This window comes from uncultured Methanobrevibacter sp. (genome assembly GCF_947169325.1).
Lineage (GTDB): Archaea > Methanobacteriota > Methanobacteria > Methanobacteriales > Methanobacteriaceae > Methanocatella.
Map to the genome: position 1 here is coordinate 1 of NZ_CAMVPN010000008.1, position 50,006 is coordinate 50,006.

General features: G+C 38.0%; 23 protein-coding genes and 1 pseudogene. 4 read left to right on the plus strand and 20 right to left on the minus strand.

What is annotated here, in order from left to right:
• From Q0W26_RS02250 to Q0W26_RS02265, 4 genes are all read right to left on the minus strand, one after another.
• On the minus strand, window positions 1-7,970 hold a 7,970-nt coding region (locus Q0W26_RS02250), incomplete at its 3' end, for an Ig-like domain-containing protein (RefSeq protein ID WP_298521906.1).
• 169 nt (window positions 7,971-8,139) lie between these two features.
• Window positions 8,140-14,442, minus strand: a complete 6,303-nt coding sequence (locus Q0W26_RS02255) for an Ig-like domain repeat protein (RefSeq protein WP_298521908.1) — start codon at window positions 14,440-14,442, stop codon at window positions 8,140-8,142.
• Window positions 14,443-14,673: 231 nt separating this feature from the next.
• A complete protein-coding gene (locus tag Q0W26_RS02260) occupies window positions 14,674-21,216 on the minus strand; it encodes an Ig-like domain repeat protein (RefSeq protein WP_298521911.1) in 6,543 nt (2,180 codons plus the stop codon).
• A 167-nt stretch (window positions 21,217-21,383) separates the two neighbouring features.
• A complete protein-coding gene (locus Q0W26_RS02265) occupies window positions 21,384-28,511 on the minus strand; it encodes a C1 family peptidase (protein ID WP_298521913.1) in 7,128 nt (2,375 codons plus the stop codon).
• Window positions 28,512-28,643: 132 nt separating this feature from the next.
• Here Q0W26_RS02265 and Q0W26_RS02270 point away from each other — a divergent pair, with 132 nt between their 5' ends.
• Window positions 28,644-29,060, plus strand: a complete 417-nt coding sequence (locus Q0W26_RS02270) for a DUF123 domain-containing protein (RefSeq protein WP_298521915.1) — start codon at window positions 28,644-28,646, stop codon at window positions 29,058-29,060.
• Here the strand turns inward: Q0W26_RS02270 and Q0W26_RS02275 are convergent.
• The 14 genes from Q0W26_RS02275 to Q0W26_RS02340 form a co-directional block, all read right to left on the minus strand.
• Window positions 29,057-29,881: a lipopolysaccharide assembly protein LapB gene (locus tag Q0W26_RS02275; protein WP_298521917.1), complete on the minus strand. Its 825-nt coding sequence runs from the start codon at window positions 29,879-29,881 to the stop codon at window positions 29,057-29,059. The two genes, Q0W26_RS02270 and Q0W26_RS02275, sit on opposite strands and share 4 nt — an antisense overlap.
• A 175-nt stretch (window positions 29,882-30,056) precedes the next feature.
• Complete coding sequence (locus Q0W26_RS02280; RefSeq protein ID WP_298521920.1) at window positions 30,057-30,548, minus strand: hypothetical protein; 492 nt, start codon at window positions 30,546-30,548, stop codon at window positions 30,057-30,059.
• 8 nt (window positions 30,549-30,556) lie between these two features.
• Entirely contained in the window at window positions 30,557-32,167 is a 1,611-nt protein-coding gene (locus Q0W26_RS02285) for a helicase HerA-like domain-containing protein (protein WP_298521922.1), read from the minus strand.
• Window positions 32,168-32,172: 5 nt separating this feature from the next.
• Complete coding sequence (locus tag Q0W26_RS02290) at window positions 32,173-34,764, minus strand: DEAD/DEAH box helicase (protein WP_298521925.1); 2,592 nt, start codon at window positions 34,762-34,764, stop codon at window positions 32,173-32,175.
• A gap of 77 nt (window positions 34,765-34,841) precedes the next feature.
• Entirely contained in the window at window positions 34,842-35,564 is a 723-nt protein-coding gene (locus tag Q0W26_RS02295) for a hypothetical protein (RefSeq protein ID WP_298521927.1), read from the minus strand.
• A 7-nt stretch (window positions 35,565-35,571) separates the two neighbouring features.
• The gene (locus tag Q0W26_RS02300; RefSeq protein ID WP_298521959.1) at window positions 35,572-36,390 is read right to left on the minus strand and encodes a DUF368 domain-containing protein; all 819 of its coding nucleotides are present in this window, start codon (window positions 36,388-36,390) and stop codon (window positions 35,572-35,574) included.
• A gap of 141 nt (window positions 36,391-36,531) precedes the next feature.
• Complete coding sequence (locus tag Q0W26_RS02305; protein ID WP_298521929.1) at window positions 36,532-37,305, minus strand: MIP/aquaporin family protein; 774 nt, start codon at window positions 37,303-37,305, stop codon at window positions 36,532-36,534.
• Between the two features lie 9 nt (window positions 37,306-37,314).
• Window positions 37,315-38,814: a DUF2193 domain-containing protein gene (locus tag Q0W26_RS02310; protein ID WP_298521931.1), complete on the minus strand. Its 1,500-nt coding sequence runs from the start codon at window positions 38,812-38,814 to the stop codon at window positions 37,315-37,317.
• A gap of 217 nt (window positions 38,815-39,031) precedes the next feature.
• Window positions 39,032-41,920, minus strand: coding sequence for an excinuclease ABC subunit UvrA (uvrA, locus tag Q0W26_RS02315; RefSeq protein ID WP_298521933.1), 2,889 nt, complete (start codon window positions 41,918-41,920; stop codon window positions 39,032-39,034).
• A 288-nt stretch (window positions 41,921-42,208) separates the two neighbouring features.
• A complete protein-coding gene (locus Q0W26_RS02320) occupies window positions 42,209-42,661 on the minus strand; it encodes a hypothetical protein (RefSeq protein ID WP_298521935.1) in 453 nt (150 codons plus the stop codon).
• 144 nt (window positions 42,662-42,805) lie between these two features.
• Entirely contained in the window at window positions 42,806-44,773 is a 1,968-nt protein-coding gene (gene uvrB / locus Q0W26_RS02325; protein WP_298521937.1) for an excinuclease ABC subunit UvrB, read from the minus strand.
• 6 nt (window positions 44,774-44,779) lie between these two features.
• Window positions 44,780-45,070: a hypothetical protein gene (locus Q0W26_RS02330; protein ID WP_298521940.1), complete on the minus strand. Its 291-nt coding sequence runs from the start codon at window positions 45,068-45,070 to the stop codon at window positions 44,780-44,782.
• 95 nt (window positions 45,071-45,165) lie between these two features.
• Window positions 45,166-46,044, minus strand: a complete 879-nt coding sequence (locus Q0W26_RS02335; RefSeq protein ID WP_298521943.1) for an alpha/beta hydrolase — start codon at window positions 46,042-46,044, stop codon at window positions 45,166-45,168.
• 322 nt (window positions 46,045-46,366) lie between these two features.
• The gene (locus Q0W26_RS02340) at window positions 46,367-47,266 is read right to left on the minus strand and encodes a ribose-phosphate diphosphokinase (protein ID WP_298521945.1); all 900 of its coding nucleotides are present in this window, start codon (window positions 47,264-47,266) and stop codon (window positions 46,367-46,369) included.
• 157 nt (window positions 47,267-47,423) lie between these two features.
• Here Q0W26_RS02340 and Q0W26_RS02345 point away from each other — a divergent pair, with 157 nt between their 5' ends.
• On the plus strand, window positions 47,424-47,873 hold the full coding sequence (locus Q0W26_RS02345) for a hypothetical protein (RefSeq protein WP_298521948.1): 450 nt from the start codon (window positions 47,424-47,426) through the stop codon (window positions 47,871-47,873).
• Between the two features lie 17 nt (window positions 47,874-47,890).
• Here Q0W26_RS02345 and Q0W26_RS02350 read toward each other — a convergent pair whose 3' ends face one another.
• Both Q0W26_RS02350 and Q0W26_RS02355 read right to left on the minus strand, forming a co-directional pair.
• Complete coding sequence (locus Q0W26_RS02350) at window positions 47,891-48,265, minus strand: zinc ribbon domain-containing protein (protein ID WP_298521951.1); 375 nt, start codon at window positions 48,263-48,265, stop codon at window positions 47,891-47,893.
• 27 nt (window positions 48,266-48,292) lie between these two features.
• Window positions 48,293-48,802 carry a GNAT family N-acetyltransferase gene (locus Q0W26_RS02355; RefSeq protein WP_298521954.1) on the minus strand — a complete coding sequence of 170 codons (510 nt, stop codon included), beginning with the start codon at window positions 48,800-48,802 and terminating at the stop codon, window positions 48,293-48,295.
• A 70-nt stretch (window positions 48,803-48,872) separates the two neighbouring features.
• Here Q0W26_RS02355 and Q0W26_RS02360 point away from each other — a divergent pair, with 70 nt between their 5' ends.
• Window positions 48,873-49,775: an ADP-ribosylglycohydrolase family protein gene (locus Q0W26_RS02360; RefSeq protein WP_298521956.1), complete on the plus strand. Its 903-nt coding sequence runs from the start codon at window positions 48,873-48,875 to the stop codon at window positions 49,773-49,775.
• Window positions 49,762-50,006 (plus strand): annotated as a pseudogene (locus Q0W26_RS02365) (hypothetical protein); the annotation flags it as partial. The gene Q0W26_RS02360 and the pseudogene Q0W26_RS02365, both read left to right, overlap by 14 nt.

Genomic DNA, 50,006 nt, shown 5'->3' on the forward strand with positions numbered 1-50,006 from the left:
AAGAATGCAGTTGCAAAGGTGTATTTTCCTTCCTGTTTCAAGTTGATTTGCAATTCAGCCCAACCTGATTCATTGGTGGTTTTGTTGTAAACTTTACCGTTGAATCCAATGAATACAGTTTTATTTACTAATGGGTTACCGTTAGCATCAAATAATTGAACTTTGAAGTAATTACCTCTTTCACCAGCATCGAAATCAATAGCATAAGTTTCGTAGTCACTGGATTTGATTACAGTAGCTTCTCTTACAGGAGCTATGTCTTTTAAGGTAATTTCAGTATCAACAGGAGCTATAGCATCAGTACCCTCATAAATAATTTGCACAGTTGCAGGGAATGGTGCAGTAAATGAGAACCTACCTTGATCGTCGGTTGTAGTGTTGAAGTCAATACCATTGATTATGTAAGTAATGTTAGCGTTAGCGATTGGAGTGTCCAATGCAACTAAGTTTCCACTGATTAAACCAGCACCATCTACAGTAAGGTTTGCGAATTTAGAAGCATATACTTCAGCTGCAAATGTAGTTGCGGTGTGCATAGGTGCGTGTTTGTCGTCACCGGAATAGATTACAACAACGCTGTGTTCACCAGGAGTGACTTCAGCGATAGGAACTACAGCAGTACCGTTTTCATCTAAAGGAACAGTGGTTTCTGTACCGTCAACAATTACGCTTACGTTACCGGTAGCATTAGGAATGCTTACAGTTACGTTAGCTGCTTCACCGATTTTGTAGTCAACAGGAAGAGTAATGTTAGCTTCAGTTGTTTCTTTAGCAGATACAACGATGGTAATGTCTTCACTGTTGGAAACATCATAGGTGCCGTCACCTAAGTAGGATGCGCTGACTGTGTGGTTGCCTTCTTTGTCGAATGCAACTTCAATGCTGTTGGTATTTGAATGCATGAATTCTACTGCATAGAATGTTTCATTATCAACTGTTACAATAACCATTCCTGAAGCACCTTCTGGAATTGTTACGTTAATGGTTGATTTTTCACCAACGAACACATCGTTGCCTGTAATGTTGACTGAAGAGGCTTTCTTGAATACATAGTATGAATCAAATGCCTTAGCGTCAGTGAATGCATCGGTTGCATTTACGTATGCGATGATGCTGTGTTCACCTTCAGTATTGAAGACTGTTACAGTACCGTTTACGACTTCCTGTTCATTGCCGTCGATTAAAACAACAACTTCAGCGTCACTGTTGGATACGACACTGATGTTCATGTATTCAGCGACAGTAATGTTTTCAGGCAATGTGATTGTTACAGTAGCGTTGTTCTTATTAACAATAAATACTCCTACAATAATACCCTCTTTATATTCAGCAGTTTCACTAGCATGAACGGCCATTAAATGAACACCTGATTCATTAGCAATGTATGTTACAGTACCATTGACAACAGGATAGGTTTGGTTATCAATTGTAACAATTAACTCAGCAGGAGTATCAGTAGTAATGTTGATTAAAACAGTGTCACCAACAGTAACGAAATCAGGACCTGTAATGTTAATGGCAGGTACTGCCTTATCAGCGATTTCTACAGGAATAATGTCAGTAGCGTTGACATAATAGTAGTCATCACCTAAGTAGATTGCAGTTACATTGTAGGTTCCAGGTTCAGCGATGAGAATATCGACTGATCTGTTCATGTTTAAGCTGATAGCGTAAATGTCTTCATCGACAGTGATTAATACAACACCTGAAGCTTCATCAGGAAGAGTTACATTAACAGTAGTAATCGCACCTGCTTTTCCAGGGGTTATGTTGATTGAAATCGGAGCATCATTCTTCAAGATTTCAAATGGTTTTACAGCATAAGCTGCAGCGCAGTTATCGTCACCGTTGTAGATAGCGACAATGTTGTGGTCACCAGCTTCGATTTGTTTAATGGTTGTAGTTGCTTTACCTTTGTAAAGACTTAACAGTTTTTCTTCACCGTCAATGATTGCGATTACTTTACCGGTTGCTTGAGCGTTACCTAAATCAATGGTAACTTTTGCGTTTTGACCGACTGTGACATTGGCAACATCAATGGTCATGTTGGTTTCAAATCTGGATACTGTTAAAACAGCTTCAAAATAATCAGCACCGTATGGGTAATCTTCAGTCAAGTATGCAATGACTGTGTATTCACCTGCATCCAATCCTGAAATGTTGATTTGAGCAGTACCGTTGGTTGCATTAATTTCGTATAATTTACCGTTTATGATTAATGACAAATCACCAGTGTCATTAGCATCGTAAGTGATGTTGAATACTGCAGTTTCACCGACAGTAATGTCATCGAATTCAACCAGCAAGTATGGGTTCGCTGGAGTGTTGTTTTCAATGATACCTTCAGTTGCAAATACAGCTCTGTCACCGAAGTATTTTTCAGCGAATAATTCGTTGCCTGTTACGTTAGCTTCATTGCCTTTTTTAATGTAAACTGCGTAGTCTCCGTTAACAGCAATACTGTTAGATTCTATGTCAAATACAGCACTACCGTATTGGACTAAGCTTACACCAGATACAGGAGCGTCTTTTACATATCCTGCTTTGTTTACAACAGTGATACCATTAAGACCAATCATTGCTTCACCGTTCTGCACTTCAATACCTGAGACTAAAGCGAAATCGTTTTTGGAAGTAGCGTAACCTGCTACACTAATATTATTGCCTATACATGCAAGTTTAGAGTTTGCAGGACCCATCATAGGAGAAGCTACGTAAACAGCTAAGTTTGGTCCGTTTGATTCGGTAGTAATGTTGTTTCCAAATATACCAATTTCAGAATCGACAATTTGTATTGCATAAGCTCCACCGGCTGAATCGATACCGGATTTGGTGAACAGTTCGAAATTGTTATCATATAAAATGATATCCTTATCATATCCAAAGTTGATTGCATAAAGATATGTGTAGGTACCTTCTTTAGATACTGTATCGATCATTGTAAAGTTATTGCTTCCGAATAAACCACCAGTGGTTCCAACAACATATAAAGACTGAATTGTTGGGTAGGAACCAGCTATGCTTTTTACTCCAGAATCGATAGAGTTGTACATGAAAGAGATGTTTGTAACATTTCTTATTCTGATAGGGTTTACTGTATTTAGTCCCATCATGAAGTAATCCCAATCGTAATTGGAAGCGTATAAACCAGGCAATTTAGAAGTTACAGTGTTATTCACAACAAATGCATTTGTAACGCCATCTAAATTGATTGCATTAGCACTGTATTCATCATCTGAGACTGTGCTTTCAAAGACGATTGTGCTGTTGAAAATAGCGAAGCCTGTAGTGTTTACTACATCAATAGCTATCGCATCGTAATCGCCTCTAGTGACTTTATAAGTGATGTCCAAATTAGTTAAAACAACATTGTCTCCAGTCACATTTATTAAATCACCTAAAGCGGAGGTTGCACTGTTTACGGTAGTGGTGAATTTTAAACCGTCAATTGTTACGTTGTCGGATGCAATTACCATACCAATAAGGCTTAATGAAGCAGCATCACTTGAAATGTATACTGGCCTGTTAATAGTAATGTATTGAACAGTGCTGGATTTAGCGAATGCTCCTTTGAAGACAAGATCATCATATGGAACTTCATCTTTCAATACACCGTTTTCATCAAAGTAGTTGAAGAATATTTCAGAGTATACGACATTGTCCAATCCGTAGAAAGTTGTAGTTTTAGTTTCAGCATTGATTATTTCATCTCCACTGTAGTCTACAGTAACATCGTTTAATCCAACTTCAATAACGTTTGCAGGAATTTCGAAAGTAGCTTTACTATCTTTATCTAAAGCGATAGGTTCGAATTTTTTACCGTTTACAATAATGGTAACAGTACCAGTAGCTTCAGCAACAGTCACGTTAACAGTGTTGTTGTTTCCACTCCAAGCGTCAGCTACAGCGATTTCAATAATAGCGTTTCTTCCGTTGAGTTTAACAGTGTTGTTTTTATCTGCAGCATAGTTAACAGCGTCATCACCCATCTTATCTACACTGGATAAAACATTTTTGGTAACAGTGTTTCCACTGGTTGATTTTAAATCAACAGCGTAATCTTTTTCTGTGGAGATTTTGTTTCCAGTAATAGTGTTATCGTTTGAATTTACAGTTAAAGCATCTTTCAAGTAGTTGTTAGTGAAAGTAGTGTTTTTAGCAGCAGCTGCAATGGTTACGGCACCGTTGAATGTGTTGTTGTCTACAACAGCTTCTTTACCGGAAATGGATACGGTTTTTGCAGTGTTGCCTGTAGCGTTACAACCTTCAGCGATTGTTAAAGCACCTTCAAGGTAGTTGTCCTCAATAATACTGTATGTACCAGCTGTAAGACTTGCTCCACCAGTAATGGTATTGTTTCTGTATACATTTTTGGTGGAAGTTGCACCCCATTGGTTTACAATACCTGCTCCTTTGAAGTTGAAAATGGTGTTGTTTTCAATAATGTTGTTTGCACCACATACTGTCATACCATACATGGTAGCTGCTTCTTCCATAGCATTATAGATAATGTTGTTGGTATAGTTAGCGCATTCAGGGTTATCTCCAGCACCAACAAAAATGTTGGATGAGACTACATTACCTGATGAACCTGTTACATTAAATACGTTGTTATCAAAGACAGCGTATTTACCACCTTTACCAAGAACTAAAATACTTGAACCTGATCCGCCGTTTTCAAAGTATGAGTTTTTGACTGTAGTGTAATAAGCTCCAGTGTGGATAGCTATGAATCCAGTACTTTGACCGATTGCAGATATATTAACTTTCATGTAAACGTTATCAATGGTTACATTTGAAGCACCTTTTACAAACAGGTCCCCGTTGATAATAGAGATGTCGCTTACGTTAGTGCCGTCTGCACCAGCAACAACATTGAATTTGATACAGTTATCTTTGTGGTTGTCATCACCTGTTGGGTCAACATATTGGAATACAGCATCGCCGGTTGAGGATACAACGTTTACAGGTTTGTTGATGTAAACACTGTAATCACTGATATTACCTAAGAATAAACCTTGGAAGTCTAAGGTAGCTCCTTCAGGAATATGACTAGCTAAGTAATTGTCTTCACCAAAGAAGTTGTAGAATGTTTCATTGGTTATGACAAATGGTGGGCAGTTGTCTTTGACAACATTATTTCCATCATTTACATATGCTGCATCGTCACCAACTAATTCGTGAGCATATAATGTATTTGCAGTGACTGTACTGTTTGTTGCTTTTGTAAGGTAAACAGCATATTTACCGTCAGATTTAACCAAGTTATTGGTAATGTCGAATACATAAGTATTGAAAGCATAACCACTTTGAGCAAAACTTATACCGTAAGCAGCATTAGTTTCATTGTATGCTTTCTTATTTTTAACAGTGATGTCATTTCCGAAAATAGTAACATCATTGGTTGCTAATTCCATACCTGAAACTATAGAATATAAGCCGTCTCCTGCAACACCAGTTACATCAATGACATTATTATAAATAAATGCTTGATGTTCACCAGCCCAATCTGAAGAGTATATTCCTAAGGAATTACCCTTACTGATTGCAACTAAAGTGTTGTCCTCAATTACAACATCAGCACTGGTAATTTGAATAGGATAATCAGTACCTGAACCGTCAACACCTGAAGTGGTATTTACTAAAATATCATTATCGGAAACAATGATTCCTTTAGATCTGTATAAATCTACAGCGTATAAGTAAAGTACATTGCCGTCTTCAGTTTCAGCAGTTAAACTAATTTCATTATCAAAAATAGATGAGTTGGTAGCATTATTTACCATAATAGCATCAAGAGTAGCCCAAGCATTTGCGTTATTAACATTTACAAAGACCTCATTATCGCCGAAAACAAAGTCTTTACAATTTTGGATACCAACAGCCAATGGGTAATCTTGGTCAATTCCGGATTTACCATAGTCAACAGCAATGGTTGGTAATCCTGCAATAATTATGTTACCGTCAACATGGACATTGTCTGAATCACGGATGTCAATTACATGTTGATATGTTTTAGTGAAGTTTGCATCGTATCCACCATTATAAACAATAGCATTATCAATTAATATAAGACCGTCACTTTCAGCTGCACGAATAGCATAGGTATCATTTTTACCAGTGCTTTTCATATTCATAGCGATATCGAAAACAGTCACGTTTGCACCTTTAATATCAATGGCAGCACCATCAATATCTCTAATCATATTAAATCCAGTTAATTTTACATCATCAGATAAAACTTTAAATCCAATATTTTTAATGTTTGTAGTATTATCACCGGAGATAATTACAGGATTATCAATAGTAATAGTGTCAATTCCTAAATCAGAGAAATTGCCTTCAAAGAATAACTCTGCTAAGTCAGCGAATTTAATAACACCGTTTTCATCGAAGTAAGCAAAGAAAGTGTCATTGGTTACAACGAATGGTGGAATGTTATCTTCTACAATGTTGTTTCCACTGTCAATATATACAGCTTCATCACCGTATAACTCATGAGCGAATAATGTGTTGTCAGTGACATTTGCATCTACCACATTCATAAGATAAACAGCGTATTTACCGTCAGTGTTAATTACATTGTCAGTAATGGTGTAAGTGTGGTTTCTTTTATTGCTTGAAGAATAACAGATACCGAATAATCTTGCATCATCACTATAGTTAGCAATGGATCTTGTGGTAATTCCATTATTTGCAATAACTACTTCAGTAATGGATAATTCCATAGCGGTAACGAGATTGGATTTGCCGGTACCTGGTTTACCGGTTATGTCAAACAGGTTGTTGGTAATTTCAGCATATACTTTACCACCAACATAATCTGAATCTGAACAGTAAATACCGTAAGCATAACTTTTACCTTCTGAAGTAAATGTGTTATTATCAATTACAAAATCAGTGGTAACACCATTAAGCTGCATGCCATAAACGGAACCTTTACCTTCAGCACCAGTAGTGGAATTTACGGTAATGTTATTTCCTGAAATGATACCTCCATCGATTGCATATATATCTAAAAGATATAAGTAACCAGCTTTTTTATCTCCATTCTGATCCATTTCAATGAAGTCATTGTCTTTTATTTCTAAGTTTTTGACACCTTTAACCATCATAAGATCAAGAGTAGGATATGAACCGGATGCATTTAAAGCAAGAAGGTGAACTGTATTTTCGGCAAAAGTAATGTTTTCACCGTTTTGGATACCTACTGCTAATGGATAATCCTGGTCAATACCAGCAGCATTTCCATAGTCTACATCCAAAGCAGGTAAAGCTGCATCGACATGATTTTTCCTGATAATTACGTTGTTTGAATCACGAACTTGAATTGCCTGTTGGTATACTTTAGTGTTATTTGCATCTACTCCTGCAACGTAATAAATAAAGTTGTTTAACAGTTTAAGATTATTACTTTCAATTGCACGGATAGCAAATGTGTCTTCTTTACCAACATTTTCAATTATAACATATACATCATCGACAGTGACATTGTTACCTTTGATGTCAATGGCAGCACCATCGATGCTTCTTACAATATCAAAACCAGTTAATTTAACATTGTCTGAGATAACTTTAAATCCAATATCCATGAACATAGTATCATTTTTATTACTAATTGTGATAGGAGTATCGATAGTTATTGTGTCAACTCCCAAATTGGAAAAATTACCTTCAAATGTTAATTCTTTTGCGGAAATACTCTTGTTGATAACTCCGTTTTCATCAAAATAATTGAAGAAAGTGGAATTGGTCACAACAGTTTCATCTGCTGCGAGTATTTCACCAGAGCTACTGCCCTCAGTTAGAGTTTCACTCCCCTTTGCATCATCAATAGACAAATCTACAGCATCATCAGCCGCAACGGCTAAATCAGCATCAAGATTGTCTGCTGCACTAACCGCACTGACACAAGCTAGCATCATTACGACTAGTATTGCACAAATAAAAATATTTTTATTTATCTTCATTAAATCACTCGAATTAATGTATTATAAAGTTAATGTAAAAAAAATTAAATTTAACTTTACAAGTTTAATGTATGTATACCCTACTATATAATATTAATGAAAAATTAAAAAAAATGCAGAAAAATGGACTAAAATAGACTTTATTAAAAATTAAAATAAAAATAAATAGCTATTTTTTAATAGTCAATTTATTTTTAATGCTTGTTTTGGAATAAGTTGTAGTAATGGTGTATTTGCCAACTTTCAAATTAATCTTGATTGTGATTGTTGCAACACCTTTCTTGTTGGTTTTTGCAGTGTATTTCTTGTTCTTGATTTTGAAAGTCAGTTTCTTGCCTGAAATCGCCTTTCCTTTGGAGGTCTTTAAGGTTGCCTGGAACTTATATGATTTTGCCTTTTTCTTTGAGACGTTTTTGGCCTTTAAGACCTGCTTTACGACAATCTTGTTTGAGGCCTTATAACCCTTGTATTCTGCAGTAACAGAGTATGTCTTAGGAACAAGATTTATCTTCAGGCTGGCATAACCGTTTGCATCGGTTTTTGCAGTGTAGGTTTTTCCGCTTATTTTAAAGCTGACAACTTCGTTTTTGCCTACATATTTTCCGTCATCGCCTACAACACGAACCTTAAATGCAGATCCGTCAAGGTAATCCATTGTCAAATCATTATTGTTGGTGATTCTTTTTGCAATTGTAAGTTCCTGAAGGGTGCTTTCGCCGGTAGCAAGATTTATGATGGAAACTTCATATCCTCCAACATTCAGATTGCAGTTCAATGTTGCAACACCGTTCTTATCTGTGGTGGTATTGTAAATCACACCATTTACAATGAATGATACAGCCTTATTTGATAAAGGTGAACCGTCATTTGCTAAAAATGTCGCTTTAAAGTCAACGCCGCTGTTGTATCCCCTTGTCATTTTGCTGGAGAGAATAGTGGATAAAACTTTCAATTTGGTTGTTTTGTTTGAAGGCTTTAAATAGTCATTGCCTGAAAATACTGAACTTGCCTGATAATCGCCCGGACTCATATCTAACTTAATAGAAACTTCACCATTTTTATTGGTAGTTAAATTATATTTAGTATCTCCAATTAGAACTGTGAGTTTTTCGCCAACTATTGCATTTCCTTGAGCGTCTTTTAAAGCAATCACATACTGAGAACCATAGTATGAATTTGCATCCTGCGCAATGATTTGAGTGTCACTGAATACTTTAAAATCACATGAAATCTCTTTTGGATTGAATCTATTATCACCCGAATATGAGATTTTAGCTGTTTTATGGCCTGCACTTAAATTAGGAACCGAAATAATCATGTTATTTTGAGAAATGGTCTCAGTATAATTTTTTGAGTCGATTTCAACAGTGATTTCACCTGTCAAATCATCACCAAGAGTTATCATCACACTGGCGTTTTCACCAATATTAATGTCAATAACACTTGCTCCAACATTAGCGTCTGCCAAATCGGCTTTACCTATAGCTTTCAGGGCATTTGAAGTTGTAAGATAAATTATTCCATTTTCATCCATTACAGGAGTTCCAACAATTTCATCACCCATATCTGACTTCCATAAGACATTTCCAGCATTATCGAATGCATATAACATTTCATTTGATCCCATGTAGAGATTTCCATCACCGCCAATCAGGATTCCTGATGTGAAGTTCAAGCTGGAAATCAGCTTTTCACTGCCGTCAACTACATCATACTTGTAGAGGTTTCCTTGAGAATTAATGAAATACAATCCATTTTCCTCATCCAAAGCCAGATGACCTCCGGAACCGGTTACAGGTGTTTTCCAGATGACGTTTCCCTGAGGAGTCATGGCCTGAATGTTGTTGTTGAATACAGTATAGACAATATTTCCAGAACCTGCAACTGGACGCACTCCATGTGTGTTGCCTGATATTGATGAGGATATTTCTTTTTTATCCAAATCAATGATTTTTATGCCATCACTGCATGCAATTACCGCATAATTATCTCCTACAAGTACTGGAGCTGCGATAGGTTGGGATTTGCCTAAAGAAATCAAGATTGGGTTTCCGCCATATTCCCATAATGAATAAGGGATTATAACAAACTTGTAATCTTCAAATGAATTTTGATATTCGCTTGACACATAAATATTCGAATTTGAATCAGTGACCGGAGCGAATAGGCTTGATGCCTGATAAATATGTGAATAGCCATAACGTTCACCTGTTGTCTGATTAACGAAGAACAGGGAGTTACCCTCTATAGGTATGATGACCACTTCACGACTGATTGATAATCCTGAGATGTTGTAACTTACATAATCATAATTCCAGCGTTGTTTTCCTGAACTGCTGATTGAATAAACACCTGAAGAGGTAACAATTAAAACGTTGCCTTCACTGTCAATGACAATGTTTTTCGCCATGCCTTCGGCATTATAAGTCCACAATATTGCTCCATTGGAATCGCTCTCATATGGAGATTTTCCATCGTTTCCAATGTCATATCCCTGATTTGGCCATTGGGCTGTTGAGTAATCAAAAACTGTAAACTCAGTTGTATTTTCAATACTGTTGTAATTGTCGCTGATTAATGTTGCAGATATTTCATGTGATCCGACAGATAAGTCAGACACTGTCCATGTGACCTTGCCAATGGCATTTATTGCCTTTGTAACAATATTTTCACCGCAGATGATTGTAATGTTACCTGTAACGCCGTTTGGAACTGATACTTCAATTATTTCAGAAGCCCCTACTTTAATGTCACTGGCTTTGATGAATAAAGTTGTATCTGCTTTCAGGACATTGAATGATGCTGAGGAGTTAGCCGAACCATAGTAGTCGTCACCATTATAGCTGACATGAGCGGTTTGTGGTCCAACACTTAAACCTGAAATAGAAACACTGACTTTTCCATTTTCAAGTTTTGCAGTCTTATTCTTACCGCCAGCATTGACATTTACGTTTCCGGTTGCATTACTGTTCACTACGATATTGACGATTGCATCCTGACCGTATGCAATGTCCAGAACATCAACTGAAATTGTCGGTTTTACTCTTCCCACACCAAAACTAACCTCATCTTTACTTGATAAATACTTTGAATCCCCATTATAAACGGCAGTTATATTGTAATTGCCTCTGGCAATTGATTTTATTGTATATTCCGCTTTTGAGTTTGTGAGCGTTAATGTTGCAGGCTCGCCGTTGATGAATAAGATAACATTGCCTGTTGCACTTTCAGTTACCTCAATTGTCAATCCAACATCCTTGCCAAGCTCCACATCACCTAAAGTGATTTTTGTTGTGGAATTGAGCTTATTTACATTAACGGTTACGTTTTCAGCTGAAGCATACCAATGTTCGTCACCGGAATAGCTAACCTCAACCACATTTTCTCCAACCGGCAAATTATTAAGTTCAAATGTTGTTTTAGAGCCAAGAATATCTTTTGTTTGGCCGTTGATTGTTAGTTTTCCACTGACTTCATCGCCGAATTCAACTTCAACGATTGCAGGTTCTCCAACATATGATTCCTTAACAGTCACAAACATGTCAATGTCAGTTTTTGCATGTGAAAATGTCAATGTTGCCTTATAACCATTGTATTCCGCTGAAATAGTTCCATCAAAGGATGTTAAAGTGTAAGTTGTGCTTGCCACACCATCAGTCAAAGTGATTTCACTGTCTGATGCCTCACCGCCAGTGGCTTTGATGTTAAACGTAATATTGCCAAGTTTGTTTGCATCGTAACTGGAAACGGTTCCTCCTTTTGTCACAAGATTATTCAAGTCAAATGTAACTAAAACCTTTTGATTTTTGCTTATTGAAGTGGCATTTGCTGATGCGTTTAAAAACAGCCAGTTATCGCATGCAAATGCTATAGGAGCAGCAGTGTAATTTTGCCATGTATTTCCCCACCAGTTTGTGCTGAGATTTTTATAAACATCTAAATTTGATGCTGAAAAAACAGCGTTCTTTTCATTTTCATGCGCATTATTCAATATGATTGAATTTGATACGAAAACATTGGCATCTCCACCTTCAACATATATTGCTGCAGATTTTTTCCCTAAATCAACATTATCTGAGAAGGTACATGAATCAATGTTAACTCTCGCAGAATGCGCTATTTTAATGCATGATGAGTAATCATTTGCTGAAGCCACTTCATTAGCAATGAAGTCAACATTTGTAATTGTCAACGGATAACTATCCGCATCAAAGTTTATGCAGCCATACTTGACTTTGTTTGATTTGAATATTGAATTGGTAACAGTTCCTTTCAAGCCTGTCTTTTCACCGACTGTTGTTATCAATGAAGGATACGAGGTCTGTGAAGCGATATTGTTAATAAAAGTACAGTTGTCTATTAAAAATTCGTCTGATTTGATTAGCATCATATAAACATTATTCTTGTTGTGATTTGTGAATTTGGAATCATAAACTTCTATATTTTTTGCCTCAATCAATGTGGTTCCGGTTAAACCTGAAACGGAATTGGCGTTGAATTGGCAATTAACAATTTGGGCATATCCGCTGCTTTGCCTAATGACTCCAGTATTTTTGGAGGTGAATACAATATTGTCAAATAGGACATTTGAAATTGTGAAATCGGAATTGTTTGAAACAGTGAAGATTGTATTTGGTAATGTGCCTGTGAACTTTACACCATCTTCACCCTTTATGGTCAGCTTATAATCCACCTGAATATTGGACTCGGAAAATGATCCGTCCATGATGAGTATGTTGCCACTTGCCCTTGCAAGTTCACATGCCTTTGCGATTGTGGCAACTGGGCTTTGTCTAGATGTACCATTATTGTTGTCATTTCCTGATCTTTGTGAGACATAAATATATTCCTTAGACGTACCGACAGAAACCTCATTACTTTTACTGTTTGATATAGATGGAGCTATGTAAACTTGGCACTTTTCCAAGTTTTTCAAATCAAGGGTGAAATCTTTGCCTGTAATTGTCTTGAAATACTTGCCGTCAACGTAAACGTTGTAGTCAGATTTGTCCAAAATATCTGAATCGTAATAGTTTTCATTCCTTAAGTTGGCATCAATATGTATAGTAACTTTATCACCTACACTTTCATCAGCAGTGAGCTTGAGTTTGGAAAACTCGATTGAATTGTTGAAATAGTAATTATCACTGATTTTACTTGTGGAAACTGAATTAAGATTAAGTACCAGTACATCACCGGTACGGGTATGATTAATAAACCTATTACCTATAATAGTAACATCAGTATTAATAGTTTGACCCTGAGCATATACACAAATAGCAGTACCTATAGAAGCACTATTTTTTATAAAAGTATTGTTTAATATATTAACAGTACCTTGACCAAGTACAGATATAGCACCACCACGACCAGTACCACTAGTAGACAGTTCTGTTAAACCCCAACATAAATTCTCATTATCTTTAAATAATGAATCTTTTATATAAATATGAGGAGTAGTTAAATGATTATATGCACCTATTGCACCACCACCATTATTAGTGGTACAATTATTGCCGATAAATATAGTATTATAAATCTGTAAATAACTATATGTATATAGTGCACCACCATTCCAACCAGCCAGATTACTTATAAAGTTGGAATCATATATGGTAGTATTAGCTCCACTATGAGTATGTATTGCACCAGCCCACTGAGCAGCAGTATTTTTATAAAATGTTGAATTTCTTACCACCAATTGACCACAGTTATTAATACAACCAGGTTCTGTTCTGGCATAGTTTCCCTCAAAGTATGAATCAGTAACATCCATACGTGCACCATAACAACCAGCCTGAACAATATCATCAGGATCATAAACACTTACGCAACCAAAATCAGAAGTAACATTAATAAAAGTACATTGGGTAAGTGATGCATATCCCCTCATCAGGCATACCAGTGAGGAGTGGCCTCCATCCAAATTGGAATTTGTAAAGTAACAGTTTTCAATGTAATTTTTTGAATTTCCTGCCATCTGCAAGAATACTGCATTAGGTTGATATTGTACTGAAATCCATTTAAAGGTTACTCCTTTTAATGTTATTCCGTTTCCTGAGTTTTCAGGAACATTTATTGCCAAATATTTAATTGATTGAGCATTAGAATTATCATCACCGAAATATGCTCCTGAGCTTCCGATGATTGTAACGTTGTTGTTAACTTGAATCTGATAACTTTCATCATCAGGATTTGTCGGATAATAATTGGTATCCTCTTTAAGTTTTAAAACATAGTTCTTATCGCTTTTAGAGCAATATACCTGCAGATCGTTCCAGTTGTTTACAGTAATCGCATCGGATTGCTCTGCGATTAAATCACCTAAAGCATTGCCTGCGCTTAAGTCAAGTGAATCGTCACTTGCTGCAGTTATTGTTGCGTTTTCAAAATCGCTGGCGGATACGCTGCCTGCAGCGAAAATGAATATTATCAACACGACAAATATTAAGTATTTTATATTAGACCTCATAAATATCAACCTATTTGATAAAAATTTTAAAATACATTAGTTATTTATGTTAATCAATCTATATAAACGTTAAACTTTAATTGACAAATTCGGTTGAAGAAAAGAGAAAATAAGAATTTAAAAATTATCCAAAATCGATGAATAGATAAAAAAATGAAATGTGACACAAAGCCACAATCTTTTTAAGACAAAAAAATTAAAAGAAGTAAATAATGAAAATACTACTTTCCATTATTTTTTAAATATAATATTCTTTTTGACAGTGTTTTTGCCATAGGTGGCTTGGTAAGTGTATTTCTTACCTGTTTTAAGCTTTTTGTAAACACTGTTTTTTATGGTGAAAGTGGCAACCCCCTTCTTGTTGGTTTTTGCCGTGAATGTCTTTTTGTTGAACTTCAAGGTAATCTTTTTATTTTTCAAGTATTTCTTGTTTACCTGTTTCAAGGATACCTTAATCTTGATTGATTTTGCTGATTTTTTTGCATTGACATTGTTGGCATTGATTATGCTTTTAACAACAACCTTATTGCTGGTTTTCAAATTGCCATAAGTTGCAGTTACTGTGTATGTCTTTGGAGGCAAGCTAATCTTGAGTGAAGCATATCCATCTGCGCAGGTAGTGCATGGATAGTTTCTACCGTTGATGTTGACAGTGACTGTCCTTCCTTCCAATGGAGATCCGTCCTGTGTAAGACAGACCTTGTAGTATCCTCCTGCAGTATAGAGCATTGAAACATCATGGCCTGTTAACCTGATTATTAGAACGTTGACAATTTCAGATTTTACGATTGGGGAGTACATGTCATCTCCGGAATACATTACTGAAATGTTATGGCTTCCGCCAGACAATTCAGGTATGTTGATGTTGGCCTTGCCTTTTACCACATCAGCAGTGTATTTTTCACCATCAACAATCACTGTTAGTGTTCCTGTTGCATCTGAGGGCAGATTGATGCTGTAACTTGTCAAATCATCTGATTGAGGTAGAACCTCTTCACTTGGAGGAATTTCTGCCTTCAATACCTTGACTGAAAGTGTTTTTGAATCTGCCATGTACTTATCATCATTTGAATATTTTACCTCAGCATTATATGCACCAGCAGGCAATCCAGGAACATTTATAGTAGCATTTCCATTTGATGAGACATTTGAGTATTGTTTACCGTTAATGTCAACCGTTACTGTGCCTGATGCATCAACCGGCAATTTTGAAACATTAATGATTAAATCCTCACCATAGTATATGTCACTGGCTTCAACTGAATAATCAACATTACCTTTTAAGATGTTGAATTTGACTTCAGCATTTCCGGACTTGAATCTTGAATCACCTGCATAAGCGATTTTGGCAGAATGATTTCCAGGAGCTAAATTTGAAATTACAAATGATGCCTGACCATTTTTAATTTCTGACTTGTTTACGTAAGCTCCATCGACATTTATTGATATGCTACCAGTTGCTTCACTTTCAACATGAATATCAACTTTAACATCACTGCCAGATGACTCGTCAACATTAGCTGAAACCTTTGAGTCCTTTAGGCCAGCATTAGTGATTGCAACAATCCTGTTTCCACTGATTGCATATATGACTCCTTTTTCATCCATTACAGGTTTGCCGGATAAGCTTTCATTCAGGTTCGCTTTCCAAAGCAGATTTCCTTCAGAGTCTAGTGAATAGAATTCTCCGTTTTCACATCCTACATAAAGAACATCATTCTGGCCAACCAGAATTGCCTGTGAAACGTTATTTTTAAAATCATAAATCAATACTTCCTCACCTGTTGAATATTCATATAATGCTCCTTCTTTGGTGATAGAAAATATTCCTCCGTTTTCACCGACTGAAAGATAATCACCAGGCGTTCCGTTAATGTTTACTTTCCACATGCTTCCGTCAGGAGTGATTGCGACAACTGAGTTTCCTTCAATTGTATACATTATGTTTTCACTGACAACAGGGCGGACGTGAGTAATGACCTTAAAGCTGTTTGTGACTGATTTTGATGCAACATCTATTATCCTTAGACCGTCCACGGTAGCGACTGCAACTGTATTGTTGTTTATGAGGACTGGAGCGGATGTTGGAGCTGACTTGCCGATATCTATCAAAATAGGAGCTGTGCTGAATTCCCAAATGCCGTATGGAACTATAACAAGATTATAGGATGATGTCTTGGTCTGGTATTCGCTTGTAATGTATATATTAGCATTCTCATCAACAACAGGTATGAAATAGCTTGAGCCCTGAAATATGTTGTTGTTTAGAGCCGCACCCGTAGTTTGGTTGATAAAGAATAGTTTATAACCAGATTTTGGAGATAGAATCATGTCACGGCCAATTGCAATTCCTGTGAAATTTTCACCTGCTTCATCTGCTTTGAAAATCCAATTTATACTTCCATCAGTGTTTTTTAGTGAATATATGCCTTCGGATGTTACAATATATATATTTCCCTCACTGTCGATTGCCATGTTTGCGATAATGCTTGCGTTAATGTTGGAAATCCATGCAACATTACCGTTTGCATCACTTGGGTAAGGTGAACTTTCAGTGTTTTTAATATCATAACCTTCATTCGGCCATTGAGGATCATCCCATGCAGTCACGCTGAATGTTTCACTCAGATTTACAGCTAAATAGTTTTCATCACCTGCGTATATTGCTGTAATACTGTAACTGCCAATGCCCAAATCAGAAACTACACGTGTAAATAGGCCCGTTCTTGGGATTTCTGCATTCTCGCTTCCATCAGGAGTAACAATACGTAATGTGCCGGTTGTTCCTTTTGTAATTGCAATTATAACATTTAATGTTTTTCCTTCCTTGATATCATCCACATCAATTGTCAGAGAAGGTTTTGCCTTTAAAACATTAAATGATTTTGAAGTATTGAATCCAAGATATGTAAAATCACCAGAATACTTAATTTCAGCCACCTTATCGCCTGCAGTCAAATCTGAGACGTTTAAAGTGGCTTTGCCGTCATTGACCTCTGCAGCATAATCCTTGCCATCGATTGTAATTGTAACATTTCCTGAAGAACCGTCGTTTAAGACGATTGTAAAGACTGCATCTTCACCGTAGGTAATATCAGCAACATCTACTGTCAAAGAAGAGTTCAATCTTCCAACATCGATTTGTGTGGAATTTCTGCATGTGAGATATTTCGCATCTCCACCATATGTTGCCAAAATATCATATAATCCGGAAGAGATGCTTTTTATTGTATATGTTGCTGTTCCAGATGAAACTGTAACGTTTTCCATTTTGCCGTTTACATTAACTGTTATGATACCTGATGCCTCATTGTTGAGAGTAAATGTTAAAGTGACATCACTTCCAACCTCTACGTTTCCTTTGGAAATCACTAATGTTGAATCATATTTTTTAACCTTAAATTCTGATGTTAAATTTCTTGATAAATAGTTTTCATTACCGAGGTAATTAACTTCAACAGCATAATCGCCAGCCTGAAGATTTGATACAGTAAATTCAACATTTCCGTTTGAAATTGCCTTTTTATCACTGATATCGTCAAGCTTAATTTCAATTTCACCAGTTACGTCCTCATCGGTTTTCACTGTAATTCTGACTGGATTTCCGTAATAGGTATCGTTGATGTCTATACCCATTTGAGGGGATGCCTTTTCGACACTGAATAATTTTACATAGGATTTTTCACAATACTTTGAATCGCCTGCATATGTAAGGTTGATGAGATATTCTCCGGCATCCAATTTTGGAATGGCAATTTTATCGTTGAAAGAATAACTAACATTGTTTATTATCAGTGCCATTTTACTTTCATCAATGTCATCAGGCGCTGTTATTGCAATTTCAGTAGCGTTTCCATATGTGATATCATGAACATCAATGCCAATGTCCGCATCGATTAACGCCCAGTTGAAGAGGAGTGTTGCGCAGACATTATTGAAATGAACTGTGACTGAACCTCTTGTCAAGCTTTGCAATTTGTATTCCACATTGGCGCTTCCCCTTACGAGGTTTACTTTAGAAGAACTTAGAGTACCATTTATTGCATCCATCTCCAATTCAATTTTAGGTAACTTTCCAACATCACGGAAGAATATATAATTGGTCCTGTTGACGGCATGGGCAAGGTCGATTTCAAGTGACGCCTTTTGGTTTATTGCCAAATCAGTAGTGTTTGGAGTCACATTCAATATCAGCCAGTTATTGCATGCATCTGCAGCCACTGGAGGAACGATTGAATAGTCCTGCCAGGTATTTCCCCACCAGTTCCCATCAAGATTCCTGTATACAATAAAATTTGAAGAAGTTGAAGCAGAAAATACCATATTAAAGCTGTTTTGATAGGAATTGTTCAATATTATTGAATTTAAAACATAAACAGATGCGGAACTTCCACTGACATGAATGACTGCTGACTTATCACCCAAATCCACATTGTTCATGAAAATCGATGACTCTATCGTAACTGTAGGAGAATTATCAATTTTAATTCCTGAAGAGACATCATTAGATGAGCCCACCTTATTTGCAATGAATTTAGTGTTTGTTATTGTTAATGGCTTGGAATTTGCATCGAAATAAATGCAACCGCTTTTAACTGTGTTTGACTCGAAAATTGTGTCCAATATTGTTCCCTTTACTCCTGATTTTTCAGAAACTGTTGTAATCAATGATTTGTAGGAGGTATGGGAAGCGACATTGTCCTTAAAAATACAATTGTCAATTAAAAACTCATTTGCCTTGATTAAAGTGACATGAACATTATCTTTGTTATGATTGGTGAAATTGGAGTTGTACACTTCAATGTTTTTCGCTTCAATAAGATTTGTTCCTGTCAAACCTGAAACATGATTGCTGTTGAATCGGCAGTTTTCAACAACTGTAAATCCACTGGCCTGCCTTATGATTCCTGTGGCCTTTGTTGTGAAGATGAGACCTTCAAAGGCAACGTTTGAAATTGAAAGGTCATGGCTATTCATGACTGTGAATAGCGTGTCTGTGCAGCTGCCTGTGAACTTAACATTATTCTCACCAATAATATTTAAATTATAATCAATGCTGAAGCCATTTTCCTCAAATGTTCCATCCATTATTACAATATTTCCTTTGGTCTTTGCAATTTCAACTGCCTTTTCGATTGTTTTGACTGGAGTTGACCTATTAAGGCCATCATTGCCGTCATCACCTCTCTTCTGTGAAACATAAACATATTCCTTTGGAACTCCTACAAAAATCTCATTAGTTTTGGCATTGGATATGGTTGGCACTGCATAGACATTGCAGGTTTTGCAGTCTTTAAGGTTTAATGTGAAAGTCCTGCCAACTACTGTCATATTATATACCCTATCCACATAGATGTCATAAAGAGTAGTGTCTAGAATGTCGCTTTCAAAGGAATTCGGGTTTTTAAGCTCGGCGTCAATGTGAATGACAACATCGTCACCTACCTTTTCATCAGCCAGCAATCTAATCTTTTTAAATTCAAATGAATTGTTATAATAATAATTGTCCCGGATTTCACAGTAGGAGGAATCTGTTAATCTGATATCCAAAACGTCACCGACACGGGTATGGTTGATGAATCTGTTTCCAACCAGTATCACATAAGGTGATCCGTATCTTGCTGCATTGATTGCGCATATTGCAGTTCCCAAAGAAGCGCTGTTTTTAATGAAAGTGGTGTTTCTAACCTCAATTCCACCTTCATCCATGATTGAAATCGCTCCTCCACGGCCGGTACCTGATGACAGCTCAGACAAAGACCAGCATGTATTCTCATTGTTTTGGAAAAGGGAATCCTGAACATAGATGAAAGGAGCATGAATATGCTTACATGCACCTATTGCACCTCCACCGTTACTTGTGGTACAGTTATTGTTGAGGAATGTTGTGTTATAAATCTGCAGATAGCTATAGGTGTACATTGCACCACCATTCCAACCTGCCACATTATCCAAAAACAGTGAATCATATACCGTGGTATTGGCACCGCCTGTAGTGTGTACTGCACCAGCCCACCAGAAAGCTGAATTCTTATAGAATGTGGAATTCCTGACTACAAGTATGCCGCAGTTATTAATAGCCCCAGGTGCGGTTCTTCCATAATTGCCTTCAAAGTAGGAGTCGGTAACATTCAGACGGGCACGGGTACATACTGTAGTAGGGTCATCATCAGGATTGTATACGCTTATACAACCGAAATCATTGGTACAATTAATAAAGGTACAGTTTGTCATTACCATATCACCAAGCTTGATATGAAGTATTGCGGAATGACCCAGGGTGGTAGATATGTCAGTGAAGTAGCAGTCCTCAAAGTAGTTGACGGCATTGCCGCCCATGACCATGAAAAGCCCATCAGGCTGGTAACGAGAAGCAATCCATTTGAAAGTAACTCCCTTGAAGGTGATTCCGATTCCATTATTGTCTGGAACTTTCATTGCAGTGTAGGTAATGTTACGAGGATTTGGAGATGAATCTCCAATATATGCGCCTTGAGATCCGATAATTGTGACGTTATTGTTGAATATTATCTGGTCGTCACTGGATGATGCGTGTTTCGGATAATAGTTGGTGTTCTCCTTAAGCTTCAGGACATAGTTCTTGTCGCTTAGAGAAGCATAATACTGAATATCCTCCCAATCCTTCACTTCAATTTCACTTGAATCAGCAGAAATTACTGAAGAATCGTCAATTTCCGGATTATCCTGTCCGACAGTTGAATTTAAATCAACCACATCGCTTGCAAAAGCGTTTCCAATACAAAATAACAACATTAACGATATTATAATCATTAAACTTACTTTAAAAAACTTCATGACATCTACCTTTTATAAGTCAATGATATATCTCTATTAATGAAAATATTTAAACTTTTCAAATTTAATTGATAAGTAATAGAGTCACGTTAAAAAAAAGAAATGAAAAAAGGTTTGAAAACCTTTTATTTACGGATTTTGAATGTGCTAACTGTTTTGGATTTGCCGTAGATTGAGTAAATCTTGTATGATCCGACCTTAAGGGACAGTTTCATGGTCACAGTGGCAACACCCTTCTTGTTTGTTTTGGCTGTGAACTTTTTGCCCTTGATTTTGAAGGTTATCTTTTTGCCTTTAAGGACCTTTCCCTTGGAGTTGACAAGCTTTGCTGAGAACTTGTAGTATTTTGCCTTTTTCTTGGAGACGTTTTTGGCAGTGAGCACAGGCTTTACAATGATTTTGTTTGACACCTTAAATCCGTTGTAGGTAGCGGTGATTGTGTACTGCTTTGCGCTGAGTGACAGTTTAAGGCTTGCATAACCGTTCTCATCAGTCTTTCTTGAATATGTCTTGCCGTTTATTTTGAATGTCACTGTTTTTCCTGCTACTTCAACTTTTCCGTCATCATCCAACACAAGAACTGTGTAAGGACTTCCTGAAAATGCATATACTGTGATGTCCCTGTTTTGTGCGATTCTTTTTGAAACTGTGATTGTCTTTGAGGAAGTCTCATTGTTTACAGAATTATAAATGATTAAACTGTAATTTCCAGGATCTTGTGTGATTTTAACATTGACGATTCCATTATTGTCAGTTTTAGCAGTGACTTTGACTCCACCGAAAGAATATGAAACTTCAGTGCTTTTCAATGGGTTTCCATTTGTGTCCAATAGCTTGAATGAATATTGTGAGTTGTATGTCTTATTCAAGCTGTCGAATGCAACTATTGCGGATTTGACAGTTATTTTAGATATGTTTGATGAATTGCAGTAGTTTTTATCCCCTTCAAATACGACTAAAACATCATAATTTCCGTTTGCTAATGTAAGGTTTATTGAAGCTTGACCCAAATCGTCTGTTTTTGCAATGAATATGTCATTCGGGAACTTGAATTTAATCTCTTTTTGAGATACAGGATTTCCGTACTCGTCAGTCAATGCCACTGTGTAATCCTGTCCGCTTTGATAATATGTTACAATGTCATTTGCCATGATTCGGGTATTTTTAACAGCAATCTTGAACTCGGTTGTGACTTTGCTGGATTCATACATGATGTCCTCCAGGATTCTGATTACGACATTATGAACATCCGCATCAAGGTTCTCGAATGGAATTGACATTGAAGTGTCATTGATTGGAACAATATATGATTCATTGTCAACAACAACTTCCAAGGTTCCGTTGATAGGCTTGGAGAGATTTACATTGATTATTGTAGCATCTGATGAATTGTCAATGTCCCAATCCATTTTTACTATGGTTTTAACCGCAATTGTTTCGGATTTGACTGATTTGTATTGATTGTCTGATTCCTTGACGTAAATGTCAACAGAGTGTTCTCCTAAACTTAAATCGAGAGGCAGTAAAACATTTCCTTTATCATCAGTAACAGCATCATATTTGACGTCATCAACCACAATTGAAACTTCCCTGTTTGCAAAAACAGTATTGTTTTCATCAACAACAGCAATATTGAAATGGTCATTGCCATCGACAATGACGACATCATCCGGAGCAGTTCTGTTTTCAGTGACATTTATTGCAATATCATAATTTACATCATTGGAATTGTAATTATCATTATCGAGGACGACATTAACATCGTACTTTCCGTTGGATAGGTTAGACAGTTCAAGGCAAGCATTACCGCTGTTTAGATTTACATTATAAGATTTTTCATTGACAATGACTGTTATGGATTCATTTATAGGTTTTGAGGCGTTGATGTTAATGTATGCATTATTTGATGATTTAGTGATAGTAATGTCGATTGAAACGTTCACTTTAACTTTTATGACATTTGAAACGCTTGTAGCAAAGTGATTGTTGTCCCCATCGAAAGTTGTCCTGATGTCATACTCGCCCATTTCAAGATTCACTGGAATGAACGCAATACCATTGACGTCAGTCATTATAGCATATGAAATGTTTCCTAAAACAAATGTGATGTTCCTGTTTGCTAGAGCAACGCCATTTTCATCTGTTAATGTAACGTTGAAGATTATGCTTTCATCATCAGTGACAATCAAGTCATCAGACTGGATTTTAGTTGATTTTACATCAACTGTGAAATTAGCATTAATGTCTGAATATGCATACCTGCCATCATCTAAGGCCACATTAACATTGTAGAAACCGTTTGACAAGTCTGATAGCTCTAATGAAGATTTACCCTCATTTGAAGACAAAATATATTTTTTATCATTGACAATGACGGTCAGATTATCATTGACTGATTTGGATATGTTAATGTCAATGACTGCTTTGTCCTGATAGACATCAACCAAAACGTTAATGTCAACTTTGGTTTTGACTTTGATTATATTTGAAGCAGCTGAAGTAAAATAGTCATTATCGCCAGTAAAACTGATATTGATTTCATAATCTCCACTTTCCAAATCAACAGGAATGAAAGCGACACCATTGGCATCGGTAATTCTATTATATGAAACATTAGCTAAAACAAATGTGACATTCATATTGTCCAAAACAACACCATTTTCATCTGTTAATGTCACGTTAAACTCAGCATCATCATCATCGCAGATGACCAAATCACCAGATAAGATTTGAGTGTTTTTAACGTCAATTTCAAAAGTGACATTAACACCTGAAGACACGTAATTTTCAACATCATCCAAGGCCACATTAACATCATAAATAGCATTTGATAATTCTGATAGCTCCAAAGACACTTTACCGTCTTTTGAAGAAAGTGAATACTTTTTATCGTTGACAGTGACTGTCACATTATCATTAATGGATTTGGACATGTTAATGTCAATGACCACATTATCCTGATAGACATCAGCCAAAACGCTAATGTCGACTTTGGTTTTGACTTTAATTAGATTTGAAGCAGTTGAAGCGAAATGATCATTGTCCCCATCGAAATTGACAGTAATGTCATATTCTCCACTGGCCAAATCCAAAGGAATAACCGCAGTACCGTTTACATCGGTAATTCTATTATAGGAAACATTGCCTAAAACAAATGTGACATTTCTATTGCCCAAGGCAACGCCATACTCATCTGTTAATGTGATGTTAAACTCAGCATCATCCTCATCGCAGATGACCAAATCACCAGATTTGATTTGAGTGTTTTTAACGTCAATGACAAAAGTGACATTAACATCGGATGAATTGTAATCATCACCATTTAAACTTACATTAACATCATAAATACCATTTGATAAGTCAGATAATACTAATGAAGCCATTCCGTTAACTGAATTAATTGTATAAGATTTATTATTGACAATAACTGCCAATAATTCGTTGATCTGTTTTGACAAGCGGACATTAACGACCGCATTATTTAAGGTCCTATCTACAACAGCATCAATGTCGACATTCATTTTGACTTTAATGCTGTCTGATTTTGCTGATGGGAAGTATTTTTCATCACCTTTGAAGTTAATGTCAATCACATATTCACCGTTGGCCAAATCAATTGGAATTGAAACTCTGCCAAAGGAATCTGTGGTTTTTGTGAAATTTAAATTGTTCAAAACAACAAGTATCTCCTTATCTGCCAAAGCAGTATCATTTTCATCGAACAGTGTAATGTTAAATGATTCTCCGCTGTTTTCTGAAGTGATAAAATCATTGGAGATGATTTTTGTATTTTTGGCATCGACTGTGAAAGTTGAATATCCTCCGAAATAGTCATAATCATCATTTAAGCTCACGTTAATGTCATATTCATTATTTGACAAGTTCAATAGTTCAAGTGAAGCTTTGCCGTCAGTTGAATTTATAACGTATTCAATGTTGTTAACCATAACTTTAACTGATTCGTTTACTGCTTTGGACATGTTGATGTAAACGACTGCAGTGTTCTGGTAAACATCAGCAGAAACATCAATGTCGACTTTTGGTTTTACCCTGATGACATCGGAACTGGTTGTGTTAAAGTAATTGTTGTCCCCATCAAAGAGTATATCAACGGCGAAATATCCGACATCCAAATCCAAAGCAAGGAAAGCCCTGCCGTTTTCATCAGTAATGTTTGTATAAGTGTTGCCTTCCAAAACAAATGTGACTGTTTTATTTGATAGTGCAACGCCATTTTCATCCGTTAATGTGATGTTGAAGTAAAAGTCATCCTCATCGTTGATTGTAAGATTTCCTGAAATTATTTCGGTGCTCTTAACGTCAATGACAAATGAATCTGTTAAATTCTCGAACCTATATGCTGAAAGTTCTTCGCAGTTTACCTGAACTGCATAAACGTCATTTTCAAGACCGGTCAAATTAAGATATCCCTTACCGTTTAAAATTATGAGTGAATAATTCCTGTTATTTACCCTAACAATCAGGCTTGTGTTAATGTCCTTTGAGCTTTCAAGATAAATCATTGCATTGTTTGAGAAATTCACAATGCTCAATGTGAGGTCGATGTCTGATTTGGCAATTTCAATGCTTGCGGCATTTGCTGAGGAGTTATATCCGATGGCGTTAAATATGGCATTTATGACGTTATGGGTCTGGTTTAAAATTGGATTAATCAAAACGGCAACTCCATCAGTGACATTCAATGTATAAACCATCCCATTTATATCAAAAGTGACATTTCCGTTATTCAAAAGGTTTCCGTATTGGTCTGTGACCTTTGCTGCGATGTTTGCAACATCACTGGCATTTAAACTGAGAGTTGTGTTGATGATGTTCTTGATTGTGAATGCCTTGAGGCATGCAACCTGAGACATGTATGTATGTGAGAGATATGTTCCTGTCCTGCTGTAGAAATCGTCCCAGTTGACTCCATCCGCACTGACATATGATATTCCTGGCTTATAGAGTTCCTTGTTCAGGGAATAGTATTCTGAAATCGGAACTGAAGCCACATCAGTTGAGTTGACCTTGAATACAACTTCAAACCTGTCGCCCGCCTTAAGGGGAATCAGCCTTCCAAGGTCTATTGTGTAATATCCCATATCTGAAATTCCCTCTTTTGTAAGCTGGAGATTGCCGTTTACGAATACTGAAACTGTCCAGTTGGTCAGCTGTTCGAAGTAGGTTGAAGCTGCGGCCAGATACTCATCGCCCTCGGCATAGAATACATTCTTGTACCAAAGCTGATTGTCTCCGGTGTAGAAGTAATCTGTCAATCCAGGAATATCGTACTGGTAATTTTTCTCATATCTTATTGTGTCATTTAGGATGAATGCAAAAACGGTCTGCCCCTTGCTTACCTGGGCAAATGCCCTGTCATAATATGATACATAGAAGTATCCCTTATCTCCCCAACCGGAACCCCAACTGTTTTTGACAATCCAGGCTCCATCTCCTCCATCCTGGCCCATTCCATAGAAATTGGATTTTGAATAGGAGTCGTTCCATCCGACAATTGTAACCAAATGGTTAGGAGTGTTATAATTCCAGCAATAATAATTATTATTTCTTAAATTGCCACCCATATATATCGGACTTGCAACCGCACCATATTTCATTATGGCCGTCTTAATGTCATCATTGTCAAGATAATCGTCACGCTTTAGGAATACGATGTTTTGAACGTGCATGACACTGTCCAGCAGAGGGGACAATGTGCTTTTATCATCATAGGCATCATCGCTTTCAAGTACCGGTCCAAGCCATCCTGCAAGATAACCCAATGCCATGTTGTCATAGCCTCCATCATTGGTTTCCATTTTCCAGCCGTAATCGGAATATCTTGAAATTACATTTTTCATGTTTTCCTCAGATAAATCCAAGGACGGACCTGATGCCTTTAGAATTGAGGATTCCAAAGCGGCCAGTACCGCAAATGCCCAGCAGTTTCCTCCGGATTGCTGGTCTTTTACAGAAGTGACAAAATTATCACGCAAGCTGTAACTGGATGGCAACACATCAATTACTGTATCGTTGTACTTATACATTGAATAATTTCCGTTTGCAATGTTCAAATTGACATTTGCCTGGTCATATGCATCATTAATGAAAGCTGCATTGTTATTGTTGAAAGTGTTTAATTGCCCAATTGGAGTTGCTTTGACATTGCACAGTGAATAGATGGCACCTGCACAGTTATCTGCATGATTGCTTTGGAAATTATTGCTTCTCAAAAACAGTTCTGTTGAATTGTCAATGTATAATGCTCCACCGTTTTTAGCGGAGTTATTGAAGAAACTTCCATAAGCTGATGAGAATTTGCCGTACATGTGATATACGGCTCCGCCGTCCCAGCTGGCGGTTGAATTTTGAACATTGATATAATTCATGCTTACCTCGCTGTTCAATGTTGCAATTGCACCGCCGAAAGTGGCTGAAGCGTTGATGATTTCGACATTGCTTATTGTTAGGGATGAAGATTTAATATAAATTGCACCTCCTGCATCGGCATCTGAATAGGAGTTGTAGAATTTTGATTTGGATATTGATGTCTTAACGCCGTTTTCACAGGCAATTGAGCCTCCGAAGTTATATGCAATGTTATTCATAAACAGGGAATCTGCAATATCAAGGATTCCTCCCTGCATATTAATTGCTCCACCGTATACTGCATAATTATCAAGGAATGTGCAATTTCTGATGTATACTAATTTTGTATTTCCGGAAGTTGAATAGATTGCCCCTCCATAGTTGTTTCCATAACTGTCAGGTTTGCTTCCCATACAGTTGGTGAAAACAACATTTGTAGCGTTTAACTGAGCATTATTCTGGACATTTGCACCATCAAGGGTCAAATTTGTCAATGTCATATAGCCGCTTACTGTAAAAGCAGGATTGTGAGCTGAATTATAATAACTCACAATGGTTTTGCCTGCACCGGAGCCTATAAAATTAACCCTGTCAAGTGATTTGTAGGTATCCAAGTTATATTCACCGTCTGCAAGATGGATATTTGAATTGGAGGTAATCCTAGCTGCCTTCAAATATTTATATGGATTGTCAATTGACCCATTTCCGTCGCTTTCAGTAGATGCATTGAAATAATAATCATTGTCTGCCTGTAAGAGGTCTTCGCCGCTTACAGCAACGGGACTGACATCCACATTACCTGATGTCAAATCCGTGCCGTTTTCATAGGCGAAAGCTGACGGGATAACGATTAACAGGACAAGCGCTATTAAAATCAATCCCATAAATTTATTCGATTTAAGCAATTTGAAATCTCCTCAAATGATTTAATATATTATTATTTTTGAATTTCATTCTATAAATATCAAACGAATTTTACTAAAACTTATAATACCCTTTAAACATTAAATAACAACATGAAAGGCTGCTACTGTCTTGTAATTCAAGTTGACGATGCAAAAGAAATCAGAGTCGGAAAGCTAGGTAAAATCAAATTCAAGAGTGGATATTATGTCTATGTGGGCTCGGCCATGAATTCTCTTGAAGCGAGATTAAATAGACACTTAAAAAGCACCAAAAAGCTTCACTGGCATGTTGACTATCTTTTAAAGCACTCAGAGATTACCTCCATCATCTATAATGAAAACAGGAAAGTCGAATGTGAAATCTCCCAATACCTTTGCACCAAAACATCGAATATTGAAGGCTTCGGATGCTCCGACTGCGATTGCGAAAGCCATCTGTATTATTTTGAAAATGACAGGAAGGCAATTGAATGCGTAAAGGACGCTTACGATTCAATAGCCATCCAATATGATTTCTACGAAATCTAGGAATCCTTTCGAGGAAAATGCTGAGAGAGCATGTCCACTATTTCATCAGACAGCTCCGCCCTTTCATCCTCATAGTCTTCGGGATTCATGTCAAAAACTTTTCTAAAGGCAACCTTGGCCTCTTCAGCCCTTCCCAAAATGATGAGAGAAATGCCCAGATCGTAATAGCATCTTTCAAAATTTGGCTCCATTTCTATCGCTTTTGAGTAGTATTCCACAGCCTTTTCGTGGTTTTCAAAATGGGATTCACATTCCCCTTTCAGATACCAGATATAATGATTTTCAGTTGATATCTCAAATGACCTGTCAATGTAGTCCTTTGCCTCATCATACCTGAAAAGGTAGTAAAGCGCCTCCCCCTTAAACATCATGGCATCGCTGTTTTGAGGGTCAATCTTTAATGCCTTGTCAAGGTACGGCAGGGATTCCTCATAGTGATATTTCTTTTTGAGGATTTGTGCCATGTTGATTAATGCGTTGACATCGTCGGGAGCAATTTCCAAAAGCTCTTCAAATGCAATTCTGGCATTTTCAGGGTCATTTAAAAAAACATATGAATTGGCCTTGGTTCTGAGGCTGAATTCAAACTTGCCCATTTTATCGCAAATCTCAATGACCCTTTTGAAAACAGCTTCTGCCTTTTCTGTTTCTCCCATTGACACCAGGCAACCCCCTTTATTGTACAACAGCAAAACGTTATCCCCATTATATTCCAAACCTGTGTTGAAATATTTAAGGCCCTTTTCAAGGTCTCCTTCCATGCAGCATTTCATTCCTAAATCTGAAAACAATTTTGATTTTTCATCAGTAAAAAAACTCATATTTACACCTCAATTTTTTTGATTTTTAATTGTACGATGTAATATGTTCCAAGTAGTTATTAAATGCTTTTGTTTTTTCTAAAACAATTTAATAAGGCGAATTTAAAAAAATAAAGTAAAATCAATATTGATTTTAAAATAAAAAAAAGTACTATTGAAAAGATGTTTTCAATAGCTAAAATATGTATCCACGTTTTTTCTTGTGGTTATAAGATATTTCAAATGAATTGAGTGCGATGTTTTTTAATACTTCACAGTCATCATCTGTTATTCCAACAATATCCTCCCATTCGCTTTCAAGTCGGGATATCTCATCAAGAACCGCAACACCTTCATCTGTCAGTGAGCAGTCATAGGCCAGGCCGTTTTCAGGTGATTCATCAACTTCAATCAGTCCTTTTTTGGCCAGTTTCTGATAGCTTTTCAAATAGAGCTCAAGGTGTGTATTGAACCACTTATTCTTTTCAGCCTTTTCAAACTGTCTGATTCTGATGCGTTTGTGATGAGGCTTTTCATGCTTTTTGACCTGTTTTAGCAGTTTTATTTGAGATTCATGCAAAAAAACACTCAGATTTTCACGAACATATGTCATTTTGGATTCCTGAATAAGCCCTATTAAAGAGGATGCATTCATGTTTTCTATTGCATTTACATGAGGATGAGCCATTTTAACACCTACTTCATCTGCCCGAAGATTCCTCTCATCAGTCCTTTTGTAACTTCACGTGCAGCAGTGTTCATTGCCTGTGATGCTGCCTTTTCAAGGGCTTTCTGTTGGGCTGTCTTTTTGGTGCTTTTACCACCTGCAGGCTGTCCTCCAGTTAGGACAGTGCCCAGAATATCTCCTAAAACGGAACCTTGAGGTTGTGCTGGAGCTTCCTGAGAAGCTTCCTGAGGAGCTTCTGCAGCAGGTGCCACTTCGGCTTCCTGAGTTATTGCCTCTTCTATGATTTCCTTGTCAACTGTCGGAACTTCACTTTCGATGTTTGGATTTGAATCGATTTTTTCAAGAAGCATCTCGTAAGCGGAAAGCGGGTCGACTGCTTCGCCATATTTTGATTTGAACACTGATACGTTAATCAGATCTGACCTCAATGAGTCTTCAATGGCTCCTATGTGACTTTGAGGAGGAACTATGTTGACCTTTTCGACTACTGTTGGGGTTCCTTTCTCATCCAATACTGACACCAGTGCCTCACCAATACCAAGGTTGGATATTACCTCAGCGGTGTCGAAGTCAGCATTAGCCCTGAATGTTTCGGCGGCGACTTTAACTGCCTTCTGATCTTTTGGGGTGTATGCGTGAAGTGCATGCTGAACCCTATTTCCAAGCTGGGCGAGAATATCGTCCGGAATGTCTGCCGGAGACTGTGAGATGAAGTAAAGTCCCACTCCTTTTGATCTTATCAATCTGACAATCTGTTCGATTTTCTTTCCGAATTCAGGGGACATGTCATCAAAGAGAAGATGTGCCTCATCAAAGAAGAAGACGAATTTCGGCTTGTCCATGTCTCCCACTTCAGGAAGGTTCTGATAGAGGTTGGAAAGCATCCATAAGAGAAATGTTGAGTATATTTCAGGAGACAAGGATAATTTCTGAGCATCAAGAATGTTGATTACTCCTTTTCCGTTGTCGTCAAGCTGCATGAAGTCATTGAGGTCAAGTGCAGGCTGGCCGAAGAAAACGTTACCTCCCTGGTCTTCAAGTGTTATCAGGCTTCTTAAAATTGTATTTGCTGATTTTGGTGCAATTGCACCGTATTCACCTTCAAACTGATCCTTGTTTTCAACGACATAATTAATCATGGACTTTAAATCTTTTAAATCAATTATCAAAAGACCCTTTTCGTCAGCCACCTTGAACACTATGTTCAAAACACCAGCTTGAGCTTCTGATAGATTAAGGATTTTTGAAAGCAATACAGGACCCATTTCAGAGAGTGAAACCCTTACAGGAAGTCCTTTTTCACCGAAAAGGTCCCAGAATTCCACAGGATATGCCTTGAAATTAAATCCCTTTTCATCAAGGCCATACTTTTGCCTGTTGTTTGTGATGAAGTCATTGTCTGAACCTACCTTTGCAAGTCCTGAAATGTCTCCTTTCATATCTGCCAAAAATACAGGCACTCCTAAATCACTGAATGATTCTGCCATTACCTTTAGGGTAACTGTCTTACCTGTACCTGTTGCTCCTGCTATCAAACCGTGTCTGTTAGCCAGTTTAGGTAATAAAAACACGTTTTCGTTTTCATTACATCCAATCAATATTTTGTCTTCTGCATACATTGCATTCACCCGTTTTCTATTTTCTTAATTAAGTAATTAGTTTTCTTGACAATATTCTGTCTATTGTAAGCTTTAGCGATTCTTTTTATTGCATCCAGGTTCTTTACGAAATTATCAAGCCATGAGAAGATGTCTCCAGGATAGACCTGAATCTGATATTTTCTAAAGAGCTTGTTTGAAATGTCCTGAGGGTCCTTTCCCTTAAGCCTTTCATGGACAATAACTTCTGATATTCCTCTCTGCATGCAGGTGCAGAACGGCCTGTCCTGACAGTTGCACTGCATGAAGTCCGTCTGAAGCGCAATCAACGCATCCTGGAATTTCTTGTCGACCTTTTCGATTGCTTCTCCGGAGGATATGATGTCCAAGGTCGATTCTGCAAAGAGCCTTGTTGAGAACTTGATTTTCAAAGCGTTTGCAATCTGGTTGTGGATGACGCTTGATAGATACGCGTTTTCAAACATCTCCAAATCCATTGCCATGGCAATGATCAACACTTTCAGCTTGTCATATTTGTCCTTTTTCTTGTACATCGGAGAGTGTCCGACATAACGTTTGAGATAATTGTAATCGTTCAATGTATTTTTGATGAACTCGGCATCTTCAATGGATAAAAATGAAACTGAAGCGGCCCTTCCGTATCTTGTGACTTCAAGATTGTCGTTGAAGCTTTTGTCAATAAGGCCCAAATCGCACATCTCTTTAATAGCTATCTTTATGCTTACCGGTACATCAATGTTTTCATAAAACTTCTTAAGCTCTGAAACCGATTTTATGGAAGTTGATGAAATGTCCGCCAGAATCTGCTCATAGGCTGATTCCTCATCATACTCGATGAACACATCCTCGCTGTTGCTTTCCAGAAGGTCCAATGCCATTGACTCTTCGGATTCACCTGCAAAGTCATTGCCTATTTCCGGAAGCAGATATACTATACCACGGTCGTGATATGAGGGCCTTCCTGCACGGCCAAGCATCTGTGAGAACTCATTGGGATTGATCCACTTGTTTCCCATGACAAGAGAGTCGAATATTACCTGTGAAGCCGGGAAGTCAACACCTGCAGCCAGTGCGGCAGTTGTAACGACACAGGAAATCTTACCCCTGTCAAAGTCCTTTTCAATCTTTTCCTTCTTATAGTAGGACAGTCCCGCATGGTATGCCATGGCGTTAACCCTTTTATTTGTAAGGAAATTTGCAATCTGATGGGTCTTTCGTCTTGAATTTGTAAATATTATGGTCTGGCCCCTGAAGCCCTTTTTGGATTTGGTATGAAACTCCCTTTGAACCAGTTTCTGCATAATATGGCGCTTTTGTGACTCGTTTCTAACGTAAACCAGATGCCTTTCCAATGGAACCGGTCTCTCATCATACTTGACCAGCTTCATGCTGAACTCATCGGCGAGAAACTCGGGGTTTTTCACGGTAGCTGAAAGACCTATGATTTGAGTTTTAGGATAAAGATTCTTTATACGCTTTATTAAACCATTGAGGCGTGTTCCACGGTCCTCATCATCAATCATGTGGATTTCATCTATCAGAACTACACCAAGGTTTGACAGTGATGATGAATTTCCGTTTCTCAAAAGATAGTCGATTCCCTCATAGGTTGCAACAACAATATCTGCTTTTGAGACATCAGAATCAGGCAAATTGAGCTCTCCTTTTGCCTTTACACGGTTTCTTCCGACCTTGATTGCTACAGTCAAACCCAGTTTTGAATACTTTTTCTTGAAATCCCTGTACTTCTGGTTTGCAAGGGCGACCAGCGGAGTGAGGAATACGAATTTCTTGCCTTTCAGGGCTTCTGTTATTCCTGCAAGCTCACCTACCAGTGTCTTACCTGAACCTGTGGCACTTACAACCAGAAGGTCTTCCCCTTTCAATAATCCTTCCTTGATGGCAAGATACTGAACTGGCAATAATTTAGTGTTTCCTGAGTCCAGTAGAACCTGCTTGAAGTCCTTTGGAATCTTGAGACGTTTCATGTCCACCGGAGGAATTATGTGCTTTGACTTACGAGTCCTGTCAAACAGTGTCAGCTTCCTGTTCTTTAAAGGGTCAAAGTGAGGAGATAAAACAGACAATGTCTGCTCCATGCTGCCTGTTTTCTCAAGAGTCTTTTTAAGGTTTCTGAAAATGGATTTGTCAAAGCCCTGGAGCTTAAGCTCTTCCTTAATCGTGTCATGAGCGCAGTCCTTGCAGATCAGCTGATTGTTAAATTTGTATGAATATGATGAATTTACGATGGTGATGTTGCCTTCAAAGGCACAGAAATCACACACCTGAGTCTTTCTGACCTTAATGTTAAGTGATTTCAGATACTTTTCAACCTTTTCATCGGGTGTTGCTAAAAAAACAGCCTGTGAGCGAAGAAGCTTGATTACTTCACCTGGAGCCATCAGCTTTTCGTTTAAAGAGGAATTGTCCTTGAAATTGTAATCTGCGACAAACCTTGAAATGGCTATCGAATCCCCTTCATGGCTGAACTTGATGTTTCCGACAAATTCAGGTTCCCTTTTATGGTTGAGAGCTCCTTTCGGAGAACCTATCGGATAAAGTCTCCACTGTTTTTTCACCTTCTTTAAAACTAGCATTGTTTTTATATTATATTCCTAATTGTTAATAAGTTTTAAAAAAAAAAAATAAAAATAAATTATTTGAATTGATAATTCTAATCAAAACCCTGAGATTCTAAATAATCATCAATTTTATAATTATCCCCATATTCATAATGGTCATAATAAGCTCCAGGGTCATTTTTAGCAAGAGAGTATGGAGAAGTATCAACACCACCATAATGACTGCCACTATCACTACCTGATGAAGAAGAACCTGAAGATAATAGATTACCTGTAACTGCAGAGGATACGTCTAATTGACTTTCATCAAAACCTAACATGCCATATACCAAATCAGATTGAGAATATAACTGATTACGATTTCCCAAGATAACCCCATAAACAGCATTTTTAACTTTTGAGTATTCTAAAAAGTAGATATCCTGGTATCTTGGAGTATAGCCTGAAATGTATTGGTCACCTTCAGAGGATGTGTCAAGATTATAATCATCAGGAGAGGTCTTCCAAACAATCACATAACTATCAAAGCCCATTTCATCAGAAAAAGAAATATTTTTAGCATTTTTCCATGTGAAATTGTCACCATTTAAGTTAGTGAAAGAACCATCGGGAATATTTCTTTCATCCAATTTATTGCAACTGGTAATATTAAGTTTCAATATCCCATCACCACCAATATCCTCAAAGATACCGTCCAAAGATTGTGATTGTGATTGGGAAGATTCTTCAATAAGATCAAATGTTCCCGCTGAAACTACACCCACTGATGTAATCAAAATAACTAAAAATATTATTAAAATTTTTCCAAATTTCATAAAATCACTATTCCATGTAGTCAAATCTTGTCTCTAAAATTATTATCAGTGCAAAACCTATTATCGCAACAATCAGGCATGGGAAAAGACCTGTGAAGTTCATGCTTACGGAATTGATGATTTCAGCACCAGGAACCTTTAAAGACCCGAGCATTACACCGATAAGGAATGCCATTGTCACTTCCTCATGGTTTTTAAGCAGGTAGTTGAGGAGTTTTGAAAATCCTAAAATTCCTATCAATGCTCCGATGACGAATACTATGATTTCCACAATGCTTAGGGTGTGAAGGGCATTGAGCATGTACTTGTACTGACCTAAAAGCAACAGCAGAAATGAACCTGAAATTCCAGGCAATATCATAGCACAGATTGCAATCATTCCTGAAATGAATAACACTATCAGTGAATGGTTGGCAGCTATCGGGTTCAGGCTTACGAAAATGTAGGTCAGGACTGCACCTATTATTGCAAATACGATGTTTTTTGCATTGATTCTGTTGAGTTTCTTAAACAGGATTACCGCTGAAGCTATAATCAAACCTAAAAAGAATGAATATGTCCATGCGGGATATGCCTCCATACAGAAGGTTACGACCTTAGCCAATGTCAGAAATGCAACTCCAATACCTAAAACCAAAGGTATGAAGAATTTAAACTCTATTTCATCAAGCATTTGTGTCCAGAAACCACGGATATCTCCTTTAAAAAGAGGTTTTACAAATCCAAAGCTGATTCTGCTGATGGCTTCGACCAAATGGCCGTAGATTCCGGTAATCAGTGCGATTGTTCCACCGGATACTCCAGGAACAATGTCTGCAGAACCCATAAGGAGTCCGCGAATAAAAATTAAAAAAGCTTCCTTAATATCAAAATTCAAATTATCACCTAATTAATTAGATATTGGTATTACTTATTTAAAATAATTTGTCTTGAAAAAAAAGAAAAAGGAGAATAATTCAAAAAAGAATTATTCGTCATTGAATGGTTGCGGAAGTTCACAGACTCCGCTGTCCTTTGCAAGATATGCATAAGCGAATGCTGCGCATATTGCACCGAGAATAGGTCCGACGAGATATATCGGGAATAATCCCCAGAGGTTTTGACCGCCAAGTATCATATCCATGAGGTATGGTCCGAATGTACGTGCAGGGTTGATTGATGCACCGGTAAATGCACCTAAAACCACGATTACTGCAGCAACTGTCATACCTATTGATATTCCGGCAAATCCTGGTTCCGCCTTTTTGTCAACGGCAACACCCATTACAACCATCATTAGGAAGAATGTTCCTAAAAACTCAGCAAACATTGCCTGCATGTAGCTTACGCCTAATCCTGGAGCGGTTGCACCGAGTCCTCCGATTGCAACTGCAGGATCGCCTAAACATAGGAAGAGACATAGGCTTCCCAAACATGCTCCGATGACCTGTGCAACTATATAATAGATGCTGTCAACCAAAGCGATGTTTTTGGTTACAAGCAGTCCGATTGTTACTGCAGGATTCAGGTGTGCGCCTGAAATCTTTCCGAATACGTAAATACATATCATTACAGTCAGACCGAATGCCAGTGAAATTGCAATCCAGTCACCTAAACCTCCTAAAAGTCCGATTCCGGCAGCGCCTGGAGTGACGCTTTCAGATATCAGCAATGTTACGACTGCTGAACCTGTTCCGAAAAAGACCAGGAAGAATGTTCCCAAGAGTTCTGCAAAGAATTTTTTTCTTATGTTGCAAGTCATATTAATCGCCTATACTGATTCTCTCCATTGACAGTATTCGTGTTTGTTGTCGACTAAAGATGCTGCAGCACAGTTTTTACATCCCCTTACAGGAGATCCAGGAGCCTCTTTGTTAAGTGCAATGATGTTTGTCATCATGGTTGCTGTGATTGGTTCTGAAGTTAATAGACATGGGTAGTCTGCAAGTCTCATCAGTGATGAGAACCTTACTGTTATTGCACATGCAGGATATGTGTATCTTTGAGGGTTCATTACTGTTTCGTTAGCAAGTATTGGGCTTAAGTCAACAGTCATGCCGTTGATTTTTGGAGCTAACTCTCCGCCTGTTCCTGCTCTGAATTTTCTTGCTCCGCTGATTGCGTTGAATCCTCTGTAAATCATGTCCATGAAGTCGCAGTTGTGAAGTTCAGCAGCTGCTCCTCTTGTTGGATATTGCTGTACGAAGTTGTGGAACCTTTTGGAGAAGAGATCTACAACCATAGGTGCGTTGAATCCGTCAAGTTCAAGGATGAATTCGGTTGCACATGCAGATGAACCTGTAGCAAGTTTAAGAACATCGAATTCTGATTTGTAATTGTCAAGGTTGGATGTTAATGTGGAACCTATCACTTCAGCGGTTGCCTGAACGATTGCCAGTGTCACGTCGTCCTTGCACATGTTGTATGTGGACTGTCCGATGTGGTGTCCGATATCTCCAACACAGTATGCAGGAACGGTTACGATGTTTCCGTAGTGCACTCCGTCATCCATTGCCGCTTTGACAGTGGAGGTCATTGCCTTTTTGTATTTGTTCATGTAGTCCCTTACGTCAAATGAAGAGTGGTCTGCATCATCCATTAAAGTGCCTTGAGCTTCAATAGGAGTTTTGTAAACCATCTGAAGGGTTTCAATTTCCTTTTGGGTTGCTTCAGCAGCGGTTGCGCCAGCTTCGATTGCGTTTGCAAATGCGTCACCGATACCGTATGATGTGTTCATACCCCATGATTTGGCTGAAAGAATAGCCTGTTTGTGGGCTACAGGAATGTCTGTTTTTTGTAGAATTTGGTTTACGACATTACTGGTACTTCCAGGCATTAGGGCGAAGTCAACCACACATGTTGGTCCGTAGAATCCGCCGTATCTTCTGATTGATTCTTTTGCAACCAAAGCTTCGTTGTCTGCAATTGCCTGGATGAATTTGTCAACACTGTCTGCAAATTCTCCGTCCTCTTCACATAAGATTTCCAGAACAGGAGGGGTCTGGAAGTGTTCAATGAACGGATCGTCTTCACATTTCAAGGTGTCTGTAATGGAAGACAGAATTTCAAAGTGGTTTTTGACAGATTCCTTGTGCAGGTTGATTACGGATTCTGCCTGGTTGTCTAATGCTTTCATGCCAGCGACTGCATCAGCATATGGCTTTGCATCAGTGATTTTAAAGTCATTGTACCTGTTTTCAGAAATGACTGCAACGTCTGCCTTTTGGGCAGCCATTGACTCATTAATCATTTTTTCATATAACTCTCTCATTTTTATCACCTTTTAAAAGGAAAAGTATAAACGATTGTATTTATACTTTTGGTAACTAACCGGTAATTAATTATTTATTCAACGTAATATTTAAGTTTAGTCAAATATTTCCAGTAAAAATAGAGTATAATAAAATAATCGTTTAGATAATTTTAAAAAAGCCAAACAATCAAGTAAAATTAAAACTAAAAAAATAGTAATATGATATAAGAAAAAATTATTTTCCTATATCCTGAACCAATTCTTTTGCATAAGGAGTGATGTTTTCATCAAGCATACGCTCTAAAAACTCACCAGTATAAGTTCCCGCTTCAGCGATGTCCTCAGGTGTTCCTGTAGCTATCACTTCACCACCACCGTCTCCGCCTTCAGGACCCAAATCGATAATGTGGTCTGCTGTTTTTATGACGTCCAGGTTATGCTCGATTACTACAACTGAGTTGCCTGAGTCTGTCAGTCTTGCAAGGACTTCAAGCAATCTTTTGATGTCTGCAAAGTGAAGGCCTGTTGTCGGCTCATCCAAAATGTATAATGTCTTGCCTGTGCTTGTTCTTGAAAGCTCTTTAGCAAGCTTGATTCTTTGAGCTTCCCCACCAGAGAGTGTTGTTGCAGGCTGGCCTATCTTCATGTAGCCCAAACCGACATCATAGAGTGTCTGTAACTTTTTGGTGATTTTTGGAATATGTTCAAAGAACTCGAGAGCCTCTTCCACTGTCATTTCAAGGACTTCATAGATGTTTTTGCCCTTGTATCTTATGTCCAGAGTCTCCTCGTTGTATCTTTTACCTCCGCAGACTTCACACGGCACGAACACATCGGCCAAGAAGTGCATTTCAATCTGCACAATACCATCACCGGAACATGCCTCACATCTTCCGCCTTTAACGTTGAATGAGAATCTTCCAGGCTTGTATCCTCTTGCCTTGGACTCCGGAGTGTTTGCAAAGAGATCACGGATGTCTGTAAATACTCCTGTGTATGTTGCAGGATTTGACCTTGGAGTTCTTCCGATTGGCTTTTGATCGATTGCAATTACCTTGTCTATGTTTTCAAGCCCTTCAATCTTATCGTATTTGCCTGCAAAGGTGAATTTTTTGGACAGCTGTCCTTTGGCTCCCTTGTATAGGATTTCATTGATAAGGCTGCTTTTGCCTGAACCGCTCACACCGGTTACGCAGGTGAATTTGCCCAATGGAATTTCAACATCAATGTTTTTAAGGTTGTTCTGGGCTGCACCTTTAATCTGAATAAACATTCCGTTTCCTTCACGTCTTTCGGATGGAATGTCAATCTTCTTGACCCTTGATATGTACTGGCCGGTAATTGAGTCGGGATTGTTCATGATATCAAGAGGAGTTCCCTGGGCTACAACCTTACCTCCATGCTCACCCGCACCAGGACCGATGTCAACGACGTGGTCGGCTGACAATATTGTTTCCTCATCGTGCTCAACAACAACAAGAGTGTTTCCCAAATCCTTAAGCCTTTTCAACGCTTCGATAAGCTTTATGTTGTCCCTTTGGTGAAGCCCGATACTTGGCTCGTCCAAAATGTAGAGGACACCTACAAGGCCTGAACCGATTTGTGTTGCAAGCCTGATTCTTTGGGCCTCTCCACCGGAGAGTGTACCTGATGAACGTGACATTGACAGATAATCGAGTCCAACCTCAACCAAAAAGCTCAAACGTTCCTTGATTTCTTTGAGAACCTCTTTAGCAATGAAGTTTTCACGCTCTGTAAGTTCAAGGTCCTGGAAGAACTGATATGAGTCCTTGATTGCCAAGTCACAAACGTCAATGATAGACTTTCCGCCGACAGTAACAGCCAGCACTTCAGGCCTCAGCCTTTTTCCGCCGCAGACATGGCATTTTCTATCTGACATGAATTTTGAGAGGTATTTTCTTGAGTAGTTTGATTTGGTCTCAACGTATAGCCTTTCCATTCTTGGAATTACTCCCTCGAACTTACGGTTGACCATGTATGACTTGTTTCTTCTTTTGAATGTGAACGGGATCTTATCGTTGCATCCGTATAATATGGTGTTTTGATATTCCTTGTCCAGTTCATTGAATGGAACGTCCATGCTGAAGTTGAAGTGCTTTGATACAGCTTCAAGCATCTGATAATAGTAGTTTTCCCTTTTGGATGACTTTGACCATGGGGCAATGGCTCCTTCATTTAAAGTTAATGTTTTATCAGGAACAATCAAATCAGGGTCGATTTCCATTTTAGAACCAATACCGTTACATTCCGGACATGCCCCCTGAGGAGCGTTGAATGAAAACATCCTTGGAGTGAGCTCCTCAAAGTTTATACCACAGTCAACACATGCAAAATGCTCTGAGTACTTTTTCTCATACTGCTCATCGCCGTTGTCAAAGAGTACTGTTATCAATCCTCCGGCAAATTCTGCAGCGGTTTCCAAGGAATCAACAAGCCTCCTTTTAAAGTCAACGTCCTTTCTGGTTTTTAGTCTGTCGACTACAACGTCAATGTTGTGTCTGTATGTTTTGGCAAGGTCGATGTCCTCTTCAAGTTCCCTTATTTCACCGTCAACACGGACACGGACAAAACCCTTGTTTCTAAGGTCTTCAAGGACATCCTTGAACTGGCCTTTTTTGTCCCTTACGACAGGTGACAGAATCTGGATTTTAAGCCCTTCACCCTCTTCGATGACAGATTCTCCAATCTGACCGATTGTCTGCTGTGAAATTTCCTTTCCACAGTTCGGACAGTGGGGAATTCCGATTCTTGCATACAGTAATCTCAGATAATCGTAAATTTCAGTGATTGTACCTACAGTTGACCTTGGGTTTTCCCTGGTTGTCTTCTGGTCAATTGAAATGGCAGGGGACAAACCTTCGATTGATTCCATTTCAGGCTTTTTCATCTGACCCAGAAATTGCCTTGCATAAGCTGAGAGTGATTCGACATATCTGCGCTGTCCTTCAGCATAGATAGTATCAAAAGCCAATGAAGACTTACCGGAACCACTAAGGCCAGTAATTACAATGAATTCGTCACGAGGTACACTGACATCAATATCCTGCAGATTGTGCTCACGTGCGCCCTTGATGACAATTTGTTTTTTAGATTCTTCAGCCATAATTATCTCCTAAAAATTAGTTATATAATATTAGAACAATCTAGTTTATATACTCTTTCAGAGAGCATTTGAAAACTATTCACCTAAACGCATAAAAATTGTAAATGTACACTGAATAGAAAAATACTAAAAATAACCCCATAAAATTGCTCATTTTAAAAAAAAATAACCATAAAAATCAAATAAAAACAAAAGTACCCTTAAAATTGCAATTCAATCTCGACTTAAGAAGTCGAGGTATTCTTGCATTTTTAAGATAAAAAAAAAAAGAGTTAGTTAATATTTAAATTAACTAATTGAATTTAAAACTGTTGTTACAGGATTGTCTGCTCCTTCAGGTGCAGTTTCACCAGCAGGAATAGTGAATGTTACGATACATTGGTCTGCTCCTGCAGGAATGACATAACTCATGACAGTATATCCGTCTTTTTCATAATTATGTTGTTGGACAATTTTACCGTCAGCGTCATATGTTTCTTCACCTATGAACTTGTAACCTTGGTCTTCAAGATATGATTTTGCATCATCAGCGTTTTTAACCGCTTCAGGAACAATCACTACAATCACATGGTCGTTATCCTGTGTCAATATGACTGAATCATCAGTTGTGTTCAATACATTGTATCCGTCAGGAATTGTAAATTTGTGATCTGCAACTGATACCTCTTCAGCACATGCAATACCAATGCTTGAAGCGACAATCAATAGTAGCAAAGCTATGAAAATTTTGTTGAATTTCATAATTTATAACCTCCTAATACAATCTTTAAAATTCATAGTTATTATATATTATAGGTCGGATGAATTCCATTATTTTTCATATGCAAAAATTTAGTCCAATACTATCAAAATATTGGATTTTCAGAAATCTATTTTTCATTGGAATTATTTGTCAAAACCTTTCAATGCATAAAGCTTGTTTCTCAAATCGGCTGCCCTTTCAAAGTCAAGTCTTGCAGCTGCATCTTTCATATCTTTTTCTAAATCTTTAATAAGCAATCTGAGTTCATCCTTAGGCATTTTTTCAACTTCAGAACCGGCAATACCTTTGTATTTCTCATCTTCTTCATCCAGTTTTTCCTTCAGGGTTCTTTGTGTGGTTTTTGGAGTTATACCATGAACCTCATTGTATTTTAATTGCAGCTTGCGCCTCTTGAGCGTGGTGTCGTATGCTTTTTGAACCGAATCAGTCATATTGTCCACATACATTATCACACGGCCGTTTACGTTTCTTGCAGCTCTTCCGATGGTCTGAATCAGTGATGTCTCATTTCTCAAAAACCCTTCCTTATCTGCATCAAGAATTGCCACCAGTGAAACTTCAGGCAAGTCAAGCCCTTCCCTCAACAGGTTTACGCCGACAAGCACATCGAATTTTCCACGTCTCAAGTCGTCAACTATCTCAATTCTCTCCAGTGTGTCGATTTCTGAGTGCATGTATCTGACCTTGACACCTATTCTTGCATAGTAGTCTGTCAAATCCTCAGCCATTCTTTTAGTAAGTGTGGTTACCAGCACCCTTTCGTCCTTCTCGGCGGTCTTTCTAACCTCTCCTAGCAGGTCCTCGACCTGGCCTGTAACAGGCCTTATTATCACTTCAGGGTCAACCAGACCTGTCGGCCTGATGATCTGTTCAACGACATTTCTTGATTTTGCAAGCTCATATGCTGCAGGTGTTGCTGATACATATATTACCTGATTTACTGATGATTCAAACTCGTCAAACCTTAAAGGACGGTTTTCCTTGGCTGACGGCAGTCTGAAACCGTATTCAACCAGAGTTTCCTTACGTGCGCGGTCACCGTTATACATTCCTCTGATTTGGGGAACGGTAACGTGTGATTCGTCGATGATTGTCAGAAAGTCATCCGGGAAGTATTCAAGAAGGGAGTACGGCTTGTCTCCCCAGTTACGTCCGGACAGGTGCATGGAGTAGTTTTCAACTCCAGGGCAGTATCCCATTTCCCTCAGCATCTCTATATCGAAACGGGTTCTCTGCTCGAGTCTCTGGGCTTCAAGAAGCTTTCCTGTCAGGTTCAGTTCTTGCAGTCTTTCATCAAGCTCAGTGGTTATTTTGGAAATCGCAGTGTCCATCTTGTCCTGGCCGACTACGAAGTGCTTTGCAGGGAAGATCATGTACCTTTGAAGGGATTCCTGCTTTTTACCAGTTATCTTATCGATAATGCTGATGGCATCTATCTCATCGCCGAACAGTTCAATCCTGACAGGAGGTGTTCCGTGAACCGGATTTATTTCAATTACATCTCCACGTACCCTAAACTGACCTCTTGCAAATTCAATGTCGTTTCGCTCATACTGCATGAACACAAGTTTTGCAAGAATTTCTGATCTCTCATAGATGTCTCCGACGGCAATTCCAAAGGCAAATTCCCCGTAGTCCTCAGGTGAACCTATACCATAGATGCAGCTTACACTGCTAACTACAATGACATCATCCCTTGATAAAAGTGACTGTGTTGCTGAATGCCTCATTATGTCGATATCGTCATTGATGGAGGCTTCCTTGTCAATGAATGTGTCGGTTCTAGGCACATAGGCTTCCGGCTGATAGTAATCGTAATAGCTGACGAAGTATTCAACGGCATTGTCCGGGAAAAATTCCTTGAATTCCTCATACAATTGGGCCGCAAGGGTCTTGTTGTGGGAAATGACCAGAGTAGGCTTCTGAACCTTCTCAATGACATTTGCCATTGTAAATGTCTTTCCGGAACCTGTCACTCCCAAAAGAGTCTGTTCCTTAATACCGTTTTTTATGCCTTCGGTTAATGAGTTAATGGCTTTTGGTTGATCGCCCAATGGTTTGTAGGGCGATTTAAGCTTGAATTCCTTCATGATAATCTAGTTGTGAATAGTAATATTGAAACTGACATGGGTGTAGCTTGGAGAGCAGCACGGAGTGACCTTTTGGTCTCTCACTACAAGTTGCCCATAGCCTTTGAGTTCCTTCTCCAAATCTCTCATTATGTTTGGAACCACTTCGTAATTGAAAACCTTAAGGGAACCCAAAAACACTGTTTTGGAAGCCATATTCATCACCGATATGGTTTCAACAACGTCCATCTCTTCATATTTTGTTAAAATTTTGTTTGAAATATCAACAAGTTCTGCCTTGATTTGTTCCTTATCCATCTTTAATCCCTCAATGCATATTAAAATATCCATCATTTTACGCATCAATAATTATATTATTGGATATTATATTAATTAAATATTACCAACAACATCTAATCTAAAATTATTTCAACAATATGTTTGAATGCTTCCTTTGATTCGGGAACTAATGGATAGACAGGATAGACATGATTCATTTTCTCACCAACATTAAGTTCCGCATTAACACCATTATTTTTCAGCTTGTTATAGAATTTAATAACATCAGGATAGAGTATTTCATGAGTTCCTACAAACAGTGCTGTTTTTGGAAGTTTATCCACTTTTCCAAAGAGTGGACTTACCTTATAGTCTTTCGAATCAAGTTCGCCCGCCCAGGTTTCACCCATTTCACGAATACCATCCACACCAAGCATGGGATCAAATTCCACATCACCATAATCTCCAGACATTGACACGTCAAGCCAAGGAGATATCAAAATTAAATTTTCAGGTTGAGGCAAATCATTAACAGAGAGATATTCGCAAAATGCTGCAGACAGCCCTCCTCCAGCAGAATCTCCCATGATTATAATTGGCTTATTCAATGTCAGCAAATGTTTATATAACTTTTCAACAATTTCATAGGTTTCTTCATAGGTATGATTTGGAGCAAGAGGATAGATTGGAGCAAATACACATGCATTAACCCTTTTTGCAAGCTTATCGCAAAAAGTAATGTGAGGCAGTCTGATCTCATTTACATATATTCCCCCATGAAGATATATGACCAGATGTTCACTATCATCAACATCATTAAAGATTACCATCTGACATCCGAACATGTCCCTGCTTTCAACTTTGGTGCGGTATATCCATTTTGGTAGTTCATAACGTTCATCTTCTACAAGAGAACGCTCCATCATATGCTCACGAGCTTTAGCAGCATCATCAACATATTCACGATGCCTTTTGTCCAAAATTGTTTCCAAAATTTTTGACATCATCGACATTTTTCAACACCCAAAATAGAGGCATTACCTTTTTTCAAACATGGGTTCAGTAATTTTAACTGTTTTCTTGTTTTTACTTCAATTGCACAACCCTTATATGTTACAATTATCATGAAATATGTTTGATTATGAATGACATGTTCTTAACATTAGGTATTGGCGAAAGCAGATTAAACCAATACCATTACCAGTTTCAAAGTCATGAATAATTACTTTAGATGAGATTTCAATCTGTCTGTCTTTTAACAATCGAAATCCTACATCTTGCAACCTAACATTCACATATTAAATTGGAATCAAACCTGAACAGAAACAATTAATACTATCTCAATGCATCTGCAATGGATTTTGCAAGTGATACACGTGAAGTGTCTGATGACAGACTGTTGGTTCCGATGATTTTATTTGCTCCTGCAGAATATATTCTGGTAGTGCCGTTGTTGGTCAGGATAGGGTGCACGCAGCATACGTCTATTTCTGAAGCACCGTACTGTTTTAAAATGTTTATAGCATTTACGATGGTTCCTCCAGTGGCTATGATGTCATCAATGATGATTGCATGTTTGCCTTTTACTGAATCTACATTGACGGTGTTTTCGCTTTCGCTGTCGCATCTTACATCCACTATCTTGGTTTCGACCTTATCAGGACCTAATCTGACTTTTGTCAGGTATGTGCAGTCACATCCTATGATTTCTGACATTTCCTGTGCAAATCCGTATGCGCCCTTATCCGGAGCGATGATTAACATATTATCAGCATCGCTTTTGTCTAAAAATTCCGCAATTGCAGGCATCGCTGAGAGGTTCCTTGCCGGAATGTCAAAGAAGTTCAATACGCATGCCTCGTGAATGTTGAATGTGATGAACTCGTCTGCTCCTGCAGCCTGTATCAATTCACATATGATTTTAGCGGAAATTGTCTCTCCGGGATTGAAGCGCTTTTCCTGTCTTGCATATCCCATGTATGGAACCACTGCACGAACCTTTTTGGCTCCCAAATCCTTAAGATTAGCTATTATGAACAATAATTCCATCAGGTTTTCATCCTGAGGATATCCGGTTGATTGGATGACAGTCACTTCATCTGCAATTTCCCCGTCGATTCTTAAATACCTTTCACCGTCTGGAAACTTTTTAGTTTCAACATAACATAATTCTTCGCCAAGTTCCTTTGCCACATGAGCGGCCAAATCCTGAGAAGCTGAACCACCTATAATCACGATATCACCAAATTATTTATTGGATTTATATATGTCTTTGATGATTAAAAAGGTTAAGTATTTATATTTAAATGTCTTAATAGAAAAGATTATGAAAACTGGAAAAATGATATTAGGAGTGATAGCAGTAATTATTATTGCCCTTTTATTATTTATTATGGTAAGTCCAATATTAGTTATTGCTGAAGACACAACAGAAGGAACCCCAGGCGTTGACATGGCGGCTGCATTCAAGCTTCCAAGCGGTTTTGAATGGATTTATCCAGGCAGTTCTTATAATGAAAACGGAGAAACATTGCATAATATCCATATGATTGATCCGGACAACCCTTATGGAGCTGCACGTGACATCATAAGCTACACCTACGGATATACTCCGCATATAATCGTCAGCGTCAACGAACAGGCTGCTGAAGCCATATTCGGTGTTGGTCTTGTGGACAACATCCGTGCAAACGATGCATACAACGGCTATAACAACCCTTATGCTACCGGAACCATGTCCAGGGGTGATGCCGTAGGCACTGCAATGACCGAAGGCACATTTAATCCTTTGGAGATTCCACTGCAAGCTTTAATGGGAAATATTAAAGTATTCTTTGTATAATTTCCCTTCTTTTTTTATTATTTATGTAACATCACGTAAAATGAGAGCGCCACACCAACAAGTGATATGACCAATTGAATAATACCATGCCTTCTAAGTTTCAGATGCTTTGACTGCACCAGATAGAACGGCATGAAGAATCCGAAAAATGCGAATGTACCGAATGAAGTGTTTTTTGTAAATAAAGAGATTATAAAACCGCTCCATGAAAGAAAAATAGTTATTATATAAGAGATTATCACTGCCTTATTGTTGAGTTGCGGTAAATCATTAGCCCTATAGACATAAACCTGACTCCTTTTAAGCCCTTCAACAAGCGGATTACCGCATTTGGCGCAAAAGTCATAATCATCCTGATTTTCAAATCCGCAGTTTTCGCATTTTCTAACCATGGTTAAAATTAATCCCTCTTAATATAATTACTTTTCTAAAATCATTGCGGTTTCAAGGAAATATTCGCCCAAATAATTTTCATTGGTCATCTCCGCATGATACTTAAAGCCCAGCTTTTCAAGAACCCTTTTCGATTGGGTGTTTTCAACCCTGTAGCTTGCATAAATCTGCTTTACACCCAAATCGCTGAATGCCCTTTCGACCAATACCTTCGATGCTTCAACTGCATAGCCGTTTCCCCAGTACTCCTCAGCTATCCAATAGCCCAATTCGGCGGATTCTTCTCCCCACCAGTGGTTGGTGTCGGGGTGGAAGAGCAGTCCTGCACAGCCGATAGGAATGCCGTCTTTTGTTACTGCATAGGTTTCCCTTTTTGCAAAGACAGTTTTAATAATGTTCAAGCTATCTTCAACACTTTCATGAGGCGGCCATCCTGCTATCGGACCGATTTTGGGATTTTTTGCAAAGCGGTAAAGGCATTCTGCATCGGATTCCTCCCACGGTCTTAAAACGAGGTTTTCGGTTTCAATAATCATTAATTAAACTTTGTCGTCATAGCTTATAAAACAAATAGTATTAATTACATTGAAAAACATATGAAATATCATGAAAGTTAAAGATGGAATTTGCGGATTTATTGTAGGGGATGCATTGGGCGTTCCTGTTGAGTTTTACTCAAGAAAAGAGCTTGAAGACGACCCTGTTGTTGACATGAGGGAAGGAGGAACCCATGGAATGCCAAAAGGAACATGGTCTGATGACTCCTCAATGATGATAGCCACAATGGACAGTATCGTGGAGAAAAACGGAATCGATTACGCTGACATCATGGATAAATTCTGCCAGTGGGCATTTGAAGACAAATACAACCAGTATGAGACATTCGATATCGGAAACACCACCCGCCAGGGATTGATGAGATACAAAAATGGTGCCGAACCACTTGAAAGCGGAGGAAAACTCGTAAGGGACAACGGTAACGGATCACTTATGAGAATTCTGCCATTAGCCTACATTCCAGACATTGACTTTGAAACCGTCGAGAACGTTTCAGGCCTTACCCACGCCCATGACAGGTCAAAGATAGCCTGCGCATTATGTGTTGAAATTGCAAAATCCATACTTAACAATGACCTTGCCATTGATGAGCACATCAAAAATTCCGTCGACATTATCAAAGAGCATTACAAAGACAATGAGGAACTCGTTGAATTTAAAAGAATAATAGATGATGACTTTACCGGTGAAATCAGAAGTGGAGGATACGTCATCGACAGTATTGAAAGTGTGATCTACTGTCTGAAAACAACCGACAACTATAAGGATGCAGTTCTAAAGGCAGTCAATTTAGGCGGCGACACCGACACCACCGGAGGTATCTGCGGCGGACTTGCAGGAATCTTTTACGGATTTGATGCAATTCCTATAGATTGGATTGAATCAATTCCTAAACTTGACAAGGTAATGTCATTATGTGAAAAGTTCGAGGCATATTGTGATAGAAATTAGGAAAACCATCAAAAATATTAGGGCTACATGCGATAATTATGTAGACCCTAATCTGGTTGCAACAGTGATTCATGACAATTACTACATGGGAACCAGCAACATCACAGAACTTGATGACTTTGGCATTGACATTAACGACAGCTTCGAAGAAAAAATATTGAAGATTTTAAAACATGAAAACGTGTTTTTGAATCTCGGAATGTATGCGTTCGTTCCCATAATCAACGAATG

Coding starts and splice junctions, on each gene's coding strand:
- Q0W26_RS02255 (WP_298521908.1), bottom strand. CDS start 14,442: ATGAGGTCTAATATAAAATACTTAATATTTGTCGTGTTGATAATATTC.
- Q0W26_RS02260 (WP_298521911.1), bottom strand. CDS start 21,216: ATGTTGTTATTTTGTATTGGAAACGCTTTTGCAAGCGATGTGGTTGAT.
- Q0W26_RS02265 (WP_298521913.1), bottom strand. CDS start 28,511: ATGGGATTGATTTTAATAGCGCTTGTCCTGTTAATCGTTATCCCGTCA.
- Q0W26_RS02270 (WP_298521915.1), top strand. CDS start 28,644: ATGAAAGGCTGCTACTGTCTTGTAATTCAAGTTGACGATGCAAAAGAA.
- Q0W26_RS02275 (WP_298521917.1), bottom strand. CDS start 29,881: ATGAGTTTTTTTACTGATGAAAAATCAAAATTGTTTTCAGATTTAGGA.
- Q0W26_RS02280 (WP_298521920.1), bottom strand. CDS start 30,548: ATGGCTCATCCTCATGTAAATGCAATAGAAAACATGAATGCATCCTCT.
- Q0W26_RS02285 (WP_298521922.1), bottom strand. CDS start 32,167: ATGTATGCAGAAGACAAAATATTGATTGGATGTAATGAAAACGAAAAC.
- Q0W26_RS02290 (WP_298521925.1), bottom strand. CDS start 34,764: ATGCTAGTTTTAAAGAAGGTGAAAAAACAGTGGAGACTTTATCCGATA.
- Q0W26_RS02295 (WP_298521927.1), bottom strand. CDS start 35,564: ATGAAATTTGGAAAAATTTTAATAATATTTTTAGTTATTTTGATTACA.
- Q0W26_RS02300 (WP_298521959.1), bottom strand. CDS start 36,390: ATGGGTTCTGCAGACATTGTTCCTGGAGTATCCGGTGGAACAATCGCA.
- Q0W26_RS02305 (WP_298521929.1), bottom strand. CDS start 37,305: ATGACTTGCAACATAAGAAAAAAATTCTTTGCAGAACTCTTGGGAACA.
- Q0W26_RS02310 (WP_298521931.1), bottom strand. CDS start 38,814: ATGAGAGAGTTATATGAAAAAATGATTAATGAGTCAATGGCTGCCCAA.
- uvrA (WP_298521933.1), bottom strand. CDS start 41,920: ATGGCTGAAGAATCTAAAAAACAAATTGTCATCAAGGGCGCACGTGAG.
- Q0W26_RS02320 (WP_298521935.1), bottom strand. CDS start 42,661: ATGAAATTCAACAAAATTTTCATAGCTTTGCTACTATTGATTGTCGCT.
- uvrB (WP_298521937.1), bottom strand. CDS start 44,773: ATGAAGGAATTCAAGCTTAAATCGCCCTACAAACCATTGGGCGATCAA.
- Q0W26_RS02330 (WP_298521940.1), bottom strand. CDS start 45,070: ATGGATAAGGAACAAATCAAGGCAGAACTTGTTGATATTTCAAACAAA.
- Q0W26_RS02335 (WP_298521943.1), bottom strand. CDS start 46,044: ATGTCGATGATGTCAAAAATTTTGGAAACAATTTTGGACAAAAGGCAT.
- Q0W26_RS02345 (WP_298521948.1), top strand. CDS start 47,424: ATGGTAAGTCCAATATTAGTTATTGCTGAAGACACAACAGAAGGAACC.
- Q0W26_RS02350 (WP_298521951.1), bottom strand. CDS start 48,265: ATGGTTAGAAAATGCGAAAACTGCGGATTTGAAAATCAGGATGATTAT.
- Q0W26_RS02355 (WP_298521954.1), bottom strand. CDS start 48,802: ATGATTATTGAAACCGAAAACCTCGTTTTAAGACCGTGGGAGGAATCC.
- Q0W26_RS02360 (WP_298521956.1), top strand. CDS start 48,873: ATGAAAGTTAAAGATGGAATTTGCGGATTTATTGTAGGGGATGCATTG.